The organism is Microcoleus sp. N9_B4, assembly GCF_036701635.1.
GTDB lineage: Bacteria > Cyanobacteriota > Cyanobacteriia > Cyanobacteriales > Microcoleaceae > Microcoleus.
The window spans coordinates 67813-120363 of sequence record NZ_JAUBRC010000010.1 but is presented as its reverse complement, the minus strand read 5'-3'; the positions used below and the strand labels follow the sequence as shown (position 1 = coordinate 120363).

Sequence of the window (52551 nt, the reverse complement as noted above, 5' to 3'; positions counted from 1 at the left end):
AAAAACTGATTTCCTCTTACTTAAAATAAAGAGCGGCTTGATATAAAACTTGTTCTTGATGAGTTAACAAAGTGCAGACCTGCGAATATAATTCGCTCTTCTACAAAGAAATTTCGCGCCCAGCGAGGCTAGAATAAAAGATGGTAAAAAACTGATTTCCTCTTACTTAAAATAAAGAGCGGCTTGATATAAAACTTGTTCTTGATGAGTTAACAAAGTGCAGTCAGAAAGCGGGTAAGCCACACAAGTAACAGCGTAGCCAGCTTGCAATTCTGACGGCTTCAAAAACTTTTGTTCGCTTTGGTCGATTTCACCGCTCAGCAATTTGGCAACGCAAGCAGAACACTCTCCTTGCTTGCATCCGTTCGGCAAGCGGATACCGGCATCTTCTGCCATATCTAAGATATACTGGTCGTCTGGTACTGCGATCGTGCGATCGAGCGCAAGTTCCTGATTTACCAACCGAACTTGATAAACTGCCATTTTTTTCTTATTCCTCGCGAAAGGGCGGGTTTACGATGCTGTTAGTCCTAGCAAATATTTCGGGTAAAACCCGCCCCTACAACTAGAAAGGGCGGATTTATATGGTGTATATCTAGACAAGTGCTTCTTGATAATCGAGATTTTCATCTAGATAAATAGCCCGAATATCCTCCGGTAAGTTGGATTCTAAACTTTGATATCCTTTTTGCAGCAAAGCCTTTACCTGAGCCGGCGAAATAGCTTCGCCTTCTGCTTGCAAATAAGCTGCAATTCGAGTTTCGCTCCAGCGGAAAGTCTGAGCCATCAACACCACTAAACGGGGCAGCGGCGCTAACAATTCTAAGGCTTGTTTGACGTAACACCACAGGGGAGGCGGCGCCGATTGCAAAGAGTAGTGAATCGACTCAACAGGGGGCAATTCAGCTTGATTTATGCAGACTGCGGTGACATTAATCAGCCAGTTTTGGAGACTAAGATTTCCGCCATCAGACTCTTGGATCTCGCGGCGCAAATCGAGGCCTCGGAGTTCGTGATAGATGTGCAGCCAAGTGTGGGCAAACAGGTAATCGCCTTGTACGGGCGATCGTACGGAATGGCGAATCAGGGAGTGGACAATTTGAGCGTAGCGGCAAAAAATCGCCGTGAAGAAGCGACCCTGATCGGGATGGTTTTGAAACAGAGTCAATAATTCCTGGTCGCTGTGATGGAACAGGGATTTGACCACAGGATGGTTGAGTTCTGAAAAATTAGGTGTTTGCACAATTGTTCTGGAAAGGTTTGGAGAATAAATGCGGGTGCAGCCCGATTCTACAACACGATATACATTTGATGCAAGTGCTTAAAAAATATGTTGATAATAAAGTCAAATTTATTATATAATTAAGTTGTAGATGACTGTGGATCAACGTCAATTAGTAGAGTGAATCTTATTGGTTCAGTGTCACCTACAAATGTTATTTAAATGGTAAATTTTTTGTATGTCTAGCATTAATACTGGTATCGAATGGACTGACAGAACGTGGAATCCAACGACGGGCTGCGATAAAGTCAGTCCGGGCTGCACGCATTGTTATGCCGAAGCATTAACAAAAAGGTTTCACACTAATTTTCCTAACGGTTTTGATTTAACACTGCATCGCGAGCGGCTGCAAGAACCCAAACGCTGGCGAAAACCGAGCCGCATTTTCGTGAATTCGATGAGCGATTTATTTCACGAAGAAGTTCCTTTTTCATTCCTTAAAGAAGTTTTTGAAGTGATTCGAGAAACTCCTTGGCACGTATATCAAATTCTGACCAAAAGACACGAACGCCTTCGCGATCTAGCAGATAAATTAGACTGGCATGACAACATTTGGATGGGAGTTTCTGTTGAAAATCAAAAGTACGTTGACAGGATTGATTGTTTGCGAAAAGTACCTGCCAAGGTCAGATTTCTCTCGTGCGAACCGCTTTTAGGTGCTTTGGATATTGATTTAAAAGGCATTCATTGGGTAATAGTTGGGGGAGAATCTGGACAAAAACACCGTCCCATGCAAGCAGAATGGGTTGAGAGTATTCAACAGCAGTGTGAGGAGGCTGAAGTAGCGTTTTTCTTCAAGCAATGGGGAGGTAGAACACCTAAAGCTGGTGGGCGACTTCTGGATGAAAAAATCTGGGATGAGATGCCGGAAGCATGGGATAAACATCAAAGGCAATTCAATGGCTACACTTTCAGGATGAGTCGTAACTCAAATAAAGTAGTAGCACCTACTTTGGTAAAAATGTAACTGTCACCTTCTCTCCAAATGTAATTTCTCCTTTGTACTTCCTTCGTTTACTGGCAGGTGGATCTGCTATTATTTTACCTTGTTGTTCGAGTTTCTTAAGAGCTTCTTTGTAATTTTTACTAATGTAGCGCTTGCCAACATGATGCTGATTGTAAATTTGTTCCATAGTCATCGTCTGAGCGGCAAATTCATCCAACAACAAATTTTCCAGCTCATCCAGAGGACGGTAAAGCTCATATAATAGGGGATATCTAGGTGGAGCGGGATTGTATTCAAAAGAAGAAACACCTTGTTTAGCGCTAGAGCTTTCTCCAGCCATGATTTCTTTCATGATTGAATAACCCAAAACATTTTTTGAGACAAAAATTAAATGATGGGTAGTCCGATTACCGCCTTCATTTTTAAAGCAAAATGGGAGTACATATGAGCCACCTATTTCTTTCAAAGCCTGAGAGATAGCCTCCACAATTATTAACTCTCGCTCCTCTGGTTGCTTCGATTCAAGCTGTCCCCTAAGATTGTCGGCTCGTTCTTTACCGAAGAGAGAATTCATGTGCTTCTCTACGGCTGTATTATGCAATCCCATGTTGATCCGGTTGTAGTTAAAGAAAAATATACAATCACAACCCCAATCTTTGATGACCGCTCCAATTAGCGCAAGTGACAAGCCTTTATAACCCCAAGGGTCGATAAAGAATAGTGTAGGAATCTTAGTGATTTGTTTAATTGCTTGAACAATTTCTTCTCCAACCTCCTTATTTAAAAGTATTGGCTTATGGGTTAACCTGCCTATATCTGGGATGGATTCTATAGCCTGCTGGAGAGACTGAGTATTATTTGAGTCCTTATCATTAAACAAGGTTACTAGCATTTGTGACATATCTGGATCGGCAATAGCACGTTCCAAGATAAGTAATGGAGTAGACTTAGAACCGTCTTGATAGCGACCTGGCCCAGAGAACAAATCAATATAGGCAATTTTATTACTCCATTTCTTTGCTGTGGGTATAATTACCTTTGCCCAGGCCCAAAAGTATTTAGCAACTATTTCTGATTTTACTAAAGAATTATCTCTGGACTCATCAAAGAAAGAACTGTCAGGCATCACAGTCACCTCTACAATTTAGTTAATTTTACTGCGGCTACATAATTGTACCATAACCTCCACCCCCAGGAGTCTCAATGACAAACACATCCCCCGGCTGCATTTCCACAGTCGCCGTACTCCCCAATTCCTCAACTTTACCATCAACGCGCTCTACATAATTCCGCCCAACTTTCCCCGCTTCACCCCCATTCAAACCGCAAGGAGAAATCACCCGCCTCCCCGATAAAATTCCCGCCGTCATCGCCTCCCGAAACCGCACTCGCCGCACCACTCCATTACCGCCGCGATGATATCCATTCCCCCCACTATTAGCCCTAACTTCAAAATTTTCTAACAACACCGGGAAGCGCCATTCTAATACTTCTGGGTCAGTTAAACGCGAATTAGTCATGTGAGTTTGTACCGCATCAGTACCGTCAAAATCTGCACCAGCGCCCGAACCGCCGCAAATTGTTTCATAATATTGATAGCGCTGATTTCCAAAGGTAAAATTATTCATAGTTCCCTGAGAAGCCGCCATCACTCCCAAAGCACAATACAAAGCATCGGTAATATTTTGCGAAGTTTCCACATTACCTGCAACTACCGCCGCTGGATAGCGAGGATTCAGCATACAGCCTTCGGGATTGATGATTTCGAGAGGTTTCAAACAGCCCGCATTTAGAGGAATATCGTCATCTACCAAGGTGCGGAAAACATACAAAACAGCGGCTTTGCACACCGCAGCCGGAGCATTAAAATTGTTAAATTGCTGAGGAGATGTGCCAGTAAAATCTATTTTTGCACGGCGCGCAGATTTGTCAATTGTAATCGCTACCTTAATTTGTCCGCCACTATCCATCGGATAAGTAAACTCGCCATCTTGCAAAACATCAATTACGCGCCGTACCGACTCTTCAGCATTGTCTTGTACGAAGCCCATATAAGCTTGTACCGTTTCTAAGCCGTAATGTTCAACCATCTTGAGAAGTTCTGCTACACCGCGATTGTTTGCAGCAACTTGCGATTGCAAATCCGCGATATTTTGGGCGACATTGCGAACAGGAAAATCCCCGGCTGTGAGAATTTCTAGTAATTCTTGTTCTCGAAATTTTCCCTCGCTTACTAGCTGGAAATTGTCAAACAATACGCCTTCTTCAGTTACTATCTTACTATTCGGAGGCATGGAACCGGGAGTGATGCCGCCGATGTCGGCGTGGTGTCCCCGCGATGCTACATAAAACAAAGGAAGGAAAGAATAATTATCAAATACGGGAGTAATTGCGGTGATATCTGGTAAATGCGTGCCGCCGTTGTAGGGATTGTTAGAAACATAAACATCGCCCGGTTGACTTACATCGCTTTGTGCTAAAATTAAAGCTTCAACGCTTTCGCTCATCGAGCCGAGATGTACGGGAATGTGCGGCGCGTTGGCAACTAATTGCCCGTTTTTGTCGAAAATTGCACAGGAAAAGTCGAGACGTTCTTTGATGTTGACTGAGGAACTTGTGTTTTGCAAGGTGACGCCCATTTGTTCGGCGATCGCCCGAAACAAGTTATTAAATATTTCCAGCAAAACCGGATCGGATGTAACCGCAGATAAACGCGAATGAACGCGGATATTATCGGTTTCCATCTGCGTGCATCTGCGGTTCAAAATTAGATCGTTATTTTCGGTGATTTCCGCTTCCCAGCCCGGTTCTATGATATTGGTTCCCGTTGCTTCAACAATCATCGCCGGGCCGCTAATGCAGTCGTGCGATCGCAAATCGTTTCTCTGATAAACCGGCGTTTCCCGCCACCCGCCAGCAACATAGGTTTGCACGGTTGAAATTGGTTGCACAGGCAAGATGCCCGTGCCACAAGAGGGGGAAATTGTGGATGCTTCCGGCACATCCATTCTTTCTACAACTTCCACCGAAACCGCTTCCACAATTAGCGGTTTTTCGGGCATAATAAAACTATAACGCTGTCGGTGGGCGGCTTCAAATTCAGCCTGCATCGCCTCAAAATTGTCAGCAAAATTGACCGCCAAAACCGAGTCACTTCCCTGATATTTTAAGCGCAACTTGCTAACAACTAAAACCTCTGACTCATTCTCTATGTTCTCTGCGCGTCTGCGGTTCAATTCCCTCTTTCCCTCTGCCTCCAATTCCGTTAAAATATGATGCAAATCAGGTAATAATTCTGCATTTAATTGTTGCTCGATCGCCCTTTCGCGAATAGCCCGCACATCAGCCAAACCCATACCGTAAGCGGACAACACACCCGCATAAGGGTGAATAAATACCCGTTTCATCCCCAAAGCATCGGCGATCGCACAAGCGTGTTGGCCGCCCGCACCGCCGAAACAGCACAATGTATACTCCGAAACATCGTAACCGCGCTGAAGCGAGATTTTTTTGACAGCATTTGCCATCTTTTCCACAGCGATCGCCAAAAAACCCTCCGCCACCTGTTCCGCCGTCCTCTCGCCCCCAATTTCCCCCGCTAATTGCCCAAATTTTTGGTTTACTACGTCAGAGGCGATCGGCAAATCTCCATTCAATCCAAATACTTTCGGGAAAAAATCCGGTTGAATTTTCCCCAACATCACATTGCAATCAGTCACCGTCAAGGGGCCGCCTTTGCGATAGCAAGCAGGCCCAGGATTGGCCCCAGCAGACTCCGGCCCGACGCGGTAGCGAGCCCCGTCAAAAAAGACAATTGAACCGCCGCCGGCTGCTACAGTGTGAATTGCCATCACGGGCGATCGCAATCTCACCCCAGCAATTTCCGTCTCAAATTCGCGTTCGTATTCGCCGTTAAAATGAGCAACATCTGTCGAAGTTCCCCCCATATCAAAGGTAATAATTTTATCAAAACCTGCCTTTTTGCTCGTTTGAACTGCACCGACAATTCCCCCAGCAGGGCCCGATAAAATACTGTTTTTTCCTTGAAATTGTGCGGCGTCCACTAAGCCGCCGTTGGACTGCATAAACATTAATTTAGGGGACGGGCACGGGGAGGAGGAGGAGGGCGGGCACGGGGGCACCGCCCCTACAGATAATTGACTGGTTACTTGTTCGACATAACGCCGTAAAATCGGAGATAAATAAGCATCGACAACCGCAGTATCTCCCCGCGAAACTAATTTCATCAGCGGGCTAACTTCGTGAGATACTGAAATTTGAGTAAAGCCAATTTCTTTCGCTATTTTAGCAACTTGTTTTTCATGTTCCGAGTAGCGGTAGCCGTGCATGAATACGATCGCACAACTGCGAATTCCCTCATCGTATGCTTGCTGCAAAGACGGGATAAACTCGGGATTGACAGCAGTTAACTCCTCACCTTGAACACTGTAGCGTTCGGCAACTTCAATAACTCGATCGTACAGCATCTCCGGCAAAACAATGTGGCGCGCGAAAATATTCGGGCGGTTTTGATACCCAATTCTCAGCGCATCGCCGAAACCTTTAGTAATTAACAGAATTGTGCGATCGCCCTTTCGTTCCAGCAAAGCATTTGTCGCCACCGTCGTCCCCATTTTAATCGCTTCAATTTGTGCAGCAGGTATGGAAACATCTGCGGCAATTCCCAAAATGTCGCGGATTCCTTGGACTGCTGCGTCTGTGTAGCGTTCCGGGTTTTCCGATAGCAGCTTGTGAATGACTAACTTACCGTCGGGGCTCTTAGCGACAATATCAGTAAAAGTACCACCGCGATCGATCCAAAATTGCCAGCGAGTGCGAACGTCAAAAACAGCATTCATATCATTATCCATCATAAATGTTAATCAGCCTTTTATGGGCGGGCAGGATGCCCACCCCACAATACAATTTATCTCTTGTGGAACAGGCATCTTGCCTGTTCTCGATCGTAAATGTTAATCAGCCTTTTATGGGCGGGCAGGATACCCACCCCACAATACAATTTATCTCTTGTGGAACAGGCATCTTGCCTGTTCTCGATCGTAAATGTTAATCAGCCTTTTATGGGCGGGCAGGATGCCCACCCCACAATACAATTTATCTCTTGTGGAACAGGCATCTTGCCTGTTCTCGATCGAGGTACAAAATGTCAGTTAAAATAAAACTGCTATATATATCGAATAGCCTCAACCAACCCCTGACAAACACCAGCCAGAAAATCCAAATCCAAAGTCTCAATCCGATCGCTTTCTTGATGATAATGTGGGTTTCGCATATTAGCAGTATCAGTCACCATGATAGCCGGATAATCATTATCCCAAAAAGGAGCATGATCGCTGCGGCGAGTATCCGCCACAATTAAACCTCGATTCGGCACCGGCAGCCACTCGCAGGGCTGACCAGATTTGCGAATTTTACCACTCAAATTAATCATATCGGGAACCGTCCGCAAATTGCCAATTAAAGCAATAAAATTACCACTATTTGGATAAAAATATTTCAAGCCAGCGGGATAGCTTTGAGAATTAGGATTATGGTTGCAATAACCCAACATTTCCAAAGAAATCATTAACCGGATTGACTCTTGCTGTTGCTTGTATTTAGCTGCATGATGACTGCTGCCAAAACAACCGTATTCTTCCATATCGAAGGCGACTAATTGCACAGGATATTTGAGCGGCCTAGATGCGATATGCCTTGCGAGTTCCAGCAACACAGCAACACCAGTAGCATTATCATCGGCCCCAGGCGTCCCCGGCACAGTATCGTAATGAGCACCAATTACGATCGGCGGCAACCCCTTCTTACTCGCCTGATCGAAGGGGGGTAAATCCAAAATAAAATTGTGATGAATTCGGCCGCGCACCGAAAAATCGTCAATTTCTACAGTTCCCCACTGTGCCAACTGTTCGCGGATGTATTGCTGAGCATAAAAATGCCCTTGGGATGCGAGGTATGGGTTGCGATCGCGTACAATTTGAATCAGATGGCTGTGCAAGCGTTCTTTGAGATTCATGCGATCGGAGATATAATGAGTACACTAAGGATTATATGGGATTGAATTATGATTGGAGAAGTCAGAATCGAAAATTATAAGTCCATTCAAAAGCTGAAGCTAGAATTAGGACGAGTAACTGTATTGATCGGTGAAAATGGCTGCGGCAAGAGTAATATCCTAGAGGCGATCGCCCTTGCTTCTGCGGCGGCTAATTATAAGCTTGATAACGAGTTCTTAGCTGCAAGGGGCATTCGAGTTACAGAACCTCGATTTATGCGAGCAGCTTTTGAAAAGGAAAATTTAGTTAAAAATATCAAAATTGAGTTAAGAGCAAATAACAAACAACAATTTCGTTGTATTTTACAAAATGATAATGCTCCTTATTCTCAGTGGATGACTAAAAACTTTTGGGGCAACAATGAAACATCTACAGAGAATGTTTTTAATCTTTTTCTTCAGAAATACGGGGGGCTAGACAGACTTTTATCAATTTTAAAAAACACAACGGAACTACCAGAACAAGACTTATCAAAATTGAACCACGATATAGACTCCTTTATTGAAATACTTCACTTACATCTATTTATAGTTTACTCTCCTGAAAATCCCGCTTTACGAACATTTGAAAAAGAAGGGCAAATTCAACCGTTAGGCATTAATGGCGAAGGCTTGTTTAAACTTATTAATTTTTTGAATTTAGATGAAAATCAATACAAATTTAATGAAATAAAAAAAAAGCTACGCTTGATAGATTGGTTTGAAGATTTTGAAGTTCCTCAGAATTTAGCAGCAATGCAAACTTCTATCCAAATCACAGATAGGTACTTAGATACTGATTTAAGTTATTTCGACCAAAGAAGCTCGAATGAAGGCTTTTTGTTTTTACTCTTTTACTTTACCTTGTTCATTAGCGATCTCACACCTAAATTTTTTGCAATAGATAACATTGATGCTTCTCTCAACCCCAGATTGTGTCGCAGATTAATGCAAGAATTAGTTGAATTAGCTAAAAAACACGACAAACAAGTTATCTTTACAACCCACAACCCGGCAGTTTTGGACGGTTTGGATTTAGAGGATGACGAACAGCGACTGCTTGTGATTTCTCGCAACCAATTAGGTTATACTAAAGCCAGACGCATTCTGGGCCCCAAACCTCTAGAGGGCCAAGAACCAGTAGAATTATCAGAGGCATTTTTGAGAGGCTATATCGGCGGACTTCCTAAGAATTTTTAATATGATTAGTTTTGGATTGATTGCAGAGGGACTGACTGACCAAATTGTAATAGAAGATATTTTAGCTGGATATTTTAATAGTGCATATATAGAGGTGACACCTCTTCAGCCAAAAAGAGATAAATCAAAAATCGGCGGCTGGACTCTAGTATTTGATTATTGTAGGTCAAAAAAATTTCAAGAAGCATTTCAATTTATTGACTATATCATTATTCAGATAGATACGGATGTTTCAGAAGATTATGGTGTAGCCAAACAAGATGAAAACGGTGAGTTTACTCCTCAGCAGTTAATGGAAAAAGTTATTGAAAAGTTTAGAGGTGCGATCGGCGATAATTTTTACAGCAGATATCAACAACAAATTATATTTGCCATCTCCGTACATTCTATTGAGTGTTGGTTGCTGCCCCTGTATTATACAGACAAGAAGAAACAAGCTAAAGTTAAGAACTGCCTCGATACTTTAAACCTGCAACTTGCGAAAAAACACAAGTTTACGATCGACGCTAATGCTAAAAATCCTGAATATTATCGAGAAATTTCAGAACAATATCGCAAGCATAAAGTTTTGATGAAGCATTACGCAGAAAATCCCAGTTTAAAAATTTTTATAGAAGAGATTCAAAGCAGAGACATTAAGATTGGTGATGATGAGGATTGGTAAGCTGTTGGGCATCTAAATTGTATCTTTTGGGCGGGCGAGACGCCCACCCCACAAGACTTTTCTTAAACTTGACTATACAATTTAAATGCACTTCAGCTTAATGAAGCAAGTTATTCTGTCATATAATAGAAACATAGTTATCGGAGATTACCATGCAAGCATACAAACTTAGAGGTAAAATCGATGCAACTGGCAACTTGGTAGTTGTGGAACCTGTGAATATGCCGCCGGGAGATGTAGAAATCATCGTCTTGCAGCTACCTGATGCGGTTGTCAGTTCTCCAGATCCACTAATTCAGTCGGAGGAAGCTAAGCCTAAAAGAAAAGTGACAACTAAAATCAAGGCTTTGCAAGCCTGGTTTGAAAATACTGAACCAGTTTCACCTGACTTCGATGCAGAGGCAGCTAGATGGGAAGCTTTAAAGGAGAAATACAATCTGTGAAAATCTTGCTAGATACCAACATCATTTTAGATATCGCCCTTGAAAGACAGCCATTTTTTGGCGAAAGCGAACAAGTTTTGTCCTTAGTTGAACAAGGAGAGGTAGAAGGCTATATTTCAGCCTCAACTTTTAGCGACCTTTACTATATTATCCGTAAAGCTAAAGGTCGAGATTCAACGCTTGAATTTTTGCGGCAGCTAGCCACATTTTGTCAAGTCGCAACAGTAGATAACTCTGTTATTTCAATGGCATTAACTTGCAACTTCAAGGATTTTGAATATGCGATTCAGTACAGCACTGCTGTAATCAATCGAATTGATGCCATTGTCACCCGCAACCCGCGAGATTTTCCGGTTACTACTCCTAGGATTGTAACTCCAAATCAGTTAATTCTTGAATTAACCAATTCTCCCTAAATTTCTCAAAGCCCTAAACTTCTGATTCCAGTTCGCTAACCCGCAACTGCACGGGTAACTCTACAGAATTCAACTCAGACGACTCTAACAATCCTGTTGCTTCAACTTCTGCACTCGCTTCACCGTGCCGCACTTTTCGCAACTTTTCACCCAAAGTATCCCGCTGATTAATCAAATAAATACTAACCAAAGTCAGCCCAACCCCCATCGATTGCAGCGGATTGAGCACTTCGCCCAAGAACAAATTGCCGAACAGCAAAGCAAATACAGGCGTAAGAAAGGTAAGAGAACTTAAACTGGTTAGACTGCCACTCGAAGCAAAATAAAAGAATAAACCGTAGGCGATCGCACTTCCGAACACGGTAGAATAACCTAACGCCATCCAGCCGGAAAAATCGATATTCACAAACTGATCAGACTCAGTTGCAGCCGAAATTACCAACAGCGGCAAACCGCCCAAAATCATGTGCCAACCAGTCGCCACCACCGGGTCAACATAACGGCAAACCCAGCGCACCAAAACCGTACCCACAGCCATCGACAAAGCGGCCAACAGCATCAACCATTCTCCACCCTGAAACAACTGTTCGATACCCGCAGAAACTGGTGCGTTTTCAGGATGAAAAAGCCCCAAAATCCAGCCATCGGGCAACCCAATCAAACTGATGCCGACTACGCCAATAACTAATCCCAACCACCCCCAAAAACCAATTTTTTCTTGAAACAGCCACAAACACAAAATCGCCACAGCTAGCGGTTGAGAATCAATCATCACCGAACCCAAACCCGCACCGGTTCTCGCCAAACCTTCGGCTAAAAAGCCTTGAAACAAAGTAGCGTCAACTAAAGCAAACAGCGAAATCCACAGCCAAGCTTTCCAACCCTGGGGCTGCGATTTTCCCATCAGTGCCGCCGCCAGCAGCACCAACACGCCCGCAGGTATCAAACGCACGACAGCCACAAACAGCGGCGTTGTGTGCGGCATCACCCCCTTCATCGCTACCATCGCGGTTCCCCACAGGAAAAATGGTGCAATTAGCCACAGCGGGGCAAAAGGTAGTTTTGAATCGGTAAGCTTTAGCTGCATGGCGGAGACTCCAAATAATTGATGAGATTGATTCTCGTGGGGATGATGTAGTTTTGTTAAGCAATTTTTACAATTATATATTGGTGTTGGGTGAAGTGCGATCGCACAAATCTCGATCAGCCATTAGGAACAGGCATCTTGCCTGTTACGAACAATCTGGAACGGGCTCTGCGGTCTGTTGCGAACACAGGCACAACATCTACCCCGATGAATAAGGCACACTATAAGAAGTTAGCTACAAAAATCCGTAACATTGCCTGTAAACTGCCCATGATTTGGCCATTCAAGCCCCGCTACCGCAAACAAATCGCCCGTATCGAAATCACCGGAGCCATTGCCGGAGAAACCCGTAAACGAGTGCTAGAAGCTCTCAAAACTGTTGAAGAACGCAAATTTCCCGCCTTGCTGCTGCGGATAGACAGCCCCGGCGGCACTGTCGGCGATTCCCAGGAAATTTACAGCGCACTCAAGCGTTTGCGCGAAAAAGTCAAAATTGTTGCCAGTTTCGGCAATATTTCAGCTTCTGGCGGAGTTTACATCGGCATGGGAGCCGAGCATATCGTTGCCAATCCCGGTACAATTACCGGCAGCATTGGGGTGATTATCCGGGGCAACAATCTAGAACGGCTGTTAGAAAAAGTAGGCGTTTCTTTTCAGGTGATTAAATCGGGGCCGTATAAAGATATCTTGGCATTCGATCGCGAATTGACAGATCCGGAACAGCAAATTCTGCAAGACTTGATCGACACCAGCTACCAGCAATTCGTGGAAACCGTTGCGGAAGCCCGGAACTTGGGCGTTGAAAAAGTCAAAAGTTTTGCCGACGGTCGGGTTTTTACCGGTCAGCAAGCCTTAGAATTGGGTTTGGTCGATCGACTGGGAACAGAAGAGGACGCTCGCCGCCTTGCTGCCGAACTCGCAGGCCTCGACCCGGAAAAAACCGAGTCTTGCACCCTAGAAAAACAAAAACCTTTCCTAAATCGCGTCTTGGGGAGTAGTCTGGATATATCCGGGCTTTCAGCTTACAATAATTTGCTGGAATTCGAGCTTTCTACTAGCGGTTTGCCGCTGTGGATGTATCGCCCGTGATTAAATAGTCAGTTGGCAGTTGGCAGTAGTCTGTTGGCAGTGGTAATTAGTAATTAGTAATGGGTAATTGCAACTAGCAACTGACAACTAGCAAGTGACAACTAACAACTGACAACTGACAACTGACAACTGACTAATATGGAGGAAATTTGCGTGGAGTGGCAAGTGCGGGGTATTCGTGGGGCAACTACTGCTAGCGAGAATTCGGTGGCAGCAATTCGAGAAGCGGTGAAAGAATTATTAGATGAATTAGAAGCAAAAAATGATATAAATCCCGATTTAATTATTAGTGCTACGTTTTCTGCTACTCGCGATTTAGATGCTGTGTTTCCGGCTGCGATCGCCCGCGAACGTCCTCACTGGTGTAATGTTCCTTTGTTGGACGTACAGCAAATGCACGTTGAGGGTGCTTTGGAACGCTGCATTCGGTTTTTAATTCACGTCAATTGGCCGGCACATACTGAAATTTATCATCCTTATTTGCGGGGAGCTCAAAATTTGCGCCCCGATAGGAATTTAGCGGTGGCGGTGGCTGGGGAAAAATAATAGATTCACTTTGGGCTTGATTTAAAAGTTAACTCACCATTACAGGTGGGTTGATTTTTTACGGGACTTGATACAGTACAAAACCTGCCCTGGGGATATATGCTTAAAAGCTTTTATTAGAAAAAAAACCCGGCCTCTCAAAGAAACCGGGTTTTTTGTCAATCAGACGCTTTTTTGTGATGCAGCCTAATCCCTAAAAAAATGTCATATATAAAACTCCAAAAGTCCTTTTTCCCTTCCAATATTCCCAAAGTTTGAGGAGAACCTTTCTCATCCAACAGCGGCTTCACAGCCTCATAAGCAGGCTTGTAATTGTACCAAGGAATCGAAGGCCACAAGTGATGAATCAGATGATAATTCTGCCCCAAAATCAAGATATTTAGAATAGGACTAGGATATACTCTGGCATTTTTCCAACGATCGCGCTCGTGAAACGGACGGTGCGGCAAATAATCAAAAAATAACCCCAAGGCCAACCCCACCACCAAAGCAGGAGAAAACCAAAAATTCAGCACGTAACCTAGTTGGTCGTATTGAATCGAGATATACACGATCGCGATCACAAACAAACGGCTGAAAAACCATTCCAATAATTCGTATTTCCGCCACAGTTTGCGCTTAAAAAAGAAAATCTCGTGGTAAAAAAACCTCGCAGCAATCAACCACAAAGGCCCGCCGGTCGAAACATAATGGTCTGGATCGTTATCTGGATCGTTAACATGGGCGTGATGCTGCATATGTACCCGCGTAAACACCGGGAAAGCAAAACCCAACATCAGCGCGCTACCGTGCCCCAAAATAGCATTGATCGTGCGATCGCGATGGGCTGCATTATGAGACGCATCGTGAATCACAGTTCCAGCCATGTGCAAAGCCAACACGTTTAGCGAAAAACAGCACCACTGCGGCCATCCCCAACACCAGAAACCCAAGTTAGAAATCACGAGAATCACTACTGCACTCAAAAATAGCAGCAGTGTCGGATTAAAGTCACCGGGAGGACTCAGAAACTCTTTCGGCACTGTCAGCGGCCGTCCTGCCTCCGACATCTTTGTTAAGACTCCTTAATATTTCACACTTGCGTAGTATAAGATACAAGCCAGACAATAGTAAAGTTTTGTCAGGAACCTCAGCCTCAAGGCATGAAAGAACAGAGTTCGATCGCCAGACACAAACGTCTGCACAAGCAAAAAAGTATTGCTGTTGTACAAGGATACCAGTGCTAGAGTAGCCACAAGAGCTCAGCAGAAGAAACAAAATCAATGGGTATGTCTGTATTTATGTCAAGCCTGAGAGCGGAAAAATTTGCAAAAAAGAGCGCTCCCCAAGAAAAGATTACCGATCGGTAAAAAGTCAGATATTCTATATATTGTTCAATACCTGCTTTTTTGACGACTATCAAAATTTTTAAGACTTGAGACTAGCGTCATTGCTTGTAGTGCAAAATGAAACGTTAGCCGAAATTTAAACAAGAAATCCACCTGCCTCCCCAGAACACCGCTGATGCAATTGCCAAAAGCCCTACGCCGGACTAAAATCGTCGCCACCATTGGCCCAGCAACTTCGGACCCACAAGTGCTGCGCCAGCTCATAGAAGCAGGTGCCACAACTTTGCGACTCAACTTTTCCCACGGAACAGAAGAAGACCACCAGCGCAGCATTCGCTTAATCCGGCAAACTTCCTTTGAACTCAACCAGCCGGTTGCCATCCTCCAAGACCTCCAAGGGCCGAAAATTCGTTTAGGGCGCTTTGAGACAGGCTCTATAGTTGTCAAAAACGGCGATCCTTTCATTCTCACAAGCCGCCAAGTTCCAGGTACCGAACTCATTTCTTCCGTCACCTACGATCCCCTAGCAGACGAAGTTCCAGAGGGAGCAGTGATTCTGCTCGACGACGGGAAAGTGGAAATGCTGGTCGAAAAAGTAGACCGCGCCGCGCGGGAATTATACTGCCGCGTCGTAGTTGGCGGGCCGCTTTCCAACAACAAAGGCGTGAATTTTCCGGGAGTTTACCTGTCAATTAAAGCGCTGACTGATAAAGACCGCAAAGATTTAATGTTCGGCCTCGACCAAGGTGTCGATTGGGTGGCCCTGAGCTTTGTGCGGAATCCCCAGGATATGCTCGAAATTAAAGAGCTGATTGCGAGTGCGGGCAAGCAAGTACCGGTGATTGCCAAGATCGAAAAGCACGAGGCGATCGAACAAATGGAGGAAATTCTCACCCTTTGCAACGGCGTGATGGTCGCCCGCGGGGATTTGGGAGTGGAACTACCCGCCGAAGACGTGCCGATTTTGCAAAAGCGGCTGATTGCTACCTCCAACCGCCTGGGTATTCCGGTAATTACCGCTACCCAGATGCTCGACAGCATGGTCAACAATCCCCGTCCCACCCGCGCCGAGATTTCCGACGTGGCCAACGCGATCCTGGACGGAACTGATGCGGTGATGCTCTCGAATGAAACCGCTGTCGGCAAGTTCCCCGTCGAAGCGGTGGCGACGATGGCAAGAATTGCGGTGCGGATGGAGAGGGAAGGAATTAAGCGGAATATTAGGAATGTAGAAGATATTGGTCGATCGATCCCCAACGGCATCAGCCAAGCAGTCAGCCAAATCTCCGAACAATTGAACGCGGCTGCCATCATGACGCTGACCAAAACCGGCGCCACAGCCCGAAATGTCTCGAAGTTCCGACCGAAAACTCCGATTTTGGCAGTTACTCCTCACGTAGACGTAGCCCGACAACTGCAATTAGTATGGGGAGTAAAACCCTTGCTGGTGCTGGATTTGCCCTCCACCGGCCAGACATTTCACTCTGCCATGACAGTCGCCCAGGAAAAAGAGTTAGTGTGCGACGGAGATTTAGTGGTGATGACCGCCGGTACTCTGCAAGGGGTTGCCGGATCGACGGATTTGATCAAAGTTGAAGTAGTGACAGCAGTTTTAGGCAAAGGCACCGGTGTCGGTTTGGGATCGGTGAGTGGCATGGCCAGGGTTGCTCGCACTGCTGCGGATGTAGGCAATTTCCACCCTGGAGAAATTTTGGTAGTCGAACACACAAGCGTCGCTTTTGTCGAGATGATTCGGAAAGCCGCAGGTGTGGTGACGGAGGAGGACAGTTTGACTTCTCACGCCGCGATTATCGGTTTGCGCTTGGGCGTGCCGGTGATGGTGGGCGTAAAGAATGCCACGCGGGTAATTCGGGACGGAACTATGCTGACGCTGGATATGCAGCGGGGTTTAGTTTATTCCGGGGCCAGAGGCGGATCAACTGACACTGAAGTGACCGTTTAGCTGTTGGTGAGTTGTAGAATTTTGCATTAAATTCTACAACTCCTTGCTTTTTTCGCTATAGTTGTGCTATAATCCAAAATTGTCTGTGCCGATGTAGCTCAGTGGTAGAGTAACCGATTCGTAATCGGTCGGTCGCGGGTTCAAATCCCGCCATCGGCTTTGGGTTTCAGCGATTTTTGTCTATCTTTAGTCTATGATTGAGCTCAAACTGTGATCAAAACGCAGTTTAACTGCTCAAAAATGCTCTCGGCAAAGTAGCCGAGAGCATTTTTATTTGCCCTAAATCCTTGTGTGGTGGAGATTATGAATTTTTTAAATCATATCGTTTCCGGTTGCATCGGAATAATAAAATCCAATACGGTTCAGTTAAGGAAAATTGTAGAGAAAATGTTGGGCGGAGTGAAACGGAGGGTTCGTTCCACGGGCCCAACCTACGCACGATCGGTTTTTTTTAGCACTAACCCAAGCGTATTGTAATAAAAGCGAGTCAATATTTAACACTCAACAATTCAGTTTTTCGACCCAGAGTCAACAGTCAACAGTCAACAGTCAACAGTCAACAGTCAACAGTCAACAGGAGTGCAACCGGAATTTATTATGACATCGTATTAGTTGGGGGGCCGGGGGAGGCGAAAACTCAGGGGACTGAGGATTTGATTGAGAGTTCGCAGTTGTTCAGCAGTACCCAAACAAATCAGCATATCTCCTCCTTCGATCGCAGTTTCTCCGGTAGGCCCGACAATCAAAGTCCCGCCAGCGCGCCGCACTGCTAAAACCAAGGCCCCCGATTGCGATCGCAACTTGGCATTTCTCAAAGTTTCCCCGACGTAGACACAACTATTGGGATCGACCAAAAATTCTTCCATGTAAAAAGAACTCTCGGTGCCCGTCAAAACACCATCTAAAAAATCCATAACTTGAGGCCGCAAAGCAGCCGCCGCCATGCGTTTTCCCCCGGTAATGTAGGGGGATACGACGGCATCGGCGCCGCCCCGCTGCAACTTCTTTACGGCTTCTTCTGTGGTGGCGCGGGCGATCGCCCGTACCTTCGGATTCAGAGTTTTCGCTGACATGACAGTGTATAAATTCTCGGCATCCGAAGGCAAAGCTGCTACTATGCAAATTGCGCGATCTATCCCCACATTCACCAAAGTTTCGTCCAAAGTCGCGTCTCCTTGGACAGCCGTGTACCCCAGCGTCAAAGCTGCCTCAACCGACGGCACTGCCGAATCAATCACCACAAAAGGAATATTTTCTGCCTGAAATTCCAAAGCAATCTGACGCCCAGTGCGCCCAAAACCGCAGAGAATGTAATGCCCGATCAAAGAATCTACCAATCGCCGCTGCTGCCTAATTCTTGCTCCTTCTTGAAAATATCCTTCAATCAGCGCTTCTGTAAAGCGGTTGACGATGAAACCAATCACAATCACGCCCATCAAAATCAGGCATATGGTAAACATTCGCCCGCGTTTCCCGAGGGGCTGAAGTTCACCGTAGCCCACAGTTGCTAGGGTAAAGACTGTCATGTAAGCGGCATCCAGCAAAGACCATTTTTCCACCTGCCAATACCAGAGAGTACCCGTGCATAAAATGCCCCCAAGGGCGATGACTCCGTTTCTTAAGTCTTTTTGCAGGCGCTGGTACTTTTGTTCTAGAGTTGAATACACCGATCGGGCTGACCTATTACCTATTAGCTGCTACCAAATTAAACCATATCAGCCCTAGACGCAGGGGCGGTCAATCGATTTTAGATTTTAGATTTTAGATTTTAGAGGCGACCCCAGGGATAAATGCGGGGGCTTGAGGATTTTCGATTTTCGATTTTGGATTGATTCCACGGATAAATCACGTGGCGGGTACCATCAAGAAATTCGTGGTCAAAAAGCCAGTTTCTGCCTAGATACTTTGCTGCCAAACTCAAGATTTTGAATCTTAACCCGGTTTTTTTTGCGTGAGTTCCGACTGAGTTCCAATCCCGTCGCAGAGGTGGCGATTGTTTGGATTTGCGATCGGATTTGTCTGAAAATAATTGCGGGCGACATTGCAGCCCTGCACCAGCAAATCGTCAAGATTAAGATTCCACAGCATCACCGTACCGTCAGCACTAGCACTAGCGATCGCTTTGCCGTCTGGACTAAAACTTGCACTCCACACAGCATCCTTGTTACCTTTTAAAGTTTTGAGCAATGTACCGTCAATGTTCCACAGCCTCACCATTTTGTCTGTGCTTGCAGATAGCAACATTTGACTGTCGGGACTAAAGCTGATATTTGTCACTCCACTTGTATGCTTGAAAATACTTAGCGGTGTGCCGTCTTTGCTCCAAATTCTCGCAGTTCCTCCAGCACTTGCAGCCGCCAGCATTGCTCCGTCTGGACTGAAAGCTACACTCATAATTTTATCACTTTCCATCTGTAAAGTTCGGAGCAATTTGATATCCTTGCTTGCTTCGATGGACTGTTGTTGTTGCAACTTTTCCACAACCTTTCTCAAACTCCAAAGTTTAACACTGCCATCAGTACCAGCCGCAGCAATTATCTGGCCGTCTGGGCTAAAACTCGTGCTGGTTATCCAACCTCGCTCGACTTTAAAACTTGACAATTCTTCACCGTTGATTTTCCAGAGTTTAACAGTTCCATCGGCACTGGCTGAAGCAATGATTTTACCATCGGGACTCAAACAGACGCTTGTTACTTGACCCCTATGTCCTTTTAAGTCATGAATCAATTTGCCATTTTGTTCCCAAATTTTTACAGTTTGGTCGTCGCTTGCTGAGACAATAATTTGACCATTATGATTGAAGATTGCCCTTCTAATTTTATCAGTATGCCCTGTTAATGTTGCTTGCAAAGTTCCATTGGTTTGCCAAAGTTTGATATAATTATCATCGGTAGCAGTCACAATTGTTTGACTGTCGGGACTGAAACTCACGAAAGCGAGGGTACTGGCTTGAGTCTGCAAGCGGCGGCGTTCCCGAAAGTTGTAAACTGCCTGTTCGAGGGCGATCGCCACTCGCATCTGAATATCTGAACTCACTCCGAGCGATCGTTTCATTTCTGTAACAGCTCTAATGCTTTCTAGCAAAGCTTCTTCTTTTTTATCTGCGGCAAATAGCGTTTCTGATAGCAAACTGAGAGTGAGAATTTTGTTGTTTCTTTCTTCGATTGACGGTTTGACCCAAAAAGCTACTATCAGGATTGATATTAATATGGCTGCGGCTCCTGTAACTGTTTGCACTCTCAGTTGTTGCTCGCGCCAAAGTTTAACTGCAATCGCTTTTTTCTGCTTTTGTACTTCGCTTAGTTCCTCTAGTAACTTTTTTTCGCGGCGCAGTTGTTCAATTTCTGTTTGAGTTTGTTTTTCGCGATCGCGCAATTTGGCAAATTCCGCTTCTTGACTCGCACCTAAAAATTGATAATCTTGGGTGTTCAAGCTTTTATTTGCCGCCCACTGTTGGGCATCTTCCAGTGCTTGACCGCGCAACAAGCGAGATTCGTCTTGACAATTTGTAGCTATCCATGCTGTTAGGGATTCAGCATAGGGGCGTAAGTCGCCGAGTGCTTTTTCTACCCAGTCATGGCTGAATATAGCTGCGTAAATGCGGTTGGATACGGTTAATTTCCCCGCTCGTTTTACTACTAATCCGCTCAGCCGCAATTCTGTTTGTTCGGGAGTATCATCGGCGCAGATCCCCCCTGCCAGGGCGGGCACGGGGGCACCGCCCCTACAATCGGGGGGTTCTGAAAGTGGCAATATTTTTTGATATAGCCCTAATAACCTACTGGCGCGGTGCTGACTTCTGAGAAGGCGATCGCGAATTGTTTTGATGTGTACTGGTTCATCGGATGATTCCCAATTATCAATAATATGAGATTGCACTATATCGCTAATTAATAATTGATTTTTAGTAATAATTTCTGTTTTGCTTTCATCGGTTGAATCTGATATAATAGAAGCAGACGCTAAGCTTTTTACATGATGCAAAATCAGCTTGCAAAGCTTTTGAGTCAGAAAGGGCTGCCCTCCAGTCCAGTCCAAAATCTCTTTTAAAACCTCTTGAGGATTGTCTACTTTTCCCTCAAATCCCTTTGCTAAAGGCAGAGCTTCCGGTAAGTTAAAACCGTGCAATTCAATAGCTAAACCGATATTAAAGGGCGTGCGAGTTGCATCGCTAATTAAATCCGATGGCGTAGCTACTCCCAGCAAAGCAAATGTAATGCGCTGGTATTCAGAATTGTGAGCGCGTTTATTGTAGCAACATCTAATTAATGCAAAGAAATCGTCTAGCGGTTCTTGGAAACTCAGAACGCTATCAATTTCATCAATAAAAATGACAAGAGGTTGAGCAAGTTTGACCAGCAGCAATTCTTCAATTAACTCTCCTAAGCGCTGCACCGGCGACATCAACTCTCTCTCCCGCCACCAAGCCATAAACTCGACTGGGTTAAACAGGTTGAAGCTGCACAAGAGTTTGTAAGCCACGCCGCCGTACCACTTATCTAGAGAGACTTGCTGGTTGCCAATGTCCGAAAGGTCGATCGTAGCACAGGCAATGCCATCAGCCGAGAGTTTTTGTACAGTTCGCACCAGCAAACTGGATTTGCCCATTTGTCGGGAATTGAGCACGTAACAAAACTCTCCAGCTTTGAGGGCTTGATAAAGTTCTGAGTCAGCTTGTCGCACTACATAAGTAGGTGCATTTTGCGGGAGGCTGCCGCCGATTTGATATTGGTAATCGACTGTCATTATCTTGCGTATAGTTAGTTTGGTGAGACCATTGGTATTGTGCCTTTACCGCAAGCAGTTTTACCATTTTCATAGGTGGGTTCCGCTGGTTGAATTCTACCGGGAAAATCCGCTTCGCAGAATATGAACGTTGTAGTTATTTCCTCTTGAGTAGCATTGGAAACAAAGTTTTTTGGCGGAACAATAAAAACACCGCCGACATAACTTTTTAATTCGTTTTCCTTTGCTACTGCATAATTAAATGCTGCTTTCTTAGTGGCGCGAATTGAATACTTGAAAAATTTTGTCTCTGTTTTAATGCCAATTCCCAAAGCCTTAACAGAACTGGAAAAAGCATTTTTTTCTGCAAAATAGGCTTGCTGACCTCGGTTCACTGAGCTAACATACTGTTGCGCTTGAAATGTCATATACGATCTCATATACTTATCTTGCGTGCTATCACCCAAAAATAATGGTAGAGCGATCACGCCCATTACTCCAATGCCCATTAAAAGCAATAAGCATCCGCAACCATTAGGTACAATGCTAGCTGATTTAGAATCTTGTTGACTCATAGTTTTGTATCCTCTCTGTTGGTTGTAAAGACTTTAGTCCGGTAAATCTCAATTGAAGGCCGATTTGATATTGTAATCGACTGTCATTATATTGCGTATAGTTAGATTATTTGGATCGTTTTGTCGTGCCTTGACCACAAGCAATTTTACCATTTTTATAGGTGGGTTCCGCTGGTTTAATTGTCCCGGAAAAATCAGCTTCGCACAATATGGACGTTGTAGTTCTTTCCTCTTTAGCAGCATTTGGCTCAAAGTTTTTAGCAGGAACCAGAAAAACACCCCCGACATAACTTTTTAATTCTTTTTCCTTTGCTACTCCATAATTCAATGCTGCTTTCTTAGTGGCACGAATTGAATACTTGAAATGTGTTGTCTCTGTTTTAATGCCAAGTCCTAAAGCATAAACAGAACTGGAAAAAGCATTTTTTTCTGCAAAATAGGCTTGCTGACCTTTGTTCATCGAGCTAACATACTGTTTTGCTTCGGGAATCCTGCAGCTATGGCTAGTATTAAGAAATGATGGCAGAGCGATCGCGCCCATTACTCCAATGCCCATTAAAAGCAATAAGCATCCGCAACCGCCATAACCTGCATTGCTAATACTTGATTCTTGATATTTAGTCATGTTTTGTCTCCTTAAAGGGTATATACAATGCGAATTAAATTCAGTAAGGCAGAGCCTTTGGATATGCGTTACCAGGCAGAGCCTGGTAACGAGGAAAACTAGGGAATACTAATCCTTAAGCTCGCAGCTTTTGTACTTCTTTCCGGTCAATGGATGTGGGCTGGATCACTTTACTGCCGATCGCAAAATCGCGCAATTCCACCCTCGTAAACTTCACACCCCAAGGATCGGTGGTTGTATCCAACTCCTGCACTAAAGCATTATTGATTTCATTGCGAGCCGTGTAAAGTTCCTCTACAGCTAATGTCGCAATGTGAGTCCGAATTGAAAGAATCAGCATATTTAACATCGCTTCCTTGAGATTCTGCACCTTGTAGGAAGCTTTTTCTAAGTCAATTATGCGCCAGTACACAATAAATTCAACGGTGACGGCAACGCGATCGCGCGTGGTGCATTCTTGCGGTGGCAATTTTAAAATTTGCTCGCGCAGAGTTTGTTTATAAGCCACTGTTTCGACGAAGGGAATCAAAAAAGTCAAACCAGGTTCGAGTTTCTTGCGATCGTACTTTCCGAAAATTTCAACTAAAGCCTCATCTCCTTGACGGACGATTTTGACGCTGTTGGCTAAGGATACTCCGGTGATTGCAAACAACACCATCAAAAAATACTGATACATAATGAATCTCCTGGTAAATAGTTGACTGTTGACTGTTGACTGTTGACTGTTGACTGTTGATAGTGATTTATTAGTCTCTTAGAGAGGGACTTTGTTTGGCAAGAAGCGATTTCTATCTCCGAGTCATAAAAGAGCTAACTCAGATTTAGCTGTTGATATGAATTAATCTGTCAGGTACAACAATCAGCGTGTTTCCTTCGCGGCGCAAAACGTAAACTTTTTGTCTGGGTGCGATCGCCCCTTGGGAATCTTCGTTGCGGGCTTTCCACGAAGCCCCTTCATAAATTACCATTCCGGTTTCTCCGGGGAAAATTTCGGAGATTGTTGTCGCTTCCGTTGCTTCGGGAATGACAAACTTTTTGCGAACAATGAAAATCGGTCGAATCCAGATACTCAGCGCGAGGGCTATACCCATCCAGTAGAAAATTTGCCAGTCAAAATCTTCATACATTATGTTCGCCCAACTAAACTGAAATGCTACCGATCCTCTCCACAAAATAAACGATTCAATTAAAGCAGAAGTTCCCATCATTAGCAGGTAAAACCTGTATTTTTGGGGCTGAGTTTTGATAATTAATAGCTCGATCGCACTAAGCACAACTCCGATCAGCAACCACAACATCGGGGGGGTGAAGGCGAAACCTGGTTGATTAGTGGCTGACGCCAGCGACCAAATTAGGATATAATACACAATGCTTTTACCTCGTTGCGATGGGATTCAACCTTGTTATTTCTAATCTAATCAGGTGGGTATTTGAGTTGGCGACTGAGTTATTTGAAAATTCATCGACTTTTCATCGACTTTTCATCGACTTTAGGTACGGTTGGCATTTATGATGGTTTCAGTGTTTTGATTGTGATAAGCAATGCCACGATCGCTAAGGGTGCGCGAAGAGTGCATTCGCGCAGTTAAATCCTGTCTCCTGAGAAATGGCTTTCCCAGCCAGAAAATCCTGGCTGAGGATTTAGGGATGGCCCAATCTACTGTCAGCCATTTTCTGAATGGCAAACCTGTGGATTATGCCAATTTCATCGAAATTTGTCGCGGATTGGGGCAGGAATGGCGCGATATAGCCGATTTTGACGCGAATTCAGAGCCAGAGGAGGTAGTGCTGGTGAGGGCAAAAGTGGCGATCGTCCGTTGGCGAAGCCCTCGAAGAGGATCGACCTCAAACAATACCCTTTCTCAGCAGTTACACCAAGCTTTGAGTGCGGGAGGGCACGAAGTCTTTTTTATTAACAACAGCAGCGACTCAGGCTCATATTTAAAGCGTTGCGATTATTTGCTGTTGCTGATTTCCGAAGAATCTGCCGCTAGCGAAATGGTATTGGAACAAGTGCAGCTAGCCAAAGAATTGCACAATTTAACTGCTCATAAACCCGCCATTTTACCGATTTTAGTTGAATTAAATACACCGCTTTCTTTTGATTTACTGAGCTATTTAGCAGGAATTCAGCCCTGGCTGTGGCGCGGTGTTGGCGACTCATTTAAGTTATTATCACAAATTTTAACCATTATCAAAGAAGGTCGCACATCGTTAACTGCCGACCATGAATTAGCTGTACAATGGCACGCAATTACTAGCACAAAACAGTCAATAATTCAACCCCTGCCAGCCGCGCCACCTGAATTGCCGGGAGGACAAGTTGAAATAGCTTCTCGTTTTTATATCGATCGCCCTCCGATCGAATCCCGCTGTTACGAGACGATCGCCCAACCGGGAGCCCTCATCCGCATAAAAGCACCCAGACAAATGGGCAAAACTTCCTTGATGGCGAGGATTTTGCATCATGCAGAAGTGCAAGGTTCTCGCACGGTAGCGCTGAGTTTTCAGCTAGCAAATCGGAAAATATTCGCTAATTCCGATACATTTTTGCAGTGGTTCTGTGCTAGCATCGGTCAAGAGTTAGGAATGCTGGAGCAGTTGCCCAAGTGTTGGGAATTAGCCGATTTGATTGGCAGCAATCAGTGCTGTAAGGCTTATTTTGAACAGTATTTGCTGTCTGAATCTTCAAAACCTCTGACGTTAGGGTTGGATGAGAGCGATCGCCTGTTTGAATCGCCGGAAATTGCCGACGACTTTTTTGGCTTATTGCGAGCTTTGCACGAAGAAGCAAAACGGCGAGATATTTGGAAAAAATTGCGTTTGATTGTGGTGCATTCGACGGAAGTTTACATCCCGCTGGATGTGAATAAATCGCCGTTTAATGTGGGGTTGCCCATTGATTTGCCTGAGTTTAATTCCCAGCAAGTGCAAGACTTAGCAGCGCGGCACGGACTGAATTGGAGCGCTACAGAAGTTGCAGAATTGATGGCGTTAGTGGGAGGACATCCCTATTTAGTGCGGCTGGCTATGTATCGCATTGCCCGTCAAGATGTGACTTTAAATCAATTGCTGAAATCGGCGACAACGGAAACAGGAATTTACAGCGACCATTTGCGCCGACATTTGTGGAATTTAGAAAAATATCCAGAATTAATCGAGGCGATGAGAGAGGTTTCGAGTGTGTCAAAGCCAGTCAGATTGAGGCTAGAAGTGGCGTTTAAATTAAACAGTATGGGTTTGGTGAAGCAGGAGGGCAATTATTGCACTGCCAGATGCAATTTGTATGAGGAGTATTTTCGCGATCGCCTAGGTTGATAGTCATAGGTTGTACCAGTCTCAAGAACGGGCAAGATGCCCGTTCCACAAGAAAATTTAGTTTTCAAGAACGGGCAAGATGCCCGTTTCTAAACAGGTGATTGAGAAGGAAGCCTGATATAAGTTAATACCACTTTCCATAAACGTTGTTCCCTTTACTCACAAGTTGAAAAGGGTATGAGACGGTAGCGGTCAAATCTCTATCAATGGAAGGGTGTATGCGGCTGACGGATTCGCTATCTTGAAAGTAATTAGCCATCATCCTCAGCAATCTGCAACGGTTGGCTGTTTGGGCAGGCACCACAATAATCAGAGTTAGCATAACTTTATTCCATGCAAAACACCCTAGAGATACTTCCTTCTTCCGACTCGCCGAGTCTTCCCAAAAAGCAGCCCGCACTTCCAAATTATGAAGCAGCCGATCGCCAATTTGTCAATTTGCTAGAAGTCGAGGATTTAGACAAGACGGTGGCGGCAAAACCGTTACTTGTCAGCGATTTTGAAAGCGCGATCGCCTATGCAATTCAAGCAGCTTACCAACAGGAACCTGGCGATGAGGCCGCTCACCGCTTCTTGCAGCGCGTGCTTTACCGCATCAACCGCCTCAACTTGTTTTGGTACGACGATTTGCGCCGCTACAATAACGAGCGATCGCACTATTTGCGTTCGGTGCGCGATCGCATTGAGGAACCTTGGCAGCAGTGGGAAATCGCGCAAATCGACGTTGCAGCGCTGCAAAAATTGCCGGATGTCAAGCAAGCGCTGCGCGATCGCGCGGCGGCCGATGTCGATCCTCCGCTAACTGAGCTCGATCGCTACCAGCGGGAACAGATGACTGAACAGGGATACAAACACCTGCTGGCGATCGCCTCTTTCGACGGTTTAGTGGAAGCCAGCCGCCTTTCTCGCATCCTCGGCGGTGCCGGCAACGAAATTCAGTGCACCCTTACCCGAGTGCTGATCGAAGAATACGGCGGCGGTCGTCTCCCCCGCAAGCACTCGACCTTTTTTGCTCAAATGCTGGCAGAATTCGATATGAGTACGGAACCGGAAGCGTACTTCGATTTAGTGCCTTGGGAAGTGCTCGCAGGCATTAATCACAACTTCCTACTTACCGAACGCAAGCGCCATTTTCTGCGCTACAACGGCGGACTCACTTATTTTGAGGTGGCGGGGCCCGTGGCTTACCGCAATTATCTAGCCGCCGCCCAGCGTCTAGGCCTCTCGCAGGCTGCGATGGGTTATTGGGAACTGCACATCAAAGAAGATGAACGTCACGGCCGCTGGATGTTGGATGAAGTGGCGATGCCGCTGGTTGATAGATACCCGCAAGATGCGTGGGAACTGGTGTTGGGGTACGATCAGGAGAAGTCGATCGGCGATCGGGCTGGGGCTGCTGTGGTGCGATCGATCCAAGCGGCAGAACGGAATTAACAGCTATATAGTAGGGTACGTCAGAGACTGATGCACCCTAGATCTTGCACCGTTCTCAATAAGCCTTTTAGGAACAGGCTTTCCGGCCTGTTCCACAAAGAGTGTATTTCTTGTGGAACAGGCCGGAAAGCCTGTTGCTGACAATGGTGTAACATCTTAGATGCACCCTACCAGCGCTGTATTTTAAAATGCCGTCATTAACTGAATTAGCTCGATCGACAAATCTCTTTGCGACTTTTCTTGCTTCTTAAACAAAACTCCAGCCAGCAGATAGATATTTTCCGAATAAAAAGCCATTCCCTGTTCTCGCAGAGTGGCGATCGCACTTTTCACCTTGGGTTCCGAACTATAATAGCCAAAAGTTAAAGGTGCAATCTCAAAATTCGCAACCGAGTAGCCTCGATCCAAGGCATAATCGACCAAACCCACAGGATTAGAATAGCTAGAAACCATCAGCAAAACTTCATCGCTGCCCAAAGATAAAAGTTTCTTAGCAATTGTACAACCATCATTCCCGCCGTGCAACAGCGGCTGGTAGATTTTATCATCTACCGCAGGCAAGTAAGGGGGATTTGAGATTACACAATCCGCCGACTCGTATAAAGGTGAATCAAAAAAAGAGCAATTGTTGACCGTGTATTGTTCGCTCAGTTCATATTCCTTAATTTGAGACTGAGCAATTTTCCAAGCTACATTATTTAGCTCAAATCCCTGTATTTTCCCATCAAAATCACTTCTCAGCAAAGACTTAATAACTGGACTTCCCTCTCCTGAACCAAACTCTACGATAAGTCGAGAATTGTCGCTAGCATTTAACACTAAACTTTCCAAGCAGTGCGCGTAAAAATCCGATTCTTCCGGGCAGTGGAATACCTGTTTGAGAGGATGGGATGAAGTGAGCATAAATTCTGTAACAAAGTTAACTATTTTTAAAGTATCGAATAACTAATATTCCAGCCATCTGTCGCAAGAGCTATTTTATCAACTTGTGCAATCTATCTCTTCGTGTTTTACCTGGTGCGATCGAATAACTATTTCTGCCGGCAGATTATCCAATTAACTAGATTAATCCGATTGACAGATTGCAATTAGAGCGATTGCTGGTGAGATAGTACCTAAGCTAATAATTGTAAATTTTAATAGTGTCAGATATGACCTTTTTTAATTATTCAGTTCCGCCTCTGCGCCGGAAACAGCTTAACATCGAGGTTCAGGAGTTAGAAGGGCTTTGGCAGGTTCAGTTTCCCCTTGGCAAAGATCGATTTTATTCACAATTTTATACTTGTCTCGATCGAACTTGCTTGCTGTGGAGCTTGCTGTTAATACCCATATTCGGCACAGCACAATTTTTTTCTGTGAGTTGGATGCTGCAAGCCGGTTTGTGGTCAGCGCTCAGCCTCGTAGGTACAGCAGCAATGGTAAGCATGACATACTCTTGGGTCAAAATAGAAGGCCTGATTTGGGTGCTTTACGGTTGGGTAATACTAATGTTATTAGGATTGCTACTGACCGATTTAGCAATTTTTCTCAGATGGGGAAAACTGTTGGCGAATCTCTGTGCCCTGTGGTTAGGAATGAGCGGAATAGGGTATTTGGGGACTGGATTTGCAGTGCGCTCGCGCGCGCTTTTAGCAGCAAGTTTACTTCACCTGTTGGGGATTTTGATTTTGCCTTACACGGGCGGTTGGTCTTTCCTATTTACGGGAACCGTAATGGTATTTAGCTTGCTGGTGTTAGCCGAATTGCAATGGGATATGCGCCAGCCTATTAACAGGCTGCATTAACTTCTGTACCACCGCGATTCCAACACCTATCAACGTAAAGCATAAATCACAAGTGATGAGTACATTGCTAATGACTGATGAGATCATGCCCGCTAGAATAACGTCACTGCAATTAGTTGGTAGTGAGGACTCTTCGTTCTCATCAAAAGTTGAGGAATGAAGCCCTCACTACACAGCTAATAGGGGTTATGTTAGCGGACACGATATTACTAATGGCTGATAACTAATTGCCACCAGACTGTACAGATTTGCGGGTTTGGTTAGTATCGTCGCCCTTGTGATGCCACGTGCCACCTTCGCCTTTAACATATTCAGATTTTACACTGTTCCAAGCAACGCTAGTAGCACCATCTGCGCTCATTCCATCTTCGCTAGCGCTCTTAAAAGCAGCCTGAAAAATTTGTTGAGCTCCTTGGGGGAGTTCTTGTGCTTCCGAAGGTAGGGTGTCAAATTGTTGTTCTGCCATAATGACCTCTAATTATTAAACATAAATGTAATCTTATATACGAGAAGCCACTACTTTTCTCTCTCTAAAAGCAAGTTTTAAACCGGATTTTTCTCATTCCCCAGACAGATGTAATATTAAATTTATTCGCAGCGGGAAAAGGAATTTAGTTGCCGTTGCAGGTTCAGCCGTATTTGGGTAATTTATTTTGTGAAACAGTCATTAATCTGATTTCGGCTTTTTCACTTGCGAATTTAGAAAAAGCGATGAACATTAGATAGCGAATTCTGGCAATAATTCGATACAGCGTAGTTGATGTCTGCTTATGAAATGTGTTAGGGAATAAGCGCTATCTGGCATAGTTTTGGTTTTACTATATCAGAGTTTAGCCGATCGCACTCACAAGCAATTCTGACGACTGCGCCGCCGCTGGTTAATTTAATCTCGCGCGGGCAGGACTCGGATAGCCCTCAGTTCGCCTTCCTGTTTAACGCAAGTCAAAGCCCAGTCAAAAGCCTTGCTGTTGCGGGGGTGTAGGCGCTCTGGGACTATGAGCGCTCGGGCGTTTTGAGATAATTTAGTTTCCTGAGAAAGTTTGAGCGGTATGCTAGGAGGGGCAAAATTGCCAGCAGCAAGTTCAGGAAAAATAGCGCTCAAAAAAATTTTAAACTAACTCATCTGGCGGAGTGCTAACCCAAAATTGACGGTGAAAAAATCAAGAATTGCTGTCTCAAAGCACTAGCAGCCGGAGAAAATTTATAGGAAGAACCGCGCGCTTGTCTGAGAAACCCGGTTGATTCCTATATGTCTCGTGACTCAACCCAAAATTTTTCAGATCAACCCGCTTTTTATCCCCCGTAGACAAATTTTGATTAAGCTAGTCGGTCGCCCTATCAAATATCATCCACCACTTGAAATAAAACGCCATTTTGCCAAATATTCCTAAAGATGAATGGCGAACTTGAACGATACCTAATAGCTTATAAGCTGTTAACGCGGCGGTCTAATTTATCCGTGATAAATAATCGAGGAAACGGGACTAAATATGCTCCTTTACCTTCATTATTACGCAGCAAAAGTTAGAAAAGTTGCACGTTACGCTGTCAATTTGACCCTGCGGTTTTGGCATCACAAGCGATCGCAGGTATCTACGTAAAAGCAAGCATTACCATGAAATCTTCTAAATTGTTGAAAGTTGTTTTAGCAAGCGCTTGTACTTTAGGTTTAGCAACGGTTTCCTTCGCAGTGCCTGCTTCTGCCCAGTCAGGCGACGGTACTGGAAGCGGCACGGGCACAACAGGTACAGGCACGACTGGCACAACGGGTACAACCGATACGACTGGCAGCGGTACGACAGGCACGGGTACAACCGGTACCACCGGCACGGGTACAACCGGTACCGATACGACTGGCACGGGTACAACAGGCACTGGTACAACCGGTACTGGTACAACAGGCACTGGTACAACCGGTACTGGTACAACCGGTACCGATACGACTGGCACTGGTACAACCGGTACTGATACGACTGGCACTGGTACAACCGGTACTGGTACAACCGGGACTGGTACAACGGGTACAACCGGCACGGATACAACCGGCACTGGCACAACCGGTACAACCGGCACGGATACAACCGGCACTGGCACAACCGGCACTGGTACAACCGGCACTGGTACAACCGGTACTGGTACAACCGGTACAACCGATACAACGGGCACTGGTACAACGGGTACAACCGGCACCGGTACAACCGGGACAGGTACAACAGGTACAACCGGTACGACGGGTACAACAGGTACCACCGGTACAACAGGTACCACCGGTACAACGGGTACAACCGATACGACGGGCACGGGTACAACTGGTACAACCGGTACGACGGGTACAACCGATACGACGGGCACGGGTACAACCGGTACGACGGGTACAACTGGTACGACGGGTACAACCGGTACAACCGGTACGACAGACGGTACGACATCGACGCCGGCTGATACTAATTCTGGAGTTTTGAGTGCTCGGCGCGATAGCCCCAACAATTTCGGGTGGCTGGGTGCCTTGGGCGCGTTTGGTTTGATCAACTTGTTTAGGAAAGGCAGCACACCCTCCCATCGCTAGTTTGGGGCGATTCCCTACGGGATAGCTTCGCTTCACATACTTTTGAAAACAACTTAGAGGCTTAGAAATTCATGACTTCACTCAATCGCAAAAGTTTGTTCAAAAAATTGGTAACAGTTGCCGGAATTGCGGGCGTTAGTTCCTTGATAGCTGTGCCGGGATTCGCAGAATTAAACCGCCAGACTCACGGCTTCAACCAGTCGGGCGATCGAGTTTTTGAGCTTGCTGATAACGCTACCGACGATGCTACTACTCCCAACACTCCAAATACCCCCACCAACAACACTCCCGGCCGTTCTCCAAATAGCCCCATCAACAACACTCCCAGCCGTTCTCCCAACACTCCCACAGGTAGCGAAACTTCGCCTAATTCTTTCAGCAGCCAAGACAGAAACTTTGCCATGCAAGCAGGTCAAATTGGTATGCTGGAAGTGGAGCTCGGCAGATTGGCAGTGCAGCGCGGTTCTAGTGCTGGTGTGAAACAATACGGGCAAGAAATGGTTGAGGAACACACCCAGGCTAATCAAGAACTGATGCAGTTAGCAATGCAAAAAGAGGTAGAACTGCCAACCGAAATGAATACCCAGAACAAAGCTTTGATGGATCGACTTTCGGGACTCTCCGGTACAAGTTTTGATGCTGCTTACAAGCAGGCTATGATCGACAGCCACAATCAGGCTATTGCTTTGTTTCAGGCTCAATCTCAACAGGGACAAGATCCCGAGTTGAAGGCTTGGGCCACCCAGAAGTTGCCGAACCTTCAGGCGCACTTGCAAATGGTTAACCAAATGTTGGCAGATACCAGCAAGCCGTAATATCAGGTAGAGGAGGTAGAGTGCGATCGCCTAAAAGCCGATCGCACTCTACTTTTCCTAATTCGAGACTTAGCCTAAATTAATCATTTTTTAACACACAGGCGTACGATCGCCCGATCGCGAAAACAAGCAAGTGCGATCGGGCGATCGTATTTCACCGCAGATTTATTCAAACAACACCCAATTAATTAGTCCTCAGTGTCCACAAAAACAGTCACAGCCGCCACAGCGATTAGCATTTCATCATTTTTATCATTCAGAGAGGCGATCGCCCTTCCTGGCACAATCATGCCTCCTTGTTCCACAATCAGAGTTTTGCTGCCAAAAGGCAGCACCGCCAACACCTCCTGTTCCCGCACTTGTTCCGGGTAAGGAACAGCCACCTTAACCTCAACAATCATCTGATTTGGGTCAGTCAAACCCGCCACTTCCCAGACGCCTAGGAGAGCATTATGGGCGATCGCATTCCGTACAGCCCTTGCACAGGCTACAGTCGGTTCCTGCCCGTGCTGGTCTATACCCATCCCCATTTCAATGATGAAACATTTACGTGCCATAGTTGCCCTTTGGTTGATTTTTGTTTGTAGTCGATCGCACAGTTTCCCAAAACAATTATCAACCCTAATGACCGCATTTTATATTATTTTATCGCTCCATCGAATAACACAACAATCATCTCATTTAATAAAAAAAAGGTAACTTTAGACAACCTCCAAACTTATATCTAATCAGTCATTGTAAATCTCAAATCTCAAATCTCAAATCTCAAATGGTATAACTTATGGTAATATAACCAAATTCACCATTCCTCGCGGACTGCAAAACTCATCGCCAGCTTGAATCATGGATAGTTTTCTGCCAATTGCCTACTTTCAAAACCAATTTCTCCCATTTACAGACGCCAAAATTTCCATAGCCACCCACGCACTGCACTACGGAACCGGAGTTTTAGGCGGGTTGCGGGGAATTCCCGACCCCCAAAATGCCGATCGAATATTGCTATTTAGATTAGACCGCCACTGTCAAAGATTAAGTCAAAGTGCCAGCTTCCTTCACTGCGATTTGCCAGCAAGCAAAATCCAACAAATAATCATTGATTTTGTCCAAAAAAACCAACCAACAAAATCATTTTATATCCGCCCTTTTATCTACACATCCAGTTTAGGAATTGCCCCCCGACTGCACAACGTAGAAACCGACTTTTTTGTCTACGGATTAGAACTTTCCGACTATTTGCCCAAAGAAGGAGTCAACTGTAGAATTAGCTCTTGGTACCGCCAAGAAGACCGCAGTTTGCCCTTAAGAGGTAAAATTAGCGGTGCTTACATCACCTCAGCTTTAGCCAAAACAGAAGCAGTAGAATCCGGCTTCGACGAAGCTATTATGATGAACACTCAGGGAAAAGTCAGCGAAGCTTCAGGAATGAACATATTTGTCGCCAGAAACGGTAAATTAGTTACTCCCGGTTTCGATCAAGATATTCTCGAAGGAATTACCAGAGACAGCGTAATCACCATCGCCAGAGACTTAGGAATTGAAGTCATAGAAAGACCCGTTGATAGATCAGAACTGTTGATTGCAGACGAGATTTTCCTCTGCGGAACGGCCGCCAAAATTACGCCAATCAAGCGAGTAGAAAACTATCACTTGCCCAAAAACCGACCCATCACCGAAAAGATTTTGGACAAACTAACCGGGATTATCGAAAATCGCGACAGCAAGTATCAAGACTGGGTATTTCCGATCGACCTAAATTAACCGTTTGTAGTGAGGAGTTCAGTCCTTCTTTTAAAGACTAAATTCCTCACTACAAACCATCAACTGGACTGCCATGTCCTTACACCCGTCTGCTGTATTTCATCGGCTTAAAAACTTCTATATCGACGCTCCATAATTAACTAGATAGATAATTAAGAAATGCGATGGAAGCTCGAGAATTTTACGAACAAGGATTCGACCTCGGTCGCAGGGGGCTGTACGAGGAAGCAGTTGCAGCTTTTACTCAAGCAATAAATCTCAATCCTGACTTTGTAGAAGCTTACATGATTCGTGCTACTGCTCGAAGTGGAACAGGAGATTTACAGGGGGGAATTGAAGATTTTGAGAAAGCTATGGATATCTACAGGGCTAGAGGACAATCGCAAATAGCTGATATGCTTTTAGTCCCTTGGAGTGCGCTGCACAATGAAATTAGGTTTAAGGACTAAAGTCCTTACTACAAACTAAAGTTCACTCACACAAAGCAGCCGCGTGAAATTGAATATGATCCTCGATAAAACTCGCCACAAAATAATAGCTATGATCGTAACCATCCTGCATCCTTAAAGTTAGCGGCTGTCCCGCTTTTGCACAAGCCTCCGCGAACACTTCCGGCAACAACTGCCCGTCAGCGAGATACGAATCAGCAGTGCCACAGTCAATCAGAATCGGACGGTTGTATCGCGCCTCAAGCACCAATTCGCTAGCATCCCAAGCCTTCCACATCTCTTTGTCGCCACCGAGGTAGTGCCCGAATATTTTTTGTCCCCAAGGGCAGCTCATTGGCGCGGAAATAGGCGCAAAAGCGGAAACTGAAAGATAGCGAGATCCATTTTTCAACGCGCAAATTAACGCCCCGTGTCCGCCCATCGAATGACCGAAAATTCCCTGTTTTTCCGGTATCGCCGGAAAATTTTCGGCGATTAAATTTGGCAATTCATCAACCACATAACTGTACATTCGATAGTGAGAATTCCAAGGTGCGGCTGTCGCATCAACATAAAAACCCGCACCACTTCCTAAATCCCAATCGTCATCTTCGCCAGGAATACCAGTATTGCGCGGGCTAGTGTCGGGCGCAACCAGCATTAACCCGTATTTTGCCGCAAATTGTTGCGCCCCCGCTTTTGCCATAAAGTTCTCTTCCGTGCAGGTTAAACCTGATAGAAAATACAAAACTGGTACGGGTTGAGATAAAGCTTGCGGCGGCTGGTAAACAGCAAATTTCATCTCGCTGTTGCAGGTTGAGGATTGATGGCTGTAAAAGCCTAGTTTGCCACCGAAACATTTCTGTTCTTTGTGCAGTTTTAGGGAGTCAGAGAGCATAATTGGGAATTGGGAATTGGGGATTAAGCTTTGTTCTATCTCACATCTTGCACCATTCTCAAGAACAGGCAAGATGCCTGTTCCACAAAGAGTGAATTTTCTTGTGGAACAGGCATCTTGCCTGTTCATAAAAAGCTTATTGAGAATGGTGCAAGATCTCCGTTCTATCCGTTACATCCGTTACAAAATCCGTTGCCGAACTTCTTCCTTCACCTTCAAAAACTCAAAATGTCAACACTGTGCGAATTACTTCGCCTTTGTGCATTAAATCAAAGGCTTCATTGATTTTGTCGATCGGCATTACCTGAGTTACGAGACTGTCAATATCAATTTTACCGTCCATGTACCAATCAACAATCTTAGGAACATCTGTTCTGCCTTTTGCACCGCCAAAAGCCGTCCCTTTCCAAACTCTGCCAGTTACTAGCTGAAACGGGCGGGTGCTAATTTCTTGACCGGCTCCCGCTACCCCGACAATTACGCTCACGCCCCAACCTTTGTGACAGCATTCCAGAGCTTGGCGCATCACATTAATGTTGCCGATACATTCAAAACTGTAATCAGCTCCGCCTTTGGTTAAATCTACTAAATAAGGCACTAAATCGCCTTCCACTTCGCGGGGATTGACAAAGTGAGTCATGCCAAATTTTTCCGCCATCTCTCGCTTGTCGGGATTCAAGTCTACGCCGACAATCATGTTAGCTCCCACCATGCGAGCCGCTTGAATTACATTCAAACCCACGCCGCCCAAACCAAAAACTACCACATTAGAACCAGGCTCTACTTTCGCAGTATTAATGACAGCGCCGATGCCAGTTGTGACGCCGCAGCCGATTAAACAAACTTTATCAAAAGGAGCATCTTCGCGAATTTTTGCTACTGCAATTTCTGGCAAGACTGTATAATTAGCAAAGGTAGAAGTTCCCATGTAATGGTAAAGTTTCTGCCCGTCTATAGAAAACCTACTCGTGCCATCGGGCATCACTCCCTGGCCTTGAGTCACGCGAATTGCTTGACAGAGATTTGTTTTGCGGCTCAAACAATATTCGCAGTTGCGGCATTCAGGAATGTAGAGAGGAATTACCCGATCGCCCACTTTGACACTCGTTACTCCCGGCCCCACTTCTGCGACAATCCCAGCTCCCTCGTGGCCTAAGATAGCCGGAAACAAACCTTCTGGATCGGCACCGGAAAGAGTGTAAGCATCAGTGTGACAAACACCAGTGGCTTTAATTTCCACCAGCACCTCTCCAGCCCTCGGCCCATCTAGATCAACCGTTTCAATGCTCAAAGGTTGGCCGGCACTGCGAGCAACGGCTGCTTTTACTTTCATGCTTTCTCCCTGCGATCGATTTGTCAATTAGCCAGTCAATATGTATTGTATTACTTAATGTCAAAATTCAGCAAATCTGTCACTAACCTCACCCTTTTAGGGTGAGGCTTGAAAGAGGAAAATTCACCACCTTCTTAATTCAAGACTAAAACAGTGTCTAGCCTGTGTCGAAAGAGACAGACTGAACTGCCTGGGAGTGGTATCCGGTAAGACGTTAAGAATGCTTCCCTAGTTTTTAACCTCTCTGGCAGTCAGTGGCGAAGGGAAATATACACCTAGAAATAGGACTTACCGTCAATGTTTGTACCCGTTGTAAACAGTGAAAATAGACCGTTAATGCCGACTACCAACGCCCGTGCAAAGCGTTGGATTAAGTCAAGCAAGGCAACACCATTCTGGAAAAAGGGAGTATTTTGTGTCCGACTAAATGCAGAACCTTTAAACCACAACTATCAACCCATAGCGGTTGGCATTGACCCAGGTAGTAAGCGTGAAGGATTTACCGTTAAATCCAAATCACATACCTACTTAAATATCCAAACTCATGCTGTTGACTGGGTGCAAGACCACGTTGAAGTAAGGCGCAATATGCGACGGGCAAGACGCTTTCGGAATACTCCATGCCGTCAAAACCGAGCTAACAGATTAGTTAACAAAAATCGCATCCCCCCATCAACGGCATCGAGATGGCAGTGGAAGTTAAGGATAATTAACTGGCTCACCTCTATGTTTCCCGTATCAGCTTTTGTTGTGGAAGACATCAAGGCACGAACCTGGAAAAACGGACGCAAGTGGAATGTATCGTTTAGTCCTTTAGAAGTGGGCAAAAACTGGTTCTATTCTGAACTCAGAAAGATCGCCCATCTTGAGACTAAATCTGGAAACGATACCTACGAACTGCGACAAAGTTTAGGACTAAAGAAGTCAAAGCAAAAGCTATCAAAAAAGTTTGAGGCTCATTGTGTCGATTCGTGGGTATTAGCTAATGGGTATGTCGGAGGACATATCCAGCCCGATAACACCAAGCTAATAGAGGTAATCCCTCTTGAATTCCACCGACGACAACTACATCGCTTACAACATTCCGCTGGTCACATTCGCACCCGATACGGCGGAACTTTAAGTGCGGGGTTTAAGCGCGGTTCAATCGTTAAACACCCTAAGTATGGGTTCTCTTATGTCGGTGGTTGGCAAGAGTCTCCAACAAAGAAAGACCCGTATCGGAAAACAATTAGCTTGCACAATTTAAAAACTGGCAAGCGGTGGTGTCAAAACGCAATGCCAATAGACTGTAAGTTTTTGTCTTACAACTCGTGGCGTATTGCAAATTAAATTGTAAAGCCGTCCTAAAAGGACGGGGTTTCAAACCCATTTTTATGATGACAAAATTAATTGTAATTACCGGAGTCAGTCGCGGTCTCGGTCTTGCCATGACTGAAAAGTTTATTGAATTGGGACATACAGTTGTGGGATGCGCCCGTTCTTCCGAAGCGGTGGAAAAACTCCAAGAAAAATATAGTGCGCCGCACCATTTTACTTGTTTGGATGTCGCAAACGACGATCGCGTAAAAGCTTGGGTTACAGAAATTCTGGCCAAAAATGAGCCGCCAGATTTGCTAATTAACAATGCAGGTGTAACTAATCATCTTGCGCCTCTTTGGAATGTTAGTAACGAAGAATTTTCGCAGGTAATTGATGTTAATATTAAAGGTACTGCTAATGTAATTCGCCACTTTGTCCCGGCAATGATTGCTCGAAAAAGCGGCATAATTGTTAACTTTAGTTCGGGTTGGGGAAGGTCAACTTCGCCGGAAGTTGCGCCCTATTGCGCTTCTAAGTGGGCGATAGAAGGACTTACGCGATCGCTCGCTCAAGAATTGCCCGCAGGTATGGCAGCAGTTCCTTTGAATCCGGGGATAATTCACACGGATATGCTGGAAATTTCTTTCGGAGAAGATGCGGAAAGTTACACGTCAATCAAAGCCTGGGTGCAAAAAGCAGTTCCTTTTTTACTCAAGTTGAAACCTTCAGATAATGGAAAGGCGCTGACCGTTCCTGGATAATACAGCAACCCTTGCAGAATTTGCGAACATCTCTCTTTTCTTCTCCTCTGCGCTCTCTGCGCTCTCTGCGGTTCATTAAAAAAATCAAAAATGAAATAAAATTGCTATATTCCCAAATCACAACTCTTTCCCCAAATAGCCACAGTGAACTTGCCGCTAACCTCCCCCTCGCAAACCGAAACCCGCAAAGCAGACCACCTGCGGATTTGCCTCGAAGAAGACGTACAATTTCGCGAAACTACCAGCGGCCTCGAACGCTACCGTTTTGAACACTGCTGTTTGCCAGAACTCGATCGCACTGAAATCGATTTAACCTCCACATTTCTCGGCAAAAAACTAGCCGTTCCCCTGCTAATTTCCTCAATGACCGGCGGCACAGAATTAGCCCAGACAATCAATTATCGCCTCGCCGATGTCGCTCAAGAATACAAACTAGCAATGGGAGTCGGTTCCCAGCGAATTGTTGTAGAAAATCCTCAACTAGCTCCTACATTTGCCGTCCGTCGCCGCGCTCCCGATATTCTCCTGTTTGCCAATATCGGAGCCGTTCAATTAAACTACAATTACGGTTTGGAACAGTGCCAAAAAATTGTTGATCTTTTAGAAGCAGACGCACTAATTTTGCACCTCAATCCGCTACAAGAGTGCGTCCAAACCGAAGGCGATACTAACTTTAAAGGACTGCTAGATAAAATTGCCAAATTGTGCGATCAATTACCAGTACCAGTTATTGCTAAAGAAGTCGGCAACGGTATTTCAGGAAAGATGGCAAAGAAATTGCTCGCCGCTGGGGTAGGTGCGATCGACATTGCCGGGGCCGGAGGCACTTCTTGGGCGAAAATAGAAGGAGAGCGAGCTAAAGATGGCAAGCAGCGCAGGTTGGGCGCAACCTTTGCCGACTGGGGAATACCGACAGCCGAGTGCATTGTCAGCACCCGCGCCGTAGCGCCGGATGTTCCTCTGATTGCCTCTGGAGGCTTGCAGAATGGATTGGATGCAGCCAAGGCTCTCGCCCTTGGCGCGGATATTGCGGGACTGGCGCGGCCGTTTCTACAAGCAGCAGCGGAATCGGAATCAGCCGCAGCCCTTCTAGCTGAGGCTTTAATTGCAGAAATCGCCACCGTGATGTTCTGTACCGGCTGCGCTAACTTGGATGAGTTAAAACATTCTGGGGTTTTGGAAAGGTTAAGATAAAAGTGAGTCAGCAGTCAAAAGTCATTAGTCAACAGTCATTAGTCAACAGTCATTAGTCAGCAGTCATTAGTCAGCAGTCATTAGTCAACAGTCATTAGCTAATAACTAACGACAGCGGATAATTGCTACATCCTACTTCCAGGAATGACCAATAAAATCGTTTCCGGTGGCATCGGAATAATATTTTGCCGAGTGCAGTGCGATCGACTCGCACGCGAGCGGGGACGCTTGCAAGCTCGGTATCATTCCGTTCTAACCGGATGTGATATAACTAATAACTAATGACTAATGACTAATAACTAATGACTAATGACTAATGACTAATGACTAATGACTAATGACTAATGACTAATGACTAATAACCAATAACCAATAACCAATAACCAATAACCAATTATCTAATGAAAGATTTCCTAAAATATACCTGTGCAAGTTTACTGGGCACCTTCCTAGGACTGCTGCTGCTGGGCAGCATCGGACTGGGGGGACTGGTACTACTAATTGCTATGGCGGCATCGTCGTCTAAAGATTCAGGGCCGCAAGTTAAAGATAAGTCTGTATTGGTATTAGACCTTTCTTTAAATATCACCGACAGCAAACCGAGCCGTAGCACTGGCGCGGCGATTGAAGAAGTGCTTTCGGAAGATTCCGGCGATACAGTGACGCTGCGGACTGTTTTAGACACGATCGAATATGCGAAAAAAGACCCGAAAATCGTTGGCCTTTATCTGGAAGGCAGCTCAAATTCGAGCAGCAGCGGGTTTGCCAATCTCAAAGAAGTTCGATCGGCCTTGCAGCGTTTCCGAGATGCCAAAAAACCCATTTTTGCTTACCAGATGGACTGGAATGAGCGAGATTATTACCTCGGTTCTGTCGCTAATACAATTGCAGTCAATCCTTACGGTGCTTTGGAAATCAACGGTTTTAGCAGTCAGGCAATGTTTTTCACTGGTGCTTTGGAAAAATACGGCGTGGGAGTGCAAGTGACTCGCGTCGGCAAATACAAGTCAGCCGTTGAACCGTTTTTGCTCACAAAAATGAGTCCCGAAAATCGCCAGCAAACTCAAAAGTTGCTCGGAGATATGTGGGGAGAATACCTGAAAACTGTCGCCCCGAGTCGCAAAGTGACTGTTCCGCAACTGCAAGCGCTTGCAGATAATGGCGGAATTTTGATGGCTGACGAAGCTCTCAAAAACAAGTTAGTTGATAAGGTTGTATATTTTGACGAAATATCGACCGAACTCAAAAAACTCACAGGAACAGATCGCGAAAACAAATCTTTCAAGCAAATTAGTTTGAAAAATTACGCGAGAATTGCTGAGAATAAAAACTCAACTCACGCTAACAAGAAAAACCAAGTTGCTATACTTTACGCTGAAGGAGAGATTGTAGACGGCGAAGGGGGCCCGACTCAAGTAGGAGGCGATCGCATCGCTCAAGAAATGCGGAAAATTCGAGAAGATGACGACGTAAAAGCAGTGGTTTTGCGCGTCAACAGTCCCGGAGGCAGCGCGACGGCGGCCGAAGTCATCGGGCGCGAAGTTATGCTGACGGGCAAAAAGAAACCAGTTATCGTTTCGATGGGCAATTTAGCAGCTTCCGGCGGTTATTGGATTGCGATGGGTTCCAGCCGCATTTTTGCCGAACCGAATACGATTACTGGTTCGATCGGCGTTTTTGGAATGCGGTTCAACGCCGAAAAGTTGGCTGCTAACAACGGTCTGACTTGGGACGTGGTGAAAACCGCCCGCTTTGCGGATATTAACACGGTTTCCCGCCCGAAAAATCCTCAAGAATTGGCGAATATTCAGAGAATAGTCGATCGCATTTACGATCGATTTATTACTAAAGTCGCCGACTCCCGCAAACTGCCGAAAAACAAAGTACAAGAAATTGCTCAAGGCAGGGTGTGGTCTGGTACGGCTGCGAAACAGTTGGGTTTAGTCGATGAAATTGGCGGGCTTGAAGATGCTGTCAGAGAGGCTGCTAAGCAAGCTAAACTCGGCGACGATTGGAAGTTGGAAGAATATCCAAAACGCCGCACTTTGGAGGAGCGAATTTTGGAAAAAATTTCCGGCGTTCATGTTTTGAAACCAGCCGCCAAACTCGACCCGCTAACGGCCGAATTTAAGAAAATGCAAGATGAATTGGCTGCGATCAAGTCGATGAACGACCCGCAGGGGGTTTATGTTCGCTTGCCTTTCAATTTGCGGATTGATTAATTAATACTAAATCCGGGATTTTTACCCCTTTATTCTTCAGTCCCACTCTGTGCGGACGAAAGTTTTGCTCTTGAACCGTTGCAAGCGCTGAGTCTAATAGGGGTTTTTAACCCGGATTTGGTAAAAGTAGGCTGACAAGCGAATTTCTTGATGGTACCCGCCACGTGATTTATCCGTGGAATCAATCCAAAATTGAAAATCGAAAATCCTCAAGCCCCCGCATTTACCCGTGGGGTCGCCTCTAAAATCTAAAATCTAAAATCTAAAATCTAAAATCTAAAATCGATTGACGCATCCTACAAGCAACTGAAAAACCCGGTTTCTTCCAGAAACCGGGTTTATGAATACCCTAAAAGTCGATCGACTGGGAATTGGCAATATTTGTTATGCAGCACGCTGAGTTAACAATCCCCAGATGAAAAGTACCACGATCGCACCTACGACTGCAAAAGCTATGCTGGGTAGAGTCAATGCTCCGAAGGATGCTCCCCCGCTCGTCCCCAATAAGACTTGACCTAGATAACCTCCCACTAGCGCGCCCACAATTCCTAAACCTGTTGTTGCCAGAAAACCGCCGCCTTGAGTTCCCGGATAAATGGCTTTGGCGATCGCACCGGCAATCAGTCCTAAAACGATCCAAGCAATAATTCCCATTTCTCTTTCTCCTGAATACTTAAACTTTTCTTGTGCCTTGTCTTATGTTCTAAGAATAACAACCCCTATCCCGCTCTTACCTCTACCGTAGGGAAGAATCGAAAGTGGTAGGATTTTTGATGAATCGTCCGAGTTTGAGGCTTTTTAATATCTCAAAAGAGTTAACCCACTTTTTCGAGGGAAGAAAGGTACTTATGCTCAAAGCAAAAGGAAAATAGGAGAATCTTTTCTGGGACTTTTTGTGTTTTACTGGTAAAAAAATTACAATATTTCTGTGAAATGAGGAAAGTTTGCGCCCGATGGATCTGACTCTGTGCATGATTGTGAAGAATGAAGAGGCAACACTGTCGCGGACTTTGGACAGCGTTAAGGGTGTTGTTGACGAAATGGTGGTGGTGGATACGGGATCGGGCGATCGCACCCGTGAAATTGCCCGAGAAGCCGGGGCGAGGGTTTATGACTTTGAATGGTGCGACGACTTCGCAGCGGCGCGCAATGAGTGTCTGAAGCACGCCCAGGGCGACTGGATTTTGGTGTTGGATGCCGATGAGGTTTTGGTACCGGAGATTGTACCTCAGATTAAGCAGGCAATGGCGAGCGATCGGCTGCTGCTAATCAATCTCATCCGCCAAGAAATTGGTGCCTCTCAATCTCCCTATTCCCTAGTGTCGCGCTTGTTTCGCAATCGCCATGACATCCGCTTTTCTCGCCCTTATCACGCCATGGTAGACGACAGCGTGGCTGAGATTTTGCAGAGGGAACCAAATTGGAAAATAGCTTCTCTCCCCGATGTGGCGATTTGGCACTCTGGTTATCAAAAAGATGCGATCGCAGCAAAAAGTAAATTCCAAAAAGCTCAAGCAGCAATGGAACGCTATATCGCTTATTATCCAAACGATGCTTATGCTTGTAGCAAATTAGGCGCGCTGTATGTAGAAAGCGGGCAAATCGGGCGGGGAATTAATTTATTAACCAAAGGCTTGACTGCTGGGGCAATTGATGATTCTATTGTTTACGAACTCAACTATCATTTGGGAATTGCTTATCGCCAGCAGCAGCAGTTTGTAAAAGCAAAAGAACATTATCAAGCGGCAATTAATACCAAAGTGTTCCCGCCGCTCAAGTTGGGTGCTTACAATAATTTGGGCAATTTGCTCAAAGAGGAAGGAGATTTGAAATCTGCTGAAAAAGCTTACAAAGCAGCTTTAAAAATTGACCCCAATTTTGCAGCAGGTCACTACAATTTAGGACTGACGCTGAAGGCCGCCGGAAATTTAGCAGATGCGATCGCCTATTACCGACAAGCGATAAAAATCGATCCCGAACACGCGGAAGCTCATCAAAACTTGGCAGTAGCCTTGCTGAAAATTGGTAAAATGCCAGAAAGTTTAGCCGAATTCAAAAGAGCGATCGCCCTTCACGAACAGCGACGCCCTTTTGAAGCAGAACGCCTGCGCCGGGGACTGCAAGAAATGGGTTTACTTTAAACTTGCATATCTACTTTATTGTTACCAAATAATTCTTAGGGGCAATCCCCGATGGTTTCCCCTCGCTCCCCAAGGGGTAGGCACTCTTGGCACTACCCTACAAATTCTGAAAATTACCAGCAAAATCAAGCAATTATCTCTACTTTGCCGCTATCCAAATCGTAGCGGCCCCCAACAACTTTAAGCTTGCCCGCTTTCACTGCTTCAGCTAAAATAGGCGACGAAGATTGTAACTTATTTACATTCATTTTCACATTAGCTCTGACTGCGTTATCCCACGCATCGCCTGTTTGACCTTTGGTCGAATCAACTGCCGGTTTAATCGCCGCCACCAAAGTGCTAATGTGACCCGGAACAGCTTTACCATCTAAAGCTGCTTTGACAGCACCGCAGCGTTCGTGACCCAGAATTACTAATAGTGGTACGCCTAATTCTAAGGCCGCATATTCTATATTTCCGAGAACCACATCGTCGAGAAAATTGCCAGCTACTCGGATATCAAATAAATCCCCTAATCCTTGGTCGAAAATAATTTCGGGAGCAACGCGTGAATCAGAACAAGCCAGGATGGTTGCAAACGGATGTTGACCCTGTGCTACTTCTACAACTCGCGATCGAGCTTGGTCGGGAAATGTCCGTTTTTGCTCAATGTAGCGTTGATTCCCCTCGATCAATTTCTGGAGAGCACCCTCGGGAGTAATGTCAGAGATTGCCTCTGCTTTTGCTGCTTCGGCTTGTAAAAACGCTGGTGCCAAGCTTGCCGCCAGCATCCCTGCACCAGCCCTCAACATTAAATTGCGTCGCGAAATCATGCTTCTACTTCCGCTTTCAGTCATTGCTTGTAACTCGGTTCAATTTTTTCTATTTTATACCATAAGATATACCACAAGCTCAGCCAGACTTCTTTGATTTTTCTTTACAAGCTGCTCCGGCACAATGTAAACTTCAAAAAAGTAGCCCATTTTTATGTCATTCATATTTTATTTAGTAAAGTCAACTGCAGTCATCCTTCTGCCGACAGGAGATGCTAGAATGTATCTAAAACGACAATTATTTATCAATGGCTCGAAATGTCTTACGTCGCCAGCATTCATATCTATCCGGTCAAGTCCCTTGACGGCATCGCAGTCAGTCAAGCCACTATTCTAGCCAGCGGAGCTCTATCCGGCGATCGTTCTTTTGCAATCTGCGATGCAGCAGGAGAATTGGTTAACACTAAGCACAACAGCGGAGTCCGTTTTCTACGCTTATCCTTTGACATCAAAAAGAGAATTGCCGGTCTGAAAATTCAAGGCACTGAACAAGAAATATTTTTTCATGTAGATAGAGAACGCTTGGGAATAGAATCTTGGTTGAGCAACTACTTCGGTTTCCCCGTCAAGTTAATTGAAAACTTGCTGACTGGTTTTCCCGACAATCTCGCTGCACCAGGGCCAAGCATTATCAGTACCGAAACAATTGCCGAAGTTGCATCTTGGTTTCCGAGAGTTTGCGTTAACGAGATGCGCCAGCGCTTGCGAGCTAATATTGAGATAGGAGATGTCCCGGCTTTTTGGGAAGACCAACTTTTCTCACAATCCGATGAAATTGTTAGGTTTAAAATAGGAACAGTAATATTTGAAGCTATTAATCCCGGTCAGCCATGTATCCTATCTACGCGAAATTATGCGGCGCAAGCAAGCGATCTAAATTTTAAAAATCTACTAACAGCCAAGCAAAAGGAAATCATGCCTGACCTGGTAAAAAAAGGGCATTTAAATCACTTTAGTCGGCTGATAGTTAACACGCGAATCGCATCGCAAGCAGCAGAAAAAATATTACACATAGGAGACGAAGTTCACATTATCAGCGTCAGCAACTCTCTATTGAATACCATTTCTGATTAGTTGTAGGTTACGAGTCTGCTCAAGCCGGCGGCAACTCCAAAGTAAGTTGACCCAAAACACCAGTTCTAAAATCGTTTAACATCTGCCGCGCCGTTCGTTCGACATCTCCTTTATACCTGTCTTTTGCTACCTCGTGCAAATAATCTTCACCATTACTAGAGGCTGCATCTAATTTATACCTGGATTTGAAACCAGATACTGATATCAAAGTGTCATCAGCCGCCTCAAGCCCTAAGAGCAAATCTACCATCGCTGCTGCTACTACCTGATTGTCGTAAGCTGCTTCGCCAATATCTTCGCAAATAGCTAATTTTAGGGCATTTTCTTGATTGTTAATTCGGGTTGGGATCACTCCGGGGGCGTCTAATAATTCAATTTCGTCAGAAATGCGAATCCATCGGAGTGATTTAGTTACTCCAGCTCTGCGGGCACTATCCACTACTCTCCGCCCTAACAGCCGATTAATTAAAGCAGATTTTCCGACATTGGGAAATCCCATTACCACTGCCCGGACTGGACGGGGCAGCATACCTCGATCGAACCTTCTTTGATTTAGCTGCACGCCAGCATTCTGCACGGCATCCGCCACAGCGTCTACTCCGTGACCGTGCTCGGCATTGGTAAAATACGCAGTTTCCCCCTGGGCCTCAAACCATGTTTCCCACGCCTCGCGCGATCGAGGCGTAATCATATCCATGCGGTTGATGACCAATACTCGCGCCTTGCCGCCCACCCAGGTCGGCATTTGGGGGTGATAAGTAGCCAATGGAATGCGGGCATCTCGGACTTCGAGCACCACATCTACCCGCTTTAGCTGTTCTTTTAATGCCCGTTCAGCTTTGGCAATGTGACCGGGATACCAGTGAATTTTCATTAGTTAGTTGACTGTTGACTGTTGACTGTTAACTGTTGACTGTTGACTATTGTTATTGGTTAGTTGTTATTGGTTAGTTGACTGTTAACTGTTGTTATTGGTTAGTTGTTAGTTGTTAGTTCTTGAATTACAACAGTCAACTGCCAACCGTCAACACTCAACAGTCAACAGTCAACTGACAACTGACTAAGGCACAATCAAAACTGCACAAGGAGACAGATTGATCACCCGATTGGTAACGCTGTCAGACGCCCCATCATCGGTTAAACCCATCCCCCGACAGCCCATCACAATCAAATCGGCCCCAATTTCGTCAGCCACATCGCAAATCGTGAAAGCAGGTTTGCCTTCCCGTTCGATGATTTCAGCTTCAATTCCCTGCTGGGAAAACATCGATTGGGCCTCAGAAAGAAGTTTGGCGACTGCTTCGGGGGAAGTCATCACCTCTCGCGCGGGGGCGTCGGCCTCCTCGGCTGGGGGCTCGACTACCGAGAGAATAACTAAGCGAGAGGCGTAGGTTTTCACGATATTGACCACCTTTTCGGCAGCTTCGCGGGCTTCTCGGCTTTGATCTACAGGAAATAAGACAGTCTTGAACATACTGCGCATCTCCGGGACGCGGACTCCGATAAAATGTTTACGTTGAGCCAATCAGTGCCGTTTGTTTCATCTTCCGTTTTTTGTACGGACGCGGTTGAATGCGTCCGAGGCCCAAGTGCAAGTGACCAGTGCCGCCATTTCAACGGAATTCGACAAAAACACACATATTAGGAGGTTAATCCTGTGACAAAAAAAACTGTAGCAAATTTATCGGCATCGGACTTATCGGGCAAACGGGTATTGGTGCGGGCGGACTTTAACGTGCCGCTCGACAACGGCAATATCACCGATGATACTCGCATCCGGGCGGCTCTGCCGACAATTCAAGATTTAGCGTCCAAGGGCGCTAAGGTGATTTTGTGCAGCCACTTCGGCCGTCCCAAGGGTGTGACGGAGAAGTTGCGCTTGACGCCGGTTGCGAAACGGCTGTCGGAATTGTTGGGCAAAGAGGTCAAAAAGACTGACGACTGCATCGGTGATGAAGTCGCTGCTACAGTCGCCGCGATGCAAGATGGCGATGTGCTGTTGCTGGAAAATGTCCGCTTCTACCCAGAGGAGGAGGCAAACGACCCAGAATTTGCTAAGAAGTTAGCTTCTGTGGCCGATTTGTATGTCAATGATGCTTTTGGTACTGCTCACCGGGCTCACGCTTCTACTGAGGGCGTTACTAAGTATCTGAGTCCTTCTGTGGCTGGGTTTTTGATGGAGAAGGAACTGCAATATCTCGGCAGTGCGATCGACAATCCTCAGCGTCCTTTAGCTGCTATAATCGGCGGTTCTAAGGTTTCCAGCAAGATTGGAGTCATTGAAAAACTGTTGGAAAAGTGCGACAAACTGCTGTTGGGCGGTGGCATGGTTTTCACCTTCTACAAAGCTCGTGGCTTGAACGTGGGCAAGTCTTTGGTGGAAGATGACAAGCTGGAACTGGCTAAGTCTTTGGAAGCTAAGGCGAAGGAACGGGGAGTTGCTTTTCTGTTACCTACTGATGTGGTAGTTGCTGACAAGTTTGCTGCTGATGCTAACACTCAAACTGTCTCTGTTGAAAGCATCCCCGACGGTTGGATGGGTTTGGATATCGGCCCGGATTCAGTAAAAACTTTCCAAGATGCTTTGGCCGATTGCAAAACGGTAATCTGGAACGGGCCGATGGGCGTGTTTGAGATGGAGAAGTTTGCTGTAGGAACTGAAGGTATCGCTCATTCTTTGGCTGGACTTACTAAAACTGGTACTACCACAATTATCGGTGGTGGTGACTCGGTGGCGGCTGTGGAACAGTTGAATTTAGGCGAACAAATGAGCCACATTTCTACTGGTGGCGGTGCTAGTTTGGAGCTGCTCGAAGGTAAGGAATTGCCTGGTGTTGCTGCTTTAGATGAAGCTTAATTAAGTTAAGTAGGGCGGGCTTTGCCCGCTTTGCTGGAACCAGGTCTAAATCCTTGGCTGCGAATCATTTTTTTGAAAATTTACCGCAGAGGGCGCAGAGAACGCAGAGCAAGAGAAAAGAGAGAATGATATGGGTTTAAAGTCTACAGTTTGCTAGTATAATTTGTTTGAAGTAGCAGTGAGGTTTGTTTGTGAAACTTAAACTCTTGGCAACTGTAACGGCAAGTTTAACTTTGTTTGGGCTGGCAGCTCCCGTTAAAGCTCAAAATCCCGATCATGTTAGGCAATTGCTGGAAACTAAAGAGTGCGAAGGCTGTGACTTGAGAAATGCTGATTTGTTCAAGGCTAGCTTGTACAGAGCTAATTTAAGAGGAGCCGATTTAAGCGGAGCAAATCTCTATGAAGCTAATTTGCTAGAAGCGGATTTAAGGGGTGCTAATTTGGCGAATGCTAACTTAGTTAATGCGGAGATGTACGGGGCTGACTTGGATGGTGCTAATCTGCGAAATGCGGATTTGTCTAATGCTTTTTTGGGGCGAGCGAATCTGACGAGTGCTGATTTGCGCGGTGCTAAACTTTTTAAGGCGAATCTGGGCGAAGCTTATCTGCAGCAAGCTAATTTGTCGAATGCCGATTTGAGACGTTCGCTGCTGTTTAGAGTTAATTTGAATCGTGCGAATTTAAGCGGAGCGGATATGTCTTTCGCGGATGTGCGCGATAGTAATTTGCAGAATGCTATTTTGTCAAATACTAGGCTTCCTAGGGCTCAATTGACCGGGACAAATATCGATGCGGCGAATAACGTGCGGCAGGGTGATTTGGAACGTGCCAACTTCCGGGGTACCAATTTGGGGCCAGGGGTTTGTGTGATAACTAATTATCCTTATTGTGTTTTGAATGTGGAATAATCTGCTTGCTGAGTGCGTCAGCCTCCATTTTTTTGGCAGCTACGGGAGTTTTTGCTCCCGCCCAAAAACGGATACAAGCCTGCGACTTAAGTCGTGGACAGATCAAAATTTTAGACTAAAGTTTTAGCTCCCCTATGAATCTGTGGAATAAATCTAAAATCTAAAATCTAAAATCCACTGGCTGGCGCACCCTAAGTTGACATCCGAGCTAAGTTTGAGGTGGTTTGTGTCCTCTTTCCAGGGCAAATCTCACAAGCTGAGCACGATTATCTAACTGTAGTTTGCTGAAAATGCTGCCTAAATGAGCTTGCACAGTCCGGGGGCTAATAAACAGCCGATCGCTAATTTGTTTGTTAGTATAACCCTGGATCACCTCCCAAAAAACTCTTTCCTCGGCTGGTGTTAAAGGCAAAGGTGCAGGTGCTGGCAATACTGTCACGAATGTTGGTTCTACCGCCCTACCGCTAGAAGTTTGAAGTAGTCGAACAATCTCGGCGTGAATGCGGTGAGAGCGCTCTAACTGCGCCTTTACCTTAGCTAAAATTTCTTCAGACTGAAAAGGTTTTACCAGATAATCGTCACCGCCGATCGAATGACCTTCAACTTTTGACTCCAACTCGCCTTGACCCGACAAAAATATAAAAGGGACTAACTGTCCCAAACGGGTAGTTCGCAAACGGCGACAAAACTCAAACCCGTCCATTTCCGGCATCATGACATCTGAAATTACCAAATCTGGGGGGGCATTTTCAAAAATCGAGAGCGCCTCAACCCCTGAATTAGCGCATTCAACCCGATATCCTTGACTTTCCAAGTACATTGCTAAGACTGTTTGACAGTCTGCTTCGTCGTCCACCACTAATATTCTTTCCATGACAGGCTTGCACCAATTCCAGTTGGACAGTTTGTGAAACTGCCAGTCCCAAAGTAGGAACTTAAATGAGTTTACCTCCTGCAACTTGATCAAGGCTCGCAATTTCAATACGCCACACTTTCTCAAATAGTCCCATTAGGGGCGCCTAGCGCATAATAGAGGAAGCAGTAGAGGAATATGGGGTAAAATCTCCTTCTTTGATTCCCCTATCATCAAAAGCTACAACTTTTTATGAGGAAGATTCAACTTTTGTGCAGAAAATAGAAGGGGAAAAAATAATTTTATCCTATTATACAGAAATCTTGGTGACACTTACACTATTCCTAAACCAGACATTGAAAGGTTTTTAGATTTTTCCGGTTCGGACACAGGTACAAAAGGAACAACGCGATCAGGTGCTACTACTGGGGGCTGCGCGAACAAACCGGGGTCGGCAACCAACATACTTTCAATTATCGCTGCTGGTTCGGGGCGACTGAACAGATACCCCTGCATGATATCGCACTGATGTTGTTTCAAAAAATCTAGTTCTGCTTCTGTTTCCACTCCCTCAGCAATTACTGTCATATTCAAACTGTGACCAAGTAAAATTACTGCTGTAGTAATAGCAGCATTTTGAGTATCTTCGTTGGCATTACGGACGAAAATTCGATCGATCTTTAAACTGTCAAAAGCAAATTGCTTGAGATATCCTAAAGTAGCGTAACCGGTGCCGAAGTCGTCAATAGCAATCCGAATTCCTAGAGCTTTTAGTTGGTTTAAAGTAGCGCCTGCTACTGTCGCATTTTCCACCAAAGCGCTTTCGGTCATTTCTAATTCTAAATTAGCAGGCTCTAAGCCTGTAGTTTCCAATATTTGGACGATTCGCGCCTTGAGTTCCGGGTCAGACAACTGCCGGGCCGACAAGTTTACTGATATTGTAAAGGGCGAAAACCCAGCCGCCAGCCAACTAGCGGCTTGAGCGCAAGCTGAAAGCAGTACCCACTCCCCAATCTGAATAATTAAACCTGTTTCTTCTGCTAAGGGAATAAATTCGCAGGGAGAAATTATACCTCGATCGGGATTTTGCCAGCGCACTAAAGCTTCGGCGCCGATAACTTGGCCGGTAGCAATATTAACTTGTGGCTGATA

47 protein-coding genes and 1 tRNA gene (1 of these 48 only partly in view) are annotated in these 52551 nt (G+C 45.4%); 24 read left to right on the top strand and 24 right to left on the bottom strand.

Annotated elements, in window-relative coordinates; all coding sequences use genetic code 11:
- Positions 1-162: 162 nt before the first annotated feature.
- Both QUA43_RS09440 and QUA43_RS09435 read right to left on the bottom strand, forming a co-directional pair.
- A complete protein-coding gene (locus tag QUA43_RS09440; protein ID WP_333373161.1) occupies positions 163-483 on the bottom strand; it encodes a 2Fe-2S iron-sulfur cluster-binding protein in 321 nt (106 codons plus the stop codon).
- Positions 484-595: 112 nt separating this feature from the next.
- Complete coding sequence (locus QUA43_RS09435; protein WP_006634336.1) at positions 596-1243, bottom strand: RNA polymerase sigma factor; 648 nt, start codon at positions 1241-1243, stop codon at positions 596-598.
- Between the two features lie 217 nt (positions 1244-1460).
- Between QUA43_RS09435 and QUA43_RS09430 the strand changes: the two genes are divergently transcribed.
- On the top strand, positions 1461-2249 hold the full coding sequence (locus QUA43_RS09430; protein WP_333373158.1) for a phage Gp37/Gp68 family protein: 789 nt from the start codon (positions 1461-1463) through the stop codon (positions 2247-2249).
- On the opposite strand, the gene QUA43_RS09425 is transcribed toward QUA43_RS09430, so the two are convergent.
- The 3 genes from QUA43_RS09425 to QUA43_RS09415 all read right to left on the bottom strand — a co-directional run bounded on the left by QUA43_RS09425 (position 2230) and on the right by QUA43_RS09415 (position 8262).
- Positions 2230-3354, bottom strand: coding sequence for a three-Cys-motif partner protein TcmP (locus QUA43_RS09425; RefSeq protein ID WP_333373157.1), 1125 nt, complete (start codon positions 3352-3354; stop codon positions 2230-2232). The genes QUA43_RS09430 and QUA43_RS09425 overlap by 20 nt on opposite strands.
- 37 nt (positions 3355-3391) lie before the next feature.
- Positions 3392-7102: a hydantoinase B/oxoprolinase family protein gene (locus QUA43_RS09420; protein WP_333373155.1), complete on the bottom strand. Its 3711-nt coding sequence runs from the start codon at positions 7100-7102 to the stop codon at positions 3392-3394.
- 311 nt (positions 7103-7413) lie between these two features.
- Positions 7414-8262 carry a M20/M25/M40 family metallo-hydrolase gene (locus QUA43_RS09415; RefSeq protein WP_333373154.1) on the bottom strand — a complete coding sequence of 283 codons (849 nt, stop codon included), beginning with the start codon at positions 8260-8262 and terminating at the stop codon, positions 7414-7416.
- Between the two features lie 48 nt (positions 8263-8310).
- Between QUA43_RS09415 and QUA43_RS09410 the strand changes: the two genes are divergently transcribed.
- The 4 genes from QUA43_RS09410 (at position 8311) to QUA43_RS09395 (ending at position 11003) form a co-directional block, all read left to right on the top strand.
- Complete coding sequence (locus QUA43_RS09410; RefSeq protein WP_333373151.1) at positions 8311-9480, top strand: AAA family ATPase; 1170 nt, start codon at positions 8311-8313, stop codon at positions 9478-9480.
- A 1-nt stretch (position 9481) separates the two neighbouring features.
- Positions 9482-10144 (top strand): phage tail protein, encoded by a 663-nt coding sequence (locus QUA43_RS09405; protein WP_333373148.1) that lies wholly within the window; start codon positions 9482-9484, stop codon positions 10142-10144.
- Between the two features lie 152 nt (positions 10145-10296).
- Entirely contained in the window at positions 10297-10587 is a 291-nt protein-coding gene (locus QUA43_RS09400) for a hypothetical protein (RefSeq protein ID WP_333373146.1), read from the top strand.
- The gene (locus QUA43_RS09395; RefSeq protein WP_333373143.1) at positions 10584-11003 is read left to right on the top strand and encodes a PIN domain-containing protein; all 420 of its coding nucleotides are present in this window, start codon (positions 10584-10586) and stop codon (positions 11001-11003) included. Before QUA43_RS09400 ends, QUA43_RS09395 begins: the two co-directional genes overlap by 4 nt.
- A 13-nt stretch (positions 11004-11016) precedes the next feature.
- Here the strand turns inward: QUA43_RS09395 and QUA43_RS09390 are convergent, their stop codons facing one another.
- Entirely contained in the window at positions 11017-12090 is a 1074-nt protein-coding gene (locus QUA43_RS09390) for a DMT family transporter (protein ID WP_333373141.1), read from the bottom strand.
- 270 nt (positions 12091-12360) lie between these two features.
- On the opposite strand from QUA43_RS09390, the gene sppA (QUA43_RS09385) reads away from it, so the two are divergent.
- Together sppA (QUA43_RS09385) and aroH are read left to right on the top strand one after the other, a co-directional pair.
- Positions 12361-13179, top strand: a complete 819-nt coding sequence (sppA, locus tag QUA43_RS09385) for a signal peptide peptidase SppA (RefSeq protein WP_333037394.1) — start codon at positions 12361-12363, stop codon at positions 13177-13179.
- A 138-nt stretch (positions 13180-13317) separates the two neighbouring features.
- Positions 13318-13725 (top strand): chorismate mutase, encoded by a 408-nt coding sequence (gene aroH, locus QUA43_RS09380; RefSeq protein WP_333373138.1) that lies wholly within the window; start codon positions 13318-13320, stop codon positions 13723-13725.
- A 158-nt stretch (positions 13726-13883) separates the two neighbouring features.
- On the opposite strand, the gene crtR is transcribed toward aroH, so the two are convergent.
- Positions 13884-14774, bottom strand: coding sequence for a beta-carotene hydroxylase (gene crtR, locus QUA43_RS09375; protein WP_333373136.1), 891 nt, complete (start codon positions 14772-14774; stop codon positions 13884-13886).
- Between the two features lie 454 nt (positions 14775-15228).
- Here crtR and pyk point away from each other — a divergent pair, with 454 nt between their 5' ends.
- Entirely contained in the window at positions 15229-17016 is a 1788-nt protein-coding gene (gene pyk / locus QUA43_RS09370; protein WP_333373134.1) for a pyruvate kinase, read from the top strand.
- Between the two features lie 87 nt (positions 17017-17103).
- Positions 17104-17175: transfer RNA gene (locus tag QUA43_RS09365), tRNA-Thr, on the top strand.
- 449 nt (positions 17176-17624) lie between these two features.
- On the opposite strand, the gene QUA43_RS09360 is transcribed toward QUA43_RS09365, so the two are convergent.
- From QUA43_RS09360 to QUA43_RS09335, 6 genes are all read right to left on the bottom strand, one after another.
- Positions 17625-18683 (bottom strand): potassium channel protein, encoded by a 1059-nt coding sequence (locus QUA43_RS09360; RefSeq protein ID WP_333373132.1) that lies wholly within the window; start codon positions 18681-18683, stop codon positions 17625-17627.
- 265 nt (positions 18684-18948) lie between these two features.
- A complete protein-coding gene (locus QUA43_RS09355) occupies positions 18949-21762 on the bottom strand; it encodes an AAA-like domain-containing protein (protein WP_333373129.1) in 2814 nt (937 codons plus the stop codon).
- A 14-nt stretch (positions 21763-21776) separates the two neighbouring features.
- Positions 21777-22316, bottom strand: a complete 540-nt coding sequence (locus QUA43_RS09350) for a type IV pilin-like G/H family protein (RefSeq protein ID WP_333373126.1) — start codon at positions 22314-22316, stop codon at positions 21777-21779.
- A gap of 106 nt (positions 22317-22422) precedes the next feature.
- On the bottom strand, positions 22423-22941 hold the full coding sequence (locus QUA43_RS09345) for a type IV pilin-like G/H family protein (protein ID WP_333373124.1): 519 nt from the start codon (positions 22939-22941) through the stop codon (positions 22423-22425).
- Positions 22942-23056: 115 nt separating this feature from the next.
- Positions 23057-23617, bottom strand: coding sequence for an SPFH domain-containing protein (locus tag QUA43_RS09340; protein ID WP_333373121.1), 561 nt, complete (start codon positions 23615-23617; stop codon positions 23057-23059).
- A 145-nt stretch (positions 23618-23762) separates the two neighbouring features.
- Positions 23763-24308 (bottom strand): NfeD family protein, encoded by a 546-nt coding sequence (locus tag QUA43_RS09335; protein ID WP_333373119.1) that lies wholly within the window; start codon positions 24306-24308, stop codon positions 23763-23765.
- A gap of 175 nt (positions 24309-24483) precedes the next feature.
- Between QUA43_RS09335 and QUA43_RS09330 the strand changes: the two genes are divergently transcribed.
- Both QUA43_RS09330 and QUA43_RS09325 read left to right on the top strand, forming a co-directional pair.
- Positions 24484-26259, top strand: a complete 1776-nt coding sequence (locus QUA43_RS09330; protein WP_333373117.1) for an AAA-like domain-containing protein — start codon at positions 24484-24486, stop codon at positions 26257-26259.
- 333 nt (positions 26260-26592) lie between these two features.
- On the top strand, positions 26593-27693 hold the full coding sequence (locus QUA43_RS09325) for an iron-containing redox enzyme family protein (protein ID WP_333373114.1): 1101 nt from the start codon (positions 26593-26595) through the stop codon (positions 27691-27693).
- A 183-nt stretch (positions 27694-27876) separates the two neighbouring features.
- Here QUA43_RS09325 and QUA43_RS09320 read toward each other — a convergent pair whose 3' ends face one another.
- Positions 27877-28596 (bottom strand): SAM-dependent methyltransferase, encoded by a 720-nt coding sequence (locus QUA43_RS09320; RefSeq protein ID WP_333373110.1) that lies wholly within the window; start codon positions 28594-28596, stop codon positions 27877-27879.
- Positions 28597-28844: 248 nt separating this feature from the next.
- Here QUA43_RS09320 and QUA43_RS09315 point away from each other — a divergent pair, with 248 nt between their 5' ends.
- Positions 28845-29477, top strand: a complete 633-nt coding sequence (locus QUA43_RS09315) for a hypothetical protein (RefSeq protein WP_333373108.1) — start codon at positions 28845-28847, stop codon at positions 29475-29477.
- Between the two features lie 223 nt (positions 29478-29700).
- Here the strand turns inward: QUA43_RS09315 and QUA43_RS09310 are convergent, their stop codons facing one another.
- A complete protein-coding gene (locus QUA43_RS09310; RefSeq protein WP_333373105.1) occupies positions 29701-29943 on the bottom strand; it encodes a ChaB family protein in 243 nt (80 codons plus the stop codon).
- A gap of 1149 nt (positions 29944-31092) precedes the next feature.
- On the opposite strand from QUA43_RS09310, the gene QUA43_RS09305 reads away from it, so the two are divergent.
- Both QUA43_RS09305 and QUA43_RS09300 read left to right on the top strand, forming a co-directional pair.
- The gene (locus QUA43_RS09305) at positions 31093-32043 is read left to right on the top strand and encodes a hypothetical protein (RefSeq protein WP_333373103.1); all 951 of its coding nucleotides are present in this window, start codon (positions 31093-31095) and stop codon (positions 32041-32043) included.
- 71 nt (positions 32044-32114) lie between these two features.
- Positions 32115-32858: a DUF4142 domain-containing protein gene (locus tag QUA43_RS09300; RefSeq protein WP_333373099.1), complete on the top strand. Its 744-nt coding sequence runs from the start codon at positions 32115-32117 to the stop codon at positions 32856-32858.
- A 188-nt stretch (positions 32859-33046) separates the two neighbouring features.
- On the opposite strand, the gene QUA43_RS09295 is transcribed toward QUA43_RS09300, so the two are convergent.
- A complete protein-coding gene (locus tag QUA43_RS09295; protein WP_190736353.1) occupies positions 33047-33415 on the bottom strand; it encodes a Lin0512 family protein in 369 nt (122 codons plus the stop codon).
- Positions 33416-33701: 286 nt separating this feature from the next.
- On the opposite strand from QUA43_RS09295, the gene QUA43_RS09290 reads away from it, so the two are divergent.
- Both QUA43_RS09290 and QUA43_RS09285 read left to right on the top strand, forming a co-directional pair.
- Complete coding sequence (locus QUA43_RS09290; protein ID WP_333373096.1) at positions 33702-34616, top strand: branched-chain amino acid transaminase; 915 nt, start codon at positions 33702-33704, stop codon at positions 34614-34616.
- Positions 34617-34780: 164 nt separating this feature from the next.
- Positions 34781-35065 carry a tetratricopeptide repeat protein gene (locus tag QUA43_RS09285; protein WP_332984688.1) on the top strand — a complete coding sequence of 95 codons (285 nt, stop codon included), beginning with the start codon at positions 34781-34783 and terminating at the stop codon, positions 35063-35065.
- A gap of 22 nt (positions 35066-35087) precedes the next feature.
- On the opposite strand, the gene fghA is transcribed toward QUA43_RS09285, so the two are convergent.
- Complete coding sequence (fghA, locus tag QUA43_RS09280; protein WP_333373241.1) at positions 35088-35942, bottom strand: S-formylglutathione hydrolase; 855 nt, start codon at positions 35940-35942, stop codon at positions 35088-35090.
- 223 nt (positions 35943-36165) lie between these two features.
- Positions 36166-37275 carry an S-(hydroxymethyl)glutathione dehydrogenase/class III alcohol dehydrogenase gene (locus QUA43_RS09275; RefSeq protein ID WP_333373093.1) on the bottom strand — a complete coding sequence of 370 codons (1110 nt, stop codon included), beginning with the start codon at positions 37273-37275 and terminating at the stop codon, positions 36166-36168.
- Positions 37276-37572: 297 nt separating this feature from the next.
- Between QUA43_RS09275 and QUA43_RS09270 the strand changes: the two genes are divergently transcribed.
- From QUA43_RS09270 to sppA (QUA43_RS09255), 4 genes are all read left to right on the top strand, one after another.
- A complete protein-coding gene (locus QUA43_RS09270) occupies positions 37573-38607 on the top strand; it encodes an RRXRR domain-containing protein (RefSeq protein WP_333373090.1) in 1035 nt (344 codons plus the stop codon).
- Positions 38608-38654: 47 nt separating this feature from the next.
- Positions 38655-39338: an SDR family oxidoreductase gene (locus tag QUA43_RS09265; RefSeq protein ID WP_333373238.1), complete on the top strand. Its 684-nt coding sequence runs from the start codon at positions 38655-38657 to the stop codon at positions 39336-39338.
- Between the two features lie 144 nt (positions 39339-39482).
- Positions 39483-40532 carry a type 2 isopentenyl-diphosphate Delta-isomerase gene (gene fni, locus QUA43_RS09260; RefSeq protein ID WP_333373086.1) on the top strand — a complete coding sequence of 350 codons (1050 nt, stop codon included), beginning with the start codon at positions 39483-39485 and terminating at the stop codon, positions 40530-40532.
- Between the two features lie 401 nt (positions 40533-40933).
- Positions 40934-42754 (top strand): signal peptide peptidase SppA, encoded by a 1821-nt coding sequence (gene sppA / locus QUA43_RS09255; RefSeq protein ID WP_333373083.1) that lies wholly within the window; start codon positions 40934-40936, stop codon positions 42752-42754.
- A gap of 384 nt (positions 42755-43138) precedes the next feature.
- Here the strand turns inward: sppA (QUA43_RS09255) and QUA43_RS09250 are convergent, their stop codons facing one another.
- Complete coding sequence (locus QUA43_RS09250) at positions 43139-43408, bottom strand: GlsB/YeaQ/YmgE family stress response membrane protein (protein ID WP_333373081.1); 270 nt, start codon at positions 43406-43408, stop codon at positions 43139-43141.
- Between the two features lie 299 nt (positions 43409-43707).
- Between QUA43_RS09250 and QUA43_RS09245 the strand changes: the two genes are divergently transcribed.
- A complete protein-coding gene (locus QUA43_RS09245) occupies positions 43708-44895 on the top strand; it encodes a tetratricopeptide repeat protein (RefSeq protein ID WP_333373080.1) in 1188 nt (395 codons plus the stop codon).
- A gap of 125 nt (positions 44896-45020) precedes the next feature.
- On the opposite strand, the gene QUA43_RS09240 is transcribed toward QUA43_RS09245, so the two are convergent.
- On the bottom strand, positions 45021-45731 hold the full coding sequence (locus QUA43_RS09240; protein ID WP_333373078.1) for a carbonic anhydrase: 711 nt from the start codon (positions 45729-45731) through the stop codon (positions 45021-45023).
- 234 nt (positions 45732-45965) lie between these two features.
- On the opposite strand from QUA43_RS09240, the gene QUA43_RS09235 reads away from it, so the two are divergent.
- Positions 45966-46781 (top strand): MOSC N-terminal beta barrel domain-containing protein, encoded by an 816-nt coding sequence (locus QUA43_RS09235; RefSeq protein ID WP_333373075.1) that lies wholly within the window; start codon positions 45966-45968, stop codon positions 46779-46781.
- 19 nt (positions 46782-46800) lie between these two features.
- Here QUA43_RS09235 and ylqF read toward each other — a convergent pair whose 3' ends face one another.
- Both ylqF and QUA43_RS09225 read right to left on the bottom strand, forming a co-directional pair.
- Positions 46801-47655, bottom strand: a complete 855-nt coding sequence (ylqF, locus tag QUA43_RS09230; protein ID WP_333373072.1) for a ribosome biogenesis GTPase YlqF — start codon at positions 47653-47655, stop codon at positions 46801-46803.
- 186 nt (positions 47656-47841) lie between these two features.
- Positions 47842-48255: a universal stress protein gene (locus QUA43_RS09225; RefSeq protein ID WP_333045478.1), complete on the bottom strand. Its 414-nt coding sequence runs from the start codon at positions 48253-48255 to the stop codon at positions 47842-47844.
- Positions 48256-48438: 183 nt separating this feature from the next.
- Between QUA43_RS09225 and QUA43_RS09220 the strand changes: the two genes are divergently transcribed.
- Together QUA43_RS09220 and QUA43_RS09215 are read left to right on the top strand one after the other, a co-directional pair.
- Positions 48439-49638 carry a phosphoglycerate kinase gene (locus QUA43_RS09220; RefSeq protein ID WP_333373069.1) on the top strand — a complete coding sequence of 400 codons (1200 nt, stop codon included), beginning with the start codon at positions 48439-48441 and terminating at the stop codon, positions 49636-49638.
- A 191-nt stretch (positions 49639-49829) separates the two neighbouring features.
- Entirely contained in the window at positions 49830-50546 is a 717-nt protein-coding gene (locus QUA43_RS09215; protein ID WP_333373066.1) for a pentapeptide repeat-containing protein, read from the top strand.
- A 208-nt stretch (positions 50547-50754) separates the two neighbouring features.
- On the opposite strand, the gene QUA43_RS09210 is transcribed toward QUA43_RS09215, so the two are convergent.
- Positions 50755-51420, bottom strand: a complete 666-nt coding sequence (locus tag QUA43_RS09210; RefSeq protein ID WP_333373064.1) for a response regulator — start codon at positions 51418-51420, stop codon at positions 50755-50757.
- A gap of 312 nt (positions 51421-51732) precedes the next feature.
- Positions 51733-52551, bottom strand: the 3' portion of a protein-coding gene (locus QUA43_RS09205) for an EAL domain-containing response regulator (RefSeq protein WP_333373061.1). It continues 528 nt past the right edge of the window; only the last 819 of its 1347 coding nucleotides appear in the window; its start codon lies beyond the right edge, outside the window; its stop codon occupies positions 51733-51735.

Coding starts and splice junctions, on each gene's coding strand:
- QUA43_RS09440 (WP_333373161.1), bottom strand. CDS start 483: ATGGCAGTTTATCAAGTTCGGTTGGTAAATCAGGAACTTGCGCTCGAT.
- QUA43_RS09430 (WP_333373158.1), top strand. CDS start 1,461: ATGTCTAGCATTAATACTGGTATCGAATGGACTGACAGAACGTGGAAT.
- QUA43_RS09425 (WP_333373157.1), bottom strand. CDS start 3,354: ATGCCTGACAGTTCTTTCTTTGATGAGTCCAGAGATAATTCTTTAGTA.
- QUA43_RS09420 (WP_333373155.1), bottom strand. CDS start 7,102: ATGATGGATAATGATATGAATGCTGTTTTTGACGTTCGCACTCGCTGG.
- QUA43_RS09415 (WP_333373154.1), bottom strand. CDS start 8,262: ATGAATCTCAAAGAACGCTTGCACAGCCATCTGATTCAAATTGTACGC.
- QUA43_RS09410 (WP_333373151.1), top strand. CDS start 8,311: ATGATTGGAGAAGTCAGAATCGAAAATTATAAGTCCATTCAAAAGCTG.
- QUA43_RS09405 (WP_333373148.1), top strand. CDS start 9,482: ATGATTAGTTTTGGATTGATTGCAGAGGGACTGACTGACCAAATTGTA.
- QUA43_RS09400 (WP_333373146.1), top strand. CDS start 10,297: ATGCAAGCATACAAACTTAGAGGTAAAATCGATGCAACTGGCAACTTG.
- QUA43_RS09390 (WP_333373141.1), bottom strand. CDS start 12,090: ATGCAGCTAAAGCTTACCGATTCAAAACTACCTTTTGCCCCGCTGTGG.
- sppA (WP_333037394.1), top strand. CDS start 12,361: ATGATTTGGCCATTCAAGCCCCGCTACCGCAAACAAATCGCCCGTATC.
- aroH (WP_333373138.1), top strand. CDS start 13,318: ATGGAGGAAATTTGCGTGGAGTGGCAAGTGCGGGGTATTCGTGGGGCA.
- crtR (WP_333373136.1), bottom strand. CDS start 14,774: ATGTCGGAGGCAGGACGGCCGCTGACAGTGCCGAAAGAGTTTCTGAGT.
- pyk (WP_333373134.1), top strand. CDS start 15,229: ATGCAATTGCCAAAAGCCCTACGCCGGACTAAAATCGTCGCCACCATT.
- QUA43_RS09355 (WP_333373129.1), bottom strand. CDS start 21,762: ATGACAGTCGATTACCAATATCAAATCGGCGGCAGCCTCCCGCAAAAT.
- QUA43_RS09350 (WP_333373126.1), bottom strand. CDS start 22,316: ATGAGTCAACAAGATTCTAAATCAGCTAGCATTGTACCTAATGGTTGC.
- QUA43_RS09345 (WP_333373124.1), bottom strand. CDS start 22,941: ATGACTAAATATCAAGAATCAAGTATTAGCAATGCAGGTTATGGCGGT.
- QUA43_RS09340 (WP_333373121.1), bottom strand. CDS start 23,617: ATGTATCAGTATTTTTTGATGGTGTTGTTTGCAATCACCGGAGTATCC.
- QUA43_RS09330 (WP_333373117.1), top strand. CDS start 24,484: ATGCCACGATCGCTAAGGGTGCGCGAAGAGTGCATTCGCGCAGTTAAA.
- QUA43_RS09325 (WP_333373114.1), top strand. CDS start 26,593: ATGCAAAACACCCTAGAGATACTTCCTTCTTCCGACTCGCCGAGTCTT.
- QUA43_RS09320 (WP_333373110.1), bottom strand. CDS start 28,596: ATGCTCACTTCATCCCATCCTCTCAAACAGGTATTCCACTGCCCGGAA.
- QUA43_RS09315 (WP_333373108.1), top strand. CDS start 28,845: ATGACCTTTTTTAATTATTCAGTTCCGCCTCTGCGCCGGAAACAGCTT.
- QUA43_RS09310 (WP_333373105.1), bottom strand. CDS start 29,943: ATGGCAGAACAACAATTTGACACCCTACCTTCGGAAGCACAAGAACTC.
- QUA43_RS09305 (WP_333373103.1), top strand. CDS start 31,093: ATGAAATCTTCTAAATTGTTGAAAGTTGTTTTAGCAAGCGCTTGTACT.
- QUA43_RS09300 (WP_333373099.1), top strand. CDS start 32,115: ATGACTTCACTCAATCGCAAAAGTTTGTTCAAAAAATTGGTAACAGTT.
- QUA43_RS09295 (WP_190736353.1), bottom strand. CDS start 33,415: ATGGCACGTAAATGTTTCATCATTGAAATGGGGATGGGTATAGACCAG.
- QUA43_RS09290 (WP_333373096.1), top strand. CDS start 33,702: ATGGATAGTTTTCTGCCAATTGCCTACTTTCAAAACCAATTTCTCCCA.
- QUA43_RS09285 (WP_332984688.1), top strand. CDS start 34,781: ATGGAAGCTCGAGAATTTTACGAACAAGGATTCGACCTCGGTCGCAGG.
- fghA (WP_333373241.1), bottom strand. CDS start 35,942: ATGCTCTCTGACTCCCTAAAACTGCACAAAGAACAGAAATGTTTCGGT.
- QUA43_RS09275 (WP_333373093.1), bottom strand. CDS start 37,275: ATGAAAGTAAAAGCAGCCGTTGCTCGCAGTGCCGGCCAACCTTTGAGC.
- QUA43_RS09270 (WP_333373090.1), top strand. CDS start 37,573: ATGTTTGTACCCGTTGTAAACAGTGAAAATAGACCGTTAATGCCGACT.
- QUA43_RS09265 (WP_333373238.1), top strand. CDS start 38,655: ATGACAAAATTAATTGTAATTACCGGAGTCAGTCGCGGTCTCGGTCTT.
- sppA (WP_333373083.1), top strand. CDS start 40,934: ATGAAAGATTTCCTAAAATATACCTGTGCAAGTTTACTGGGCACCTTC.
- QUA43_RS09250 (WP_333373081.1), bottom strand. CDS start 43,408: ATGGGAATTATTGCTTGGATCGTTTTAGGACTGATTGCCGGTGCGATC.
- QUA43_RS09245 (WP_333373080.1), top strand. CDS start 43,708: ATGGATCTGACTCTGTGCATGATTGTGAAGAATGAAGAGGCAACACTG.
- QUA43_RS09240 (WP_333373078.1), bottom strand. CDS start 45,731: ATGACTGAAAGCGGAAGTAGAAGCATGATTTCGCGACGCAATTTAATG.
- QUA43_RS09235 (WP_333373075.1), top strand. CDS start 45,966: ATGTCTTACGTCGCCAGCATTCATATCTATCCGGTCAAGTCCCTTGAC.
- ylqF (WP_333373072.1), bottom strand. CDS start 47,655: ATGAAAATTCACTGGTATCCCGGTCACATTGCCAAAGCTGAACGGGCA.
- QUA43_RS09225 (WP_333045478.1), bottom strand. CDS start 48,255: ATGTTCAAGACTGTCTTATTTCCTGTAGATCAAAGCCGAGAAGCCCGC.
- QUA43_RS09210 (WP_333373064.1), bottom strand. CDS start 51,420: ATGGAAAGAATATTAGTGGTGGACGACGAAGCAGACTGTCAAACAGTC.